Source organism: Streptomyces sp. UF-297, from assembly GCF_058245575.1.
The window spans coordinates 1-56,710 of the sequence record NZ_JBSIBZ010000026.1 but is presented as its reverse complement, the minus strand read 5'-3'; the positions used below and the strand labels follow the sequence as shown (position 1 = coordinate 56,710).

The following is a 56,710-nucleotide window of genomic DNA, read 5'->3' as shown; positions in this document are numbered from 1 at the left end:
GGACATCCTGCGCGAGATCCGCCACGAATACCCCCAACTCCCGCTGGTCCCGGACGACTCCGGCGAACCGCGGGCCCTGGTGGGCATCCGCCAGTCGCTGGAGCACTTCGTCGAGCACATGACCGCGGGGCTGGACCGGCCACAGGTCCACCCGCAGGTCTTCCAGGAGTTCGGCCGCGGCGAGGGCATCCAGGGCCGCAGCCTGGATGCGCTTCAGGCCATTTACCGCCTGGGGGTGCGGCTCGCCTGGCGGCGGCTGGCGGAGATCGGCCAGCAGGTCCAGATCCCGGCCCCGGCGATGTACGAGCTGGCCGAATCGGGCTTCGAGTACCTGGACGGGCTGGTCGCGGAGTCCGTACGCGGCTACGCCGAGGCCGCGGCCCGCCAGGCGGGCGAGCGGCTTCGGCTGCAACGCCGCCTGATGGAGCAGCTGTTCACGCCGGGCGGGCGCACCGGCGACGGCGGCCCCCGGTGCCGCAGGGCCGGGGGCCGGGAGGGCAGGGCGGGCGACCCGGCGGCCGCGATCGCCGAGCGCGCGGCCCGTATCGGCTGGCCGCTGCCCGAACGCGTCGCCGTGGCCGTACTGCTGCGGCCCGCCCGCGAGGCGGTGGCACCCGCGGTCGCCCAGGACGTCCTGCTGGACATGGAGTGCGAGCGGCCGCGCATGGTCGTACCCGACCCGGACGCCGCGGGCCGCCGCGACCTGCTGCGGCGGGCCACGTCCGGCTGGTCGGGGGCGCTGGGCCCGGCCGTACCGCTGACGGACGCGGCCAAGTCGCTGCGCTGGGCGGGCGCCGCGGTCGATCTGATGGAGCGCGGACTGCTGCCCTCGGGGCACGTACTGCACTGCACCGAGCACACCGAGGCCCTGGTCCTGCTCCCGCCCGAGGAGCTGATCGAGGACCTCACCCGCCGCCGCCTCGCCCCCCTGGCCCACTGCGGGCCCACCCACGGCCGCCGCCTCGCCGAGACCCTGCTGGCCTGGCTGGAAACCCGCGGCGGCGCCCCCGAGGTCGCTGCCCGGCTCGGTGTGCATCCGCAGACCGTCCGCTACCGGCTGCGCCAGATAAGGGAGTTGTGGGGCGAGGAGGTGGACGATCCGGACCGGCGCTTCGAGCTGGAGCTGGTGTTACGGGCCCGGCGGCTGCGCGGCGAGCTGGCCGGGCCGCTGGGCGTGGCCGTGCCCCGCTGAGGCGGACTCACCGCCCCCGCCCCTCGATGACCGGCGCGAAGCCGTCCAGCAGCCGCGCCAGCCCGAAGTCGAAGAGCGTCTCCAGTGTGACGGCCTCGTCCGCCATCCCCTCGATGCCCGAGTACATCGGGTACGGGCCGGACGTGATGATCTCCAGATACGCCGACTCCTGCGCGTTCATCCACTGGCCGCGGTCCATGCCGGTCTCCTGCTCGGCTTCCAGGTCCTCCTCCAGATTGACGGCCGTGCCGCGCACGTAGTTCAGCAGCGTGAGCGCGATGTGGAGGGTGGTGACCGGGTCCAGGCCCGTGACGCGGCCCATGGTCCACTCGATGAGCGCCATGGCGCTGGGCATCGGCTGCGGCCGGGTCAGCGACAGATACTGCGCCAGCCAGGCGTGCCGCTGGTAGAGGCCCCACTGCAGACGGGCCCCCGCCGCCATGCGCCCGCGCCAGTCCCGCGGCGCCGGATCGGGCAGTTCGCACTCCGCGAAGACCTGCTCGGCCATCGCCATGACCAGCTCTTGCTTGTTGGTCACATGCCGGTACAGCGCCATCGAGGACACCCCGAACTCCGCCGCCACCCGCCGCATCGACAGCGCCCGCAGCCCCTCGGCGTCGGCGACCTTGATCCCGGCCCGCACCACCCGCTCGCGGCTGAGCCCGCCCTCGCCCTCGCGGGTCCGGCGGCCGCGCGCGGGCTCGGCGGGGGCGGGCCGCGTGGGCTCGGCGGGGGCGGGCCGCGTGGGCTCGGCGACCACCGTGCCCACGCCGGGCACGGCCCGTACCAGCCCCTCCTGGCGCAGCGTGGTCAAGACCTTGGTCGCGGTCGCCATCGCCACCCCCCACTCCTGGGTGATCCGCCGGGTCGAGGGCACCCGCTCGCCCGGGCCCAGCTCGCCCGCGGCGATACGGCGCCTCAGCTCGGCCACGATCCGCAGGTACGGGGGATCGGAACGGTCCATCGCGGCTTCCTCCAGAATTCTCCGTACTAGTGCACCAGCCTGGCCCGAGGCTATCAACCGCACCATCTCCCGGGCATGCACTAGGCAGGTGCACTAGTGTGATGCAGCCCTGAATCCCTATCCCTGCAAGGAGTTTGCGGCGTAAGCGGACCATGTCTACCTTGGGGGTCATGACGTTTACGCCGCATACTCAATCTCCGCGTGCGGGCCGCAAGGAGTGGACCGCGCTCGCCGTGCTCCTGCTGCCCTGCCTTCTGGTCTCGATGGATGTCTCGGTGCTGTACTTCGCGGTGCCGTTCATCGCCAAGGAGCTGGAGCCCACCAGCGTCCAGCAGCTGTGGATGCTGGACGTCTACGCCTTCGTACTGGCCGGGCTGCTGATCGCCATGGGCTCGCTGGGCGACCGCATCGGACGGCGCAAGCTGCTGTTGGCCGGTGCCGTCCTGTTCGGCCTGGCCTCGGCGCTCGCCGCGTACGCCGACAGTGCCGAAACCCTCATCGCCGCACGGGCGTTGCTCGGCATCGGCGGCGCGACCCTGATGCCCTCCACCCTCGCGCTGATCCGCAACATCTTCCACGACGCCGGGCAGCGCGGCCGGGCGGTGGCCATCTGGTCGGTGGGCATGACCAGCGGCATCGCGCTGGGCCCCGTACTGAGCGGCTTCCTGCTGGAGCACTTCTGGTGGGGGTCGGTCTTCCTGATCAACGCGCCCGCGATGGTGCTGCTGCTGGTGTGCGGGCCGCTGCTGCTGCCCGAGTTCAAGAACCGTGCGGCGGGCCGCTTCGACCTGCCCGGTGCCGCGCTGTCCCTGGCCGCCATGCTGCCGGTCGTCTACGGGATCAAGGAGCTGGCCCGGCACGGCTTCGCGGTGCTGCCCCTGCTGAGCGTGCTGCTGGGCCTGCTGGCCGCGGCCGCCTTCGTGCGCCGCCAGCGCACGGCAAAACACCCCATGCTGGACATCGAGCTGTTCAGGCACCGCGGCTTCTCCAGCGCGGTCCTGATGAACCTGCTCGCGATGTTCGCCATGGTCGGCTGCGCGGTCTTCTTCACCCAGTACCTGCAGACCGTACGGGGCATGAGCCCGATGGAGGCGGCGCTGTGGAGCCTGCTGCCGACCCTGGTGGTGGGCGGGTTGGCGCCGCTGGCCACCGCGCTGGCACAGCGGGTGGAGCGGGCGTACGTCATCGCCGGCGGGTTCGTGATCGGCGCGGCCGGGTTCGTCTGGGCGTCCAGGCTGGAGCCCGGCTCCGCCCTGTGGTTCGTGCTGGTCGGCTCCGCCGTCTACGCCGCCGGCCTGATGGCGGTGATGTCGCTCGGCAACGAGCTGGCCATCGGCGTCGCCCCGCCGCAGCGGGCGGGCTCGGCCTCCGCGCTGCTGGAGTCCGGCTCGGAGCTGGGCGGCGCGCTGGGCATGGCGATCCTGGGCAGCGTCGGCAGCGCCGTCTACCGGGCCGACATCGCGGACCGGGTCCCGGCGGGGCTGCCCGCGCAGGCGGGCGAGGCGGCACGCGAGACGCTGGGCGGCGCGGCGGCGGTGGCCGGTGAACTGCCGGGCCGTACGGGCGAGATGCTGCTGGCCGCGGCCCGGGAGGCCTTCACCGGCGGCATGCACACCGTCTTCCTCGCCGCGGCCGGCGTGATGGTCCTCGGCGCGGCCCTGGCGGCGGTCATGCCGCGGGGCGTACGCACCGCGGAGCCGGTGGCCGACGGTGTCCCGGAGGGGGAGGCGCCCGCGGGGGAGCCGCCTGCCGCCGGCCCGCCGCCGGCCACGGGCCCGGACCAGGAGCCACTGACCCGGATCGGCTGACCCGGATTGGCTGACCCGGATTGGCTGACACCGGGTGCCGAAGGGCTTCGGTCGGCTGTGGAGCGGCTGAGGCCGGGTGCCGACTGGCTTTGGCTGGCTGCGGATCGGCTGATGCCGGAGGCCGAACGGATTCGGCCGACTCCGGATCGATTCCGGGCGCCGAACGCCTTCGGTCGGCTTCCGATCGACTGACGGCGGGTGCCGAACGCCTTCGGCCGGCTTCCCATCGGCCGAAGCCGGGCCCCGGCCGACGCGAGGCGGCTGGTGATCAGCTGAAGTCGAGCTCGCCGGTGCGGGTCCGCTTCAGCTCGAAGAACTTGTCGTAACCGGCCAGGAGACGGACGCCGTCGAAGACGCGCACCGCCTCCTCGCCGCGCGGGATCGCGGTGAGGACCGGGCCGAAGAAGGCGACGCCGTCGATGTGCACGGTGGGCGTGCCCACCTCCTCGCCGACCGGGTCCATGCCCTCGTGGTGGCTCTTGCGCAGCGCCTCGTCGTAGTCGGTGCTCTCGGCCGCCCGCGCCAGCTCGGCGGGCAGCCCGACCTCGGCGAGGGCCTCCTCGATGACGGCGGGCAGGTCCTTGCCGCGCCGGTCGTGGTGGATGCGGGTGCCCATCGCGGTGTAGAGGTCGCGCAGCACCTCCCCGCCGTGCTCCTGCGCGGCGGCGATGCACACCCGTACGGGACCCCAGCCCCGGTCCAGCAGGTCGCGGTAGCGCTCGGGCAGGTCTTCGCGCCCCTCGTTGAGCACCGACAGGCTCATCACCCGGAAACGCAGGTCCAGTTCGCGGTGCTGCTCCACTTCCAGGATCCAGCGCGAGGTGATCCAGGCGAACGGGCAGACCGGGTCGAAGTAGAAGTCGACGGTGTGGCGGGAGTCCTGAGAAGTCATGGCCACAGATTAGTTCTCCGCTGCACGATTCCGGCCGGTACGCCCAGCCTTAGGACCCTGATGCGTCAGGTGTGATGCCCAGCATGCGCTGGAGCAACTCGCGCAGCATCGTGCGCTCCGCGACCGTCAGCTCTCCCAGCGGCTCGCGCGCGAAATTCAGGGAGGCGCGCAGCCGCTCGGCCGTCGCGCTGCCGTCCTCGGTGGGGGCGGCGAGCTTGACGCGGCGGTCGGCCGGGTCGGGGCGGCGCTCCACCAGGCCCCGGCTCTCCAGCCGGTCCACGATCCCGGTCACATTGGACGGCTCGCACTTGAGCGTCTGCGCGATGCGCCGCATGGGCATCGGCTCGTGGGACAGCAGTCCCAGTACGCGGGCCTGGGCGCCGGTCAGGGAGTGCTGGGCCGCCGCGTGCTCGTACTCCTCGTAATAGCGGGCCACGACGGTGCCGATCAGCTCGACGACCTCAAGGGTCAGGGGGTCTGCGCGAGGAGTCATGCCCACCAGGATACCCGTTTACTTGACAACATGAAATATTCAGGAGCATGGTTGTTTCAGGTACTGAAACATCTAGGAGGACGCAGCCCATGTCCGCACTCCCCGCCTCCAGCCGCGAATGGCATCTCGTCGCCCGCCCGCAGGGCTGGCCCAAGCCGGAGGACTTCGCGCTGCGCGAGTCCGCGGTCCCCGAGGTCGGCGAGGGCCAGATCCTGGTCCGTAACCTCTTCTTCTCCGTCGACCCGTACATGCGCGGCCGGATGAACGACGTGAAGTCCTACGTCCCGCCCTTCCAGCTCGATGCGCCCATGGACGGCGGCGCGGTCGGCGAGGTCCTCGCCTCCAAGGCCGAGGGCTTCGCGCCCGGCGACCACGTCCTGCACGGTCTGGGCTGGCGCGAGTACGCCGTCGTGGACGCCAAGCGCGCCTCCAAGGCCGACCCGGACCTGGCCCCCCTCTCCGGGTACCTCGGCGTCCTGGGCATGACCGGCATGACCGCCTACGCGGGCCTGCTGGAGGTCGCCTCCCTCAAGGAGGGCGACGTCGTCTTCGTCTCCGGCGCCGCGGGCGCGGTCGGCAGCCAGGTCGGCCAGATCGCCAAGCTCAAGGGCGCCTCCCGGGTCATCGGCAGCGCCGGCTCGGACGAGAAGGTCAAGCTCCTGGTCGAGGAGTACGGCTTCGACGCGGCCTTCAACTACAAGAACGGCACCCCGGTGGCCGAGCAGCTCAGGGCCGCCGCCCCCGACGGCATCGACGTCTACTTCGACAACGTCGGCGGCGAGCACCTCGAAGCGGCCATCAGCTCGCTGAACGTGCACGGCCGGATCGCCGTGTGCGGCATGATCTCGCAGTACAACTCCACCGAGCCGCCCGCGGCCCCGCGCAACCTCGCGCTGGTGATCGGCAAGCGGCTGCGCATGCAGGGCCTGCTGGTCTCGGACCACAGCGCACTGCACCCGCAGTTCGTCCAGGACGTCTCCGCCTGGGTGCGCTCGGGCGAGCTGCAGTACCGCGAGACCACCGTCAGCGGCATCGAGAACGCCGTCGAGGCCTTCCTCGGCCTGATGCGCGGCGAGAACACCGGCAAGATGATCGTGAGCCTCGCCGGCTGACCCGTTTGACCGCAACGCTAGGCTCAGCAGCAAGCCGTCGCGATCGTGGGCGCGAGTCGCGGCGAACCACAGGAGGAACTCTTATGTCCATCCAGCCCGTTGACGTGCTCTACACCGCCGTCGCCACGGCCGAGAACGGCCGCGACGGCCGGGTCGCCTCCAACGACGGCCAGCTCGACGTCGTGGTCAACCCGCCCAAGGAGATGGGCGGCAGCGGCGCGGGCACCAACCCCGAGCAGCTCTTCGCGGCCGGTTACAGCGCCTGCTTCCAGGGCGCCCTGGGCGTCGTCGCGCGCCAGGAGAAGGTCGACATCTCCGGTTCGACCGTCACCGCCGAGGTCGGCATCGGCAAGACCCCGGCCGGCGGCTTCGGCCTCAAGGTCGCCCTCTCCGCCCACATCCCCACCGTGGACGCGGCCACCGCCAAGGACCTGCTGGAGAAGGCGCACCAGGTGTGCCCGTACTCCAACGCCACCCGCGGCAACATCGAGGTCACGCTGACCGTCGCCTGACGGCCGGACCCTCTGTGGGGCCGCACCCTGCGTGGGGGTGCGGCCCTCGGGCGTTGTGTGTCGCGGGCATTGAACGCCGTGACGCGCCGATGTCACAGCGGTGAAAGGCATACGGCGGGGCTGTCAGAGGTATTGACGGCAGCATGCGTCTCTTCTTTTCTTGCGGCATGCAAAATTCTCGCGGTACGCGAAGTGCGGGGTGGACATGCCCGACCCGCTGATCCGCAGCGCGCCCGCTGCGGCAGATGACGTCCCCTGCGCCGCCGCGCCGCCCCGACCCGCCGCGCCGCCCGGCTCCCGCGCCGCGCCGCCCGGACCGGACTTACCCGGCGGCGAGCGGAGCCGCCGTATACGCCGCTGGACCCCGCGGCTGGTCGCCTTCGGCGAGTTCATCGACGGCTACGACCTGCTCGTCATGGGCGCCGCCCTGCTCTTCCTCACGCCCGACTTCGGCCTCACCGCCACCGAGGTCGGCTGGCTCGGCGCCATCGCCTTCATCGGCACGGCAGTCGGCGTCGTTGTCTTCGGCGACCTCTCCGACCGCTTCGGCCGCCGGGTCATCTTCGTCGTCAACCTCTGCTTCTTCGTCGTCGCCTCGCTGGCCAGCGCCTTCGTCACCGAGGTGTGGCAGCTGATGATCGCCCGCTTCCTCATCGGCGTCGCCGTCGGCATGGACATCCCCACCTCGCACGCCTTCCTCGCCGAAGTGGCCCCCAAGGCCCGGCGCGGGCGGATCGCCGGCAGTCTGCCCAATCTCATGTGGCTGGGCGGCGCCGTCGCCAGCGTGCTGATCGCCCTCGCCCTGCGGCCCTTCTTCGGCGACGACACCTGGCGCTGGCTGTTCGGACTGGCCGCGCTGCCCGCCCTCGCGGTGCTCATCGCCCGCCAGTTCCTGCCCGAATCCCCATGCTGGCTGCGCGCGCAGGGGCGCATCCAGGAGGCGGACGCCGTCTTCGCGGCCCTCGGCGTCCGGCCGCCCGACGCCGCGCCCGCACCCCAACGCCGCAGCTACCGCGACCTGTTCACCCGCGGCGCCGCCGTACGCCTCGCCGCCGTGACCGCCTTCTTCGCCCTCCAGGCCTTCGGCGGCGCGGTCGCCACCGTCGCGGGCCCCCTGGTCATGGAGTCCACCGGCCTCGGCACCGAGCACGCCCTCGCCTTCTCCCTCGCCGGATTCGCCGTCGGTTTCCTCGCCGTCCTGGTGGGCGCCCGGATCATCGACCGCGTCAACCGCCGCGCCCTGGGCATCGGTTCCTGCCTCGGCGTCTTCCTCGCCGGGCTCACCATGGCCTTCTTCGGCGAACACAGCGCCGCCGCCCTGCTGGCCGGGTTTCTCTGCTACTCCCTGCTGACCTGGCTCGGTCCCGGCGTGCTCTCGTGGGTCTGGAGCGTGGAGGCCTTCCCCACGCACCTGCGCGGACTGGGCTCGGGCATCGCGCAGGGCGTGACCCGGCTGATGATCGCGCTCAACATCGTGCTGATCCCGACCCTGTTGGCGCACTTCGGCCTCCGCGCGATCGCGCTCTACGCGTGCGCGTACGTGGTGTGCGCGGCGATCGTGGCGCTCTCGCCGTTCCTGGCCACCACGGGGCGGGAACTGGAGGAGACCCATGCCTCCGGTGCGTAAGGAATGTGCCGCCCGTATGCCGCAAACAGGATGAAGGGTCCAGGATCAGGTGTGACGGACATGACCGGCGCACTGGAACAGGACACCGACCGGCACGAGGATGCGTACGCGGCCGTACCGGCTTCTGTCGTACGGGCGTTGGCCGCACCGGTGCGTCCGCCGGTGCGTCCGCCGGTGCGTCCACAGGTACGGCGAGCAGGGCGAGTACGGCGCGTAGGACCGGCACGGTGCGTACGGCCAGCACAGCGCGTACGGCCAGCGCCGTCGCGTACGGGCGGCGACGCGAGAGCACTCCGCAGGACCGGCACCGCCGGACACGACCGACCGGCACCGCTGGGCACGACCTATCAGCGCAGGGGCCACCTGCGCGGTACCGACCGATGCAGCACCAATTGGGGGGAGCAGCCCACATGATCGAACCGTTGAATCGCCCGGACCATCCCAGCCCTCGCGACCAGTTGGGTGCCCGGGACCGCCTGGACCGGCCCGAGGGGGTGGACCGGGGCGAGGCCCTGGAACGACGCGAGGGGCTGGACCGGCCGGGGGAGCCGGGACAGCCGGGGGAACTGGACCGGCCGGGGGAACTGGGACAGCCGGGGGACCCGGGCCGGTCCGTGACGCCGGGCCGGTCCGGGGGGCCGGTTCCGTCCGCGACTCCGGCCCGGCAGCCCGATGCCCTGGACGAGCCCAACCTCCTGGACGAGCCCAACGTCCTGGACGAGCCCAACCTCCTGGACGAGCCCAACGTCCTTGACGGCCCCAATCCCCTTGACGGACAAGGCCTCCTGGGCGGACAAGGCGCCTTGGACGGGCCCGACTCCGGCGACCGCCCCGACCCCGCCGACCGTCCCACCCACCCCGACTGTGCCACGCAGCGGCGCCACGTCCGTCCCAAGGACGTGCGGCGGGCCAACACCGCTGCCGCGCTGCGCATGGTGCTGGACGTCGGCCCGCTGCCACGGGCCGACATAGCCGCCCGCCTCGACCTCTCCCAGGGCACCATCAGCCGCATCGTCGGGCCCATCGTGGCCTCGGGCCTGCTGCGCGAACTGCCCTCTCTCATGGGCGGCGGCGGGCGTCCCCGCGTCCCGGTCGATCTGGACTCCGGGGCCCGGCTGGTCATCGGCGTACACATCGGCCGCCAGCGCACCACCGCGGGCCTGGTCGATCTGCGCGGCGGCGTACGGACCGTACGCATCGACGAGCGCGGGCCCGCGGGACCGGCCGAAGTGGTGTCCGCGGCAGCCGAGTTGGTGCGTGAGCTGCGGGCCGAGGCGGGCGGCGTACCCGTACTGGGAGTGGGGGTCGCGACCGGCGGCTGGGTGGACCCCGCGACCGGCACCGTCGTGGACAACGAGGCGCTGAGCTGGCGCGATGTCCCGCTGCGCACCCTGCTCACCGACGCGCTGAACCAGCCTGGTGGCGCGGAGGGCGACGCGGGAGCCGCGGATCTTCCGGTGCTCGTCGACTCCGCCGCGCGGGCGCAGGCGACGGCCGAGGTCTGCTTCGGATGCGCCCAGGACGTGGCCTGTTCGGTCCACCTCTTCACCGGAAACGTCATCGACGCCGCCATCGCGATGGGCCGCCAGGTGCACTCCGGAGTCCGGTCGGCGGCCGGTGCGATAGGGCATCTGCCCGTACGGTCCGGCGGTCCGGCCTGCGCCTGCGGGCGCGGCGGCGTCCTGCAGGCCGTCGCCACCGACCGCTCGGTGCTGGCCGGCGCCGTGCACGCCGGGCTGATCGGCGAGGACGAGGGCCTGCCACGGCTGGCCGAACTCGCCCTGTCCGGCGACCGGACGGCCGATGCGCTGCTGCGCGAGCGGGCCCGCCACATCGGCACCGCGGTCGCGCACCTCGTCGAACTCCTCGACCCCGACCTGGTGGTCCTCTCCGGCGGCGTGCTGGCCGTCCCCGCGCACCTGGACGAGGTACGGGACGCCGCGGCCCGCCTGGTCGGCCACGGCTGGGACGCCGGGCGGGTACGTGCCACGGCCCTGGGCCCACGCGTCCCGCACGCCCTGGTGGCGTCCTCGGCCGCCCTCTTCCTCACCACCTACTTCGACGACCCGCTCGGCTTCGAGACGTTCGCATGACGCGGCCCGCCGCGACTCCGCGGGGACTGCGGAGTCCGGCCGGGTCAGGTGACTGCTCCCGCCACCACACCGGGAGTTGACCCCGCCCGCCCGCCCCTCCCGCCCCCGCATCCCCCATCCCTGCAAGTGAGAGGCCATCCCATGCCAGCGACGGCCCGGCGACCGGGCATCGGCGCACCCCGTGCCGCCGGTGCCGTCGCCCCGCACCGCACGCCCCGTGCCCCCACCGTGGCAGCGGTCCACCCGCACTGCGTCCGCGTCACCAGCCGCACCACCTGGCTCCTGGTGGAGGCCCGGACCGGCGAGGAGGTCACCGGCTGGGGCGAGTTCTCCGACGTGCCGGGCGGCGACGCGCTGCCGCTGCTCGCCGCACTCGCCTCCCGTATCAGGGGAGCGGACCTCGACGGCGGCCTGGCCTGGCTGGAGGGTCCTGCGCTCGGCTGGGCGGAGTCGGCCCGCGACGCGGGGGAGCGGCTGCTGCGCCGTACCGTCGTCGGCGGGCTCGCCACCGCCCTGTCGGACGCGGCGGCCCGCCATGCCCAACTTCCCCTGCGCTCCTGGCTGTCCGCCCGCACGGATCCCACGGGCGGTACGGGGCGGACGGGCGGGGTGAGCGGCATGGAAGGGGCGGGCGGTACGAAAGGGACGGGCGGCGCCACCCCCATCACCCTCTACGCCAACATCAACCGCGCCATGGTCGACGACCGCACCCCCGAAGCCGCCGCGGCGCTCGCGCGGCGGGCCGTCGCGGACGGCTTCAGGGCGGTCAAGTGCGCCCCCTTCGACCGGCTGCCGGACCGCGGCCGGCTGCCCGTGGGCCTGGAGATCGCGCGCGCCGTACGCGACGCCGTCGGCGACTCGGCCACCGTCCTCCTGGATGTCCACCACCACCTCACCCCGGACCAAGTGCTGCGCCGGGCCGAGGAGTTCCGTGCGCTGCGGCTCGGCTGGCTGGAGGACGCGGCGGCACTGGACGACCTGACGGGGCTGCGCCGCCTGCGCGACGGGCTCGGAGTCCCGCTCGCCGGGGGCGAGTTCGCCGGCGCCCCCGCGGAACTGCTGCCCGCGCTGCGCGCCGGCCTCCTGGACGTCGTGCTGCCCGACGTCAAACACGCGGGCGGCCCCCTCCCCGCCCTCCGCCTGGCCCGGCTCGCGGCCGACCACGGCGCCCGGGTCTCTTTCCACAACCCCAGCGGCCCCATCGCCACCGCCGCCACCGCCCACCTCACCGCCCTGCTCGCCCCCGACCTCCCCCTGGAACTCATGCACGGCGAAACCACCCTCCCCGCCGAACTCCCCGTCACCGGCGGCACCTACACGCTCCCCACCGCACCGGGCCTCGGCATCCGCCCCGCCCCAACCCACCCCGGCCGGGCCCCGATCCCCGGCCCGGCCCCGATCCGTTCGCCGTCCCGAGCCTGACCTCGGGCCCGCCCCGCCCCCATCCCCGTACCCGTCCCGTCCGCCGAGCTGCCCCCGCTCAAGAGACGCCCAGCCCCTCCCCGCTAAGGAGACCCCCACATGTCACCGACCGACCACCCCCGCTCCGCCGTCGTCCTCGGTGCGGCGGGCGGTGTCGGCCGTGCCGTCACGGCGCGGCTCGCCGCCGACGGGGCCCAGGTGGTCGCCGTGGACCGGGACCCCGCGGTCCATGAGGTTCCCCACTGCACGCCCCTGCAAGGGGATGCCACCGATCCCGTGACCGTCTCCCGCGCCCTGGACGCCTGTACGGGCCGCCCGGACGTCCTCGTCCACGCCCTCCTGGGCGACATCCGCTCGCCGCTCGCCGACTACACGGCGCAGGAGTGGCACCAGGTGCTGGATACGGGGCTGGTCTCCGCCTGGCAGGCCGCCGCCGAACTCGCCCGCCGTCATACGCCGGGCACACCGGCCGCCGTCGTCCTCATCGGGTCCGTGCACGCCCACGGCGCGGCGCCCGGTATGGCCCCGTACGCCGTCGCCAAGGCGGGACTTGCCGCCCTCGCGCGCGCCGCCGCCGCCGAGTGGGGGCCGCTGGGCATCCGTACGAACGTCCTCGAACCGGGCTTTGTCGCCGTCGAGCGCAACGCACACCGCTGGCGGGACCCCGCCGAGCGCGCCCGTGTGCTGTCCGCCTATCCGCTGGGCCGCCTGTGCGCCCCGTCCGAAGTGGCCCAGGCCACGGCCTTCTTGGCGGGCCCCGCCGCCTCGTACGTCAACGGCGCCTGCCTGCCGGTGGACGGCGGCTCGCTGGCCGTACTGCCGGAGGTGAACGTCCCGCCTCCCTCGTGACCGGGGGAGGGCGGGAGAGGGGCGGGAGAGGGGCGGCGCGGCACGGGCCCTGTGACGCAGGCCACTCGCACCACACCTTGACGCACCGCCCGTGTAATCGATTTCGTAGGCGCCACGAAATCGATTACACCGCCTGGCGGGCGCCCTCGGCGGCCGTCGGTGGTGACCGACACGAAATGGCAAAGGCGCCATGGCGAAGATCAAGGACGTGGCGGAGCGGGCCGGAGTGTCCGTGGCCACCGTCTCGCGGGTGCTCAACGGGCACAGCCCGGTCGCCGCGACACGGGAGCGGGTGCTGGCCGCGGTCCGCGAGCTGGGATACCGCCCCAACAACGTCGCCCGCGCGCTGCGCACGGCGCGTACCGGCGCCCTCGGCCTGATCATCAGCGACCTCACCAACCCCTTCTTCACCGAGCTCGCCGACGCCGTCGAGGACGTCGCCCGCAGCCTGGGCTACAGCCTGGTCATCGGCAACGCGGGCGAGCGCCCCGACCAGCAGGACGACTACATCCGTACGCTGCTGGACCGCCGTATCGACGGCCTGCTGGTCAGTTCGGCCGGCACCGGCTCGGCGATGCTCAGCGAGGTCGTCGCCTCCGGTACGCCCCTGGTCCTGCTCGACCGCACGGTCCCCGGCGTCGACGCCCCCTGCGTACGGGCCGACGGCCGCGCCGCCCTCACCGACCTCGCCGCCCATCTCGCCGCCCTCGGCAGACGCCGCCCCGCGATCATCGTCGCGCCGGCCGGCACCCCCACCGGCGAGGAGCGCCTCGACCTCTTCCGTACCGCGCTGGCCGCCCACGGCATACCGCTGCCGGACGCCCGGGTCGGCGCCACCCCCGACCTCCAGCACACCGGCGGGCGGCGGGTGATGAGCGGCCTGCTGGACCTGCCCGAGGCCGAGCGCCCCGACGCGGTGCTGGCCACCGACAACCTGATGGCGCTCGGCGCGATGGACGAGATCCGCGCGCGCGGGCTGCGGGTCCCGGACGACCTGGCGCTGGTGGTCTACGACGACGTGCCGTGGTTCACGCACACCGACCCGCCGCTGACCGCCATCGCCCAGCCCACCCGCGAGCTGGGCCGGGCCGCCGTGCACACCCTGCTGGAGCGGATCCAGGGGCGCCCCGCCCCGTCCGTCCTGCTGCCCGCCCAGCTCGTCACCCGCCGCTCCTGCGGCGAGCCCGCCGCACCCGTATCAGCCACCACCCAAGAGGAGAGGGGCAGCGCATGACCGGCGTCAACGACGACGTACGGGAGGACGCACCCGAGCACCCGGCGGCCGGCCCGGGCCGCGAACTGCTGCGCGTGGAGGGCGTCACCAAGTCCTTCCCCGGCGTACGCGCCCTGGACGGCGTGGACCTGAGCCTGCGCGCCGGCGAGGTGCACGTCCTGCTCGGCGAGAACGGCGCGGGCAAGAGCACCCTGATCAAGATGCTCTCCGGCGCCCACCGCCCCGACGCGGGCCGCATCGTGATGGACGGCGCCGAGGTCCACATCCGTACGGCGCAGGACGCCGAACGGCTCGGAATCGCCACCATCTACCAGGAGTTCAACCTCGTCCCCGGCCTGACCGTCGCCGAGAACATCTTCCTGGGACGGCAGCCGCGCACCGCCCTCGGCCTGATCGACAAGAAGACCATGCGCGCCCGCGCCGCCGAACTCCTGCGCCGCGTACGGCTGGACGTCTCCCCGAACACCCCCGTCGCCGAACTGGGCATCGCCCGCCTGCAGATGGTGGAGATCGCCAAGGCGCTCAGCCTGAACGCGCGCGTCCTGATCATGGACGAGCCGACCGCGGTCCTCACCTCCGAAGAGGTCCAGACCCTCTTCACCATCGTCCGCGAGCTGCGCGGGAGCGGCGTCGGCGTCATCTTCATCACCCACCACCTGGAGGAGATCGGCGCCCTCGGCGACCGCGTCACCGTCCTGCGCGACGGGGCGTCGGTGGCCGAAGTGCCCGCCGACGCCGCCGAGGACGAGCTGATCCGGCTGATGGTCGGGCGCGACATCGCCGACCAGTACCCGCGGCAGCGGCCCGAGGAGCCCGGCGCGCCCCTGCTGCGGGTGCGCGGTCTGACCCGCAACGGCACCAAGGCGGGCCCGGTCTTCACGGACATCGACTTCGAGGTGCGCGCCGGCGAGGTCGTGGGCCTCGCGGGCCTGGTCGGCGCCGGGCGCACCGAGGTCGTACGCGCCGTCTTCGGCGTGGACCGCTACGACTTCGGCACCGTCGAGGTCGACGGCAAGGAGCTGGCGCGCGGCGACGTGCGCGCCGCGATGCGCGCCGGACTCGGCCTCGTACCGGAGGACCGCAAGGGCCAGGGCCTGCTGCTGGACGCCTCCCTCCAGGACAACCTCACCCTGGCCCGGCTCGACCGCGACACCCGCGCCGGGCTGGTGGACCGCGGTACGCAGCGGCGCGAAGCGGCCACCGTGGCAGGGCAGTTGAAGGTCCGGATGAGCGGTCTGGGGCAGAGCGCCCGCACGCTGTCCGGCGGCAACCAGCAGAAGATCGTCATCGGCAAGTGGCTGCTGACCGATACCCGGGTGCTGATCCTGGACGAGCCCACCCGCGGCATCGACGTCGGCGCGAAGGTCGAGATCTACCAGCTCATCAACGAACTGACCGCCTCCGGGCGCGCGGTGCTGATGATCTCCAGCGATCTGCCGGAGGTGCTCGGCATGAGCGACCGGGTGCTGGTGATGGCGCAGGGGCGGCTGGCCGGTGAGCTGTCGGGCGAGGCGGCCACGCAGGACGCGGTGATGGAACTGGCGGTCCGGGCCCCGGACGAGGGCGCCCCTGAACAACCGGCCGCACCGGCCGCGAAGAACGGTAAGAGCGAGAGCGCGATGGAGGGCTCCGATGTCCGCTGAAGTCAAGACGGGAGCCGCCGCCGAGGCGGTGGGAGCGGCCCCGCCCGGTGAGGGCCCGGCAGCCTGGTTCACCCGGGCCGTCCTCAAGAACGGCCCACTGGGCGGGCTGATCGCGCTCGTCGTGGTGATGGCGGTCCTGTCCAAGGACTTCCTCAACGGGCAGAACCTCCTCAACGTCGGCGTGCAGGCCTCCGTCACCGCCATCCTCGCCTTCGGCGTCACCTTCGTGATCGTCTCGGCGGGCATCGACCTGTCGGTCGGCTCGGTGGCGGCCCTCTCCGCCACCGTCGTCGCCTGGGCCGCCACCGACGAGGGCCTGCCGGTGTGGATCGCGGTGCTGCTCGGCCTCGCGGTCGGCGCGGCGGCCGGACTGGTCTCCGGCGCCCTGGTCGCCTACGGAAAACTCCCGGCCTTCATCGCCACCCTGGCCATGCTCTCCATCGGCCGCGGCCTGGCCCTGGTCATCTCCGGCGGCTCGCCGATCGCCTTCCCCTCCTCCGTCAGCAGCCTCGGCGACACCCTGGGCGGCTGGCTGCCGGTCCCGGTCCTGGTCATGATCGGCATGGGGCTGATCGCGGCGCTGATCCTGGCCCGTACGTACGCGGGGCGCGCGATGTTCGCCATCGGCGGCAACGAGGAGGCGGCCCGGCTCTCCGGCATCAACGTCAAGCGCCGCAAGCTGGTCATCTATGCCCTCTCGGGGCTGTTCGCGGCCGTCGCGGGCATCGTGCTCGCCGCCCGCCTCACCTCCGCCCAGCCGCAGGCCGCCGTCGGCTACGAGCTGGACGCCATCGCCGCCGTCGTCATCGGCGGCGCCAGCCTCTCGGGCGGCTCCGGCAAGGCGTCCGGCACCCTGATCGGCGCCCTGATCCTGGCCGTCCTGCGCAACGGCCTCAACCTGCTGAGCGTCTCCGCCTTCTGGCAGCAGGTCGCCACGGGCCTGGTCATCGCGCTGGCCGTGCTGCTGGACACGCTGCGCCGCCGGAGCGCGCGGTGAAGCGGCGTACGGGCCTGCTGGCGGCGGCCGCCCTGGCCGGGGCGCTGGCCCTGTCCGGCTGCGACCGCGGCGGCAACACCGACCTGGGCCTGGCCCTGTCCACGATGAACAACCCGTTCTTCGTCGGCATCAAGAAGGGCGCGCAGTCGGAGGCGGACGCCCGCGGCCTCAAGATCAATATCACCGACGCGCAGAACGACCCCACCCAGCAGATCAACCAGATGGAGACGTTCACCAGTCAGAACGTCAAGGCGGCCATCATCAACCCGGTCGACTCCGACGCCGCCGTCCCGGCCGTCGGCGTCGCGAACCGCGCGGACGTCCCCGTCATCTCCATCGACCGCGGCGTGAGCGGCGGCAGGGTCGGCTCGACCATCGCCTCCGACAACGTCGAGGGCGGCCGGCTCGCCGCGAAGACCCTGGCCGCCTCGCTCGGCGGCGAGGGCAAGGTGGCCTTCCTCCAGGGCCAGCCCGGCACCTCCGCCGCCCGCGAGCGCGGCCGGGGCTTCGAGGAGGGCATCAGGAAATACCCGGGCATCCAGGTCGTCGCCCGCCAGCCCGCCGACTTCGACCGCACCAAGGGCATGGACGTGATGAGCAACATGCTCCAGGCGCACCGCGACATCTCCGGGGTCTTCGCCGCCAACGACGAGATGGCGCTGGGCGCGTCCAAGGCGCTGGGCGCCCGCTCCGGCAAGGACGTCAAGGTCATCGCCTTCGACGGCACCCCGGACGGCATCCGGGCGGTACGGGCCGGCACGCTCACCGCCACCGTCGCCCAGCAGCCCGAACTCCTGGGCAAACAGGCCGTGGACTGGGCGGTCAAGGCCTCCCGCGGTGAGAAGCTTCCTGAGCAGGTGAAGGTGCCGGTGGTCCTGGTGACCCGGGACAACGCGGCGGAATTCGACGGATGAAGTGATGGGTGGAACGCACATGTACGACGTGCTGGTGGTGGGCTCGGCCAACGCCGACCTCATGGTCCGGGTGGACCGCAGGCCCGGCGCGGGCGAGACCGTGCTCGGCACGGACCTGATGGAGTCGGCGGGCGGCAAGGGCGCCAACCAGGCCGCCGCCGCGGCCAGGCTGGGGGCCTCGGTGGCCCTGCTGGCCCGGGTCGGCGGCGACGCCTACGGCCGCCTCCTCCTGGACGCCCAGCGCGCGGCGGGCACCGACACCCGCCACGTCATCGTCGACGAGCCGGCCCGCACCGGCACCGCGATGATCATCGTCGGCCCGGACGGCGACAACAGCATCGTCGTCTCCCCCGGCGCCAACGCCGCCCTCACCCCCGAGGACGTGGCCGCCGCCAAGGACGTCATCGCCGCCGCCCGCGCCGTCTCCCTCCAGCTGGAGGTCCCGATGGAGACCGTACGGGCCACCGCGAGCACCGCCGTCGCGGCGGGCACCCGCGTCGTCCTCAACCCCTCGCCCACCCCGAAGGACCTGGCCCCCGAACTCCTCGCCGCCGCCGACCCGCTGGTCGTCAACGAGCACGAGGCGCAGCAGCTGTCCGGCGTCACCGACGGCACCCCGGCCGACTGGGCCCGCGCGCTGCGCGAGCGCGGCGCCCGCTCGGTCGTGGTCACCCTGGGCGGCGACGGCGCCCTGGTCCTGGACGCCTCCGGCCCCACCACCGTGCCCGGCGTCAAGGTCGACCCCGTCGACACCACGGGCGCGGGCGACGCCTTCACCGGCGCCCTCACCACCCGCCTCGCGAGCGGCGAGAGCCTGCCCGAAGCGGCCCGCTTCGCCGTCCGCGTGGGCGCCGCCTCCGTCACCAAGCCCGGCGCCCAGCCGTCCTACCCGACGGTGGACGAACTCCCCTGAGGCGTCTCCCTGAGGACGTCTCCTAGGACGTCTCCACTTCGGCCAGTACGAGGCCCTCGGCATCCGCCGGCGCCCGGCCCACCGGCGTTCCGTCCGGGGCCCAGGCGCCGCTGAGGCCGCAGGCCGGGCCGGGGGAGCCGGGGCCCAGGCCGTTGGCCAGGAGCACGTGCAGGCCGTTGTCGCGGGCGTGGGCGGGGTAGAGCCCCAGCCGCTCCGGTGCGCCGTGGAAGGACGAGGCCACATACACCCGGCAGCCGTCCGCCGCGGCGCGCCGCGCCACGTCGGGAAAGGCGTTGTCGTAGCAGGTGGCCAGGGCGAAGGGGAGGCCGTCGAGGGCGAAGCGGCCGCCCTCGTCCGTCCCCGGCGTGAACACGTCCCGCTCCGCCCCGTACAGGTGCCGCTTGTCGTAGCGGGCCAGGAGCGCGCCGTCGGGCCCGTACACGTACGAGGTGATCGCCAGGCGGCCGTCCGCCGTGCGGCCGGGGCAGTTGACGACCGCGGCCGCCCCCGCCGCACGGCAGGCCTCGCGGACCGGGTCCAGCCGCGGGTCGTCCGCGCCGAACCCGTACCGCCCGGGGTCGGCCGCGATGCCCGCCAGCTCGTAGTTGGTCAGCGCCAGTTCGGCGAAGGCGACGAGCGCGGCCCCGCGCCCGGCGGCCTCGGTGAGGAGCGCGGCCATCCGTGCCGCATTGGCACCGGCATCGAGGGGGACGGCCGCGAACTGCGCTGCTGCGATGATCATCGCCCCATGATGTCCGCGGGAGCGCGCCCCGTCTGTGGCGGAGCACACCGTCCGGTCACGGACGGGACGCCCCGGCCCCCCTCACCGCCGTACGGTCCCGGCCGCCACCGCGACGATCTTCTGAATCTGCTCGGTGATGGCGACCCGGTTGCGCACGAAGGCCGGATCGGTGACCGTACCGGTCGCCGGATCGCCGTTGCCCGGGCCGAACTGGAGGACGGGCGTGTGCAGATGCCCACCCGTCACCCGACCACCACCCCTCACCGACAGGCCGCGCCCGGCTCCTTCTGATCGCGGCTCCCTCGGACGCAGCGCGTCGCGCAGCAGCGTCGCCCGGTAGGCGATCTCGTTGGAGAGATAGTTCCCGCCGCCGCCCTCGCGCGCCGTGGAGCCGGGCGTCGGCCCGTCCGGGCGCTCCACGGGCTGCGTGCCGCCCGCCGGGATCTCGGTGACGGCGGTGTTGTCCCGCACCGGGTACGGGCCGGTGGCGGCCTCGGTGATCCGCTCGTAGGGAAGCGTGGTGGAGGTCCACTGCGGCTGCGGGCGCACGGTCGGCACGCCGGGCGGAATCGGCACCGTCTCCGTGCGCGAGACGCGTGCGTTGTCCGGATATCCGCCCCGCCAGGCCCCGTTGGTCCGCTCCACGTCGAAACGCCCCGGCCGCCCCTGGCTGATGGTGGTGAACACATCCACCCGGCGCGGCCCGCTCCTGAAGTGCGGCAGCAGCGTCCGCTCCACCGTCCCCTCGGCGAAGTCCGCCCAGCGCACGGGGAAGACCGCGGTCTCCACCCGGGCGAGCCGCCCCGATGCCGTACGGATCGTCCGCCCGTCCAGCGCCAGCGCCGCGGCCCCCGACGGGTTGCTGCGCCGCGCGTCCGCGTCCAGCTGGAAGGGGTCGAAACCGGTGACGACGATACGCAGGACGCGCTGGCCTGCGGGCAGGTCGATGGAGTCCTGGCCCCGGGAGGAGCGCTCCAACGCGCCCAGCAGCGCGTCCCATTGGGTCCGGTCGAGCCGGAAGTCCGGCTTCCACTCGCGCAGCGCCTTGGTCATCCCCAGCCGCGCCCAGTACAGCGGCCGGTCGTCGTCCCTGCTCAGATCGCCACCCGCCGGACCGCGCCCCTGGACGCGGTCCACCGCCCGCCGCCACAGCTCGCGCCCCTCGCGCGCGACGTACCGCTTGCTCTCGCCGTAGGAGTCCACCTCTCGCAGCCCGCGCGCGAACTGCCGGGCCACGGCGTCGAATCCGCTGCGCCGCAGGATCTCCTGCGGCACGGCGGCGGACAGCCGCCCCTCTTCGACGGTGGCCGCTCGGGAGGCTGTCGCCGCGGCGGGCGTCGCGAGCGTCAGCGGTACGAGAGGGAGGGAGGCCAGCAGGGCGGCGCCCACCGCGACTGCTCTGGTGCGTATGCGATTCATGGGGGGAGTAAAGCGGGTGCGAACCCCACGGCGGTAGAGGCGCATACGTGCCGCACCGATCACGCTGAGTGCCCCGCCCGGTCAGTCCCGCCCGGCCCGTGGGCGCGCCACCGCCTCCGTACGGGCCGCTCCGGGGAACGCCCGCCGGTAGTCCGTCGGTGAGATGCCGACCTGCTTGAGGAAGTGGTGGCGCAGATTGTTGGCCGTGCCCAGCCCGCTGAGTCCGGCGATCTTCTCCACCGGCAGCGAGGTGGACTCCAGCAGCCCCTGCGCCTGCCCGATGCGCTGGTTGAGCAGCCACTGCAGCGGGGTCACCCCGGTCGCCTCGCGCAGCCTCCGGTAGAAGGTGCGCGGGCTCAGCGCGGCGCGCCGGGCCAGGTCCTCCACCGTCAGCGGCCGGTCCAGGTTCTCAAGGGCCCAGGCCAGTACGGGCCCCAGGCCCGCCTCGTCCGTCGCGGGTACGGAGTGGTCGATGAACTGCGCCTGTCCGCCCGGCCGGTGCGCGGGCACCACCATCCGGCGGGCCAGCTGGGTGGCGACGTGTGCGCCCAGGTCGCGGCGGACCAGATGCAGGCACAGGTCCAGCCCGGCGGTCAGCCCGGCGCTGGTGAGCACATCGCCGTCGTCCACGTACAGCACCGAGTCGTCGACCCGCACCTTCGGGTAGCGCGCCGCCAGTTGCGCGGTGTGCATCCAGTGGGCGGTGGCGCGCCGCCCGTCCAGCAGCCCGGCCTCGGCGAGCGCGAAGGCGCCGGTGCACAGCGAGACCATGCGGGCGCCCGCGTCGTACGCCTGCCGCAGGGCGCCGACCAGTTCGGGCGGTACGGGAGCGCCGTCCTCGACACAGGCGTCGGGCACCGACGTCACGATGACGGTGCCGGCGCCCGCCAGGTCCGCGAGCCCGTGGCGGCTGCGCAGCTGGAGCCCGGACTCGGCCCGATCGCCGCCCTGCCCGCCGCCCACCGACGTGCCGTCCCCGCACAGCCGCAGGTCGTACCAGGGGTCGGCCAGGTCGGGCTGCGGCTTGCCGAAGACCGTGCACGGGATGCTCAGTTCGTACAGGTCCCACGAGGGGATCCCGATGTCCTCGGGCACGACCAGGGCGACGGAACCAGCGCTCATGCCCGGAGCGTACGCCAGGAGCCTGGCAGGAATTTGGCGACAGCGGTCACTCCTGTCACTGTTCCGGCCCGCCGCCCGCTGTGAAGGTGGTCCGTACGTGATCAACCGCCATCAGGCGGAACTCCCCGGCATATCTGGAGAAAACTCATGAACCGCGAACGCGAGGCCGTCACCGTCATCGGACTGGGCTCGATGGGCTCGGCGCTGGCCGCCGCGCTGCTGGCCAAGGGCCACCCCACCACCGTCTGGAACCGCTCCCCGGGCAAGGCCGACGCGCTGCTCGCCCAGGGCGCCACGCTCGCGGCCACCCCCGCCGAGGCCGTCGCGGCGAGCGGCCTGACCATCGTCTGCGTCCTGGACTACGACGTCATGTACGGCCTCCTCGACCCGGCCGCCGCCGCACTTGGGGGCAGGACCCTGGTCAACCTCACCTCCGGCTCCCCGGAGCAGGCCCACGAGGCCACCGCGTGGGCCGCGCGGCACGGCGCCGCCTACCTCGACGGCGCGGTCATGACCACCCCGCCCGGCGTCGGCAGCCCCGAGACGATGTTCCTCTACAGCGGCGACGCGGCCCTCCTGGAGGCCCACCGCCCGGCGCTCACCGCCCTCGGCGACCCGGTCCACCTGGGCACCGACCCCGGCCTCGCCTCCCTCTACGACGTCGCCCTGCTCGGCCTGATGTGGTCCGCCTTCACCGGCTGGCTGCACGGCACCGCAGTGGTCACGGCGCAGGCGACGAACGCCACGGCCTTCACCCGCATCGCGCTGCGCTGGCTCACCGCCGTGAGCGGCTTCATGACCACCTACGCGGCCCAAGTGGACGCCGGGCGCTACCCGGGCGACGACGCCACCGTCGACATCCAGATCGCGACCATCGACCACCTCATCCACGCCGCCGAGGCCCGCGGCATCGACAACGCCCTGCCGCATCTGCTGAAGGCCACCATGGAGCGCGCCGCCGCGGCCGGCCACGGCTCCGACAGCTACGGCAGCATCATCGAGGTCCTGAAGAACTCGGACGCGCCCCGATAAGGGGGCGCGGGGCCGTGTCGCTGTGCGGCTGCGCCGCGTGTGCGCGACCGGCCACGGACGATTCGCGGGTGACCCACCGCTTCCCGTGGAGCGTTCGCCGCATCAAGCCTGGCGGCCGCCCTGTGCGGTGCCCAGCAGCGCCAGGAAGTCACGGAAGGCCGCCGCCATGTCCACGCTCTGCGGGTCCAGCAGCCACTGGAGCTGGAGCCCGTCCATGACGGCCGCCAGCAGCGGCGCCGCGCGCTCCGGCGTCAGCCCGCCCGGCAGCTCGTCGCCGAACTCCGCGCGCAGCGCGTCCGCCAGGGACCCGCGCACGGCCCGGTAGCGCCGCTCGAAGAAGTCACGGGCGGGGTGGTCCTCGGTGACGCTGTCGCCGGACAGCACGGTGTAGGTCTGCACGAGGCCCGGCCGGGTGGCGTTGTACTCCACCAGCTGGGCCAGGGTGCCGGTGCGCCAGGAGCCGGAGGCGAGGGCCGAGGCCAGATCCCAGCGGTCGCGCGCCTCCAGGACCCCCACCAGGAGGAGTTCCTTGTTGGGGAAGTGGTGCAGCAGGCCCTGCTGGGTCAGCCCGGCCCGCTCCGCGACCGCGGCCAGGGACGTGCCGCGGTAGCCGCGCTCGGCGATCAGCTCCACGGCGGCCTGGAGGATCGCCGCGCGCCGCTCCGCGCGCCGTGCCTCGCGCCCCCCGCCCCGCTGTCCTGCGTTCACCGGCCGAGCGTAACCCCCGTACGGGGGACTTCCCGCGAGATTACGGAAGAATTACGATGCCTACCGCACGCACGGTGAAAGCGAGTTGAGGCATCACCATTCGAACCGGGGCCCGCAAAGCCCCACTTCGGGGAGTGCCGTATCCGGCCGTATGCAAGCCGCATGCAAGGAGCGCCGTATGACCGACCGCGAGCGGGACCAGGAGCGGGGCGGGGTCCGCGCCCCATCCCTCGGCGGCGCCGCCGCGACCCTCGGCAGCGCCGCCGACGCCGAGCGCGCCGCGGCAGTCGAACGCGCCCTGGCCGCGCTCGACCTGGACACCAAGGCCCGTCTGCTGTCCGGCCAGGACATGTGGACCCTGCCCGCCGTCCCCGCGATCGGACTGCGCTCCCTGGTCATGTCGGACGGCCCCATCGGTGTACGCGGCCGGCAGTGGAGCGCCAAGGAGCCCTCCGTCGCCCTGCCCAGCCCCACCGCGCTCGCCGCCACCTGGGACCCGGAGCTCGCCCGGCGCGCGGGCCGGCTCCTCGCCCAGGAGGCCCGCCGCAAGGGCGTCCACGTCCTGCTGGCGCCCACCGTCAACCTGCACCGCTCCCCGCTGGGCGGGCGCCACTTCGAGTGCTATTCGGAGGACCCGTATCTGACCGGCGCGATCGGCGCGGGCTACGTTTCGGGCGTACAGGACGGCGGCGTCGGCGCGACCGTCAAGCACTTCGTGGGCAACGACGCCGAGACCGACCGCTTCACCGTCGACAACCGCATCGCCCCGCGCCCGCTGCGCGAGCTGTATCTCGCCCCCTTCGAGCACATCGTCGCCGCCGCCCGCCCCTGGGCCCTGATGACCGCCTACAACCAGGTCAACGGCGCCACGATGACCGAGCACCGCCACCTCGTACAGGAAGTCCTGCGCGGCGAGTGGGGTTTCGACGGCTGCAACGTCTCCGACTGGACGGCGGCCCGCGACACCGTGCGCGCCCTGCGCGGCGGCCTGGACATCGCCATGCCGGGCCCGCGGACGGTCTTCGGCGCCCCGCTGGCCCGTGCCGTGCGCGAGGGCAGGGTCGGTGAGAGCGCGGTGGACGACGCGGTGCGCCGGGTACTGCTGCTGGCAGCCCGCGCGGGCTGCCTCGATACGGCCCCCGCGGCCGTGGCCCCGCAGGAGCTGCCCGCGCGCGTCGACGGCCGCGCGACGGCCCGCGAGATCGCCCGCCGCTCCTTCGTCCTGCTGCGCAACGAGCCGGTACGCCAAGGGAGTCCGGCCCGCGCACTGCCCCTGGAGGCGACCGCCCTGCGCTCGGTCGCGGTGATCGGCGCCGCCGCCCGGCAGGCCCGCGTGCTCGGCGGCGGCTCGGCCACCGTCTTCCCCGAGCGTGTCGTCTCCCCGCTCCAGGGCCTGCGCGCCGCCCTCCCCGAGGACGTCGAGGTCACCTTCGCCGTCGGCGCCGACCCGCGCACCAAAGTCCCCCACGCCCGCGAGGGCTTCGAGCTGCGCGCCCGCTATCTGGACGCCGAGGGCCGCCTTTTGGCCGAGCAGCCGCAGCCCGACGGCAAGGTGCAGGCGCTGGGCGGCTTCCCCGAGGGCGTCACCCCGCACTCCCTCGCCCGTATCGAACTCACCGGCACCTTCACCCCGCAGACCACCGGCATCCACACCTTCTCCGTCGCCGGCAGCGGCGATCTGCGGCTGACGGTCGACGGCCGTGTGCTGTTCGAGGACCGCTCCACGCCGAGCGGCGAGGACCCGTTCGAAGCGTTCATGAACCCCGCCGAGCGCCGGGTCCAGGCCCGCCTGAGCGCGGGCGGCCCGCTTCAGGTCACCCTGCGCTACACCCCGCTCAGCCTCGGACCCGCCGAGGACATGACCGCGCTGACCTTCGCACTCGGCCATCTGGAGCCGCAGCGCGACCCCGAGGAGGAACTGGCCGAGGCGGTGCGCACGGCCTCCGCCGCCGACGCCGCGATCGTGGTCCTGGCCACCACCGAAGAGGTCGAGTCCGAGGGCTGGGACCGCACGGACCTCAGGCTCCCGGGCCGCCAGGACGACCTGGTCGCCCGCATCGCCGCCGCCAACCCGCACACCGTCGTGGTCGTCAACTCCGGCTCCCCGGTGGAGCTCCCCTGGCGCGAGCGGGTCCCCGCGGTCCTGCTGAGCTGGTTCCCCGGCCAGGAGGCCGGCCACGCCCTGGCCGACGTCCTGCTGGGCGCCCACGAGCCGGGCGGTCGGCTGCCCACGACCTGGCCGGCCCGCCTGGCGGACGCCCCGGTCACCCAGGTCACCCCGATCAACGGCCAACTCCCGTACGAGGAAGGGGTGTTCATCGGCTACCGCGCCTGGGAGCAGGCCGCGGCGAAGCCCGCGTACCCCTTCGGGCACGGCCTGGGCTACACCGACTGGGCGTACGAATCCCTCCGGGCCACCCCCACCACCGCCACGGTCCGGGTGCGCAACACCGGCACCCGCCCCGGCCGCGAGGTCGTGCAGATCTATCTCGCGCCCGTCCACGACGGCGTCCGGCGCCCCGCCCGCAGGCTCGCCGGTTTCGCCTGTGTGCAGGCCGCGCCCGGCGAGGTCGTCCAGGCCGAGATCGCCCTGCCGCGCCGGGCCTTCGAGATCTGGGACCAGGCCGCCCACGGCTGGCGCTTCATCGAGGGGACCTACGCCATCGAGGCCGCCCGCAGCGTCACCGACCGCCGGCTGGCCGCGGAGGTCACCGTCGACTGAGAGCCCCGCCCCGCCCTGGTGCGCTCAGGAGGAGCGCACCAGGATGTTCCCGCCGCTGGAGTGCGCCTTGACCTTGTGCCGGGCCTTGTCGCTGGAGGGGACGTCCACCTTGCGGCTGCCGCCGTCGGTGGACGCGTCGATGGCGTAGTCGCCCCGCGGCAGGCGCAGATCGACATTGCCTCCGCTGGTGGTCCCCTCCAACTGGTCCGGCGCCTCGTTGAAGGCGGCGATCACATCCCCGCCGTCGGTGTGCATCTTCACCTTCCGCGCCGCGGAGTCCCGGACCTCGACATCGCCGCCGCTGCTGCGCGCCGCGATGGTCCCCGAGGTGCCGCGCACGGACACATCGCCGCCCTCGGTGTCCAGGTCGGCCGCCGCCGACCGCGGCACCGTCACCTCGAAGCTCACATTGCAGGTGCCTTCCTTGCTCCCGCAGTCGTCCTGCTCGAGCGTCAGCCTGCCGCCCTTGAGGGAGTGCTGGGTCCGGGGCTTGCGCTCGGTGTACTCGTACTTCTCCGTCACCCGCACCTTGCCGTCGGCCTCGTCGCCGCCCACGACGCGGATGTTGCCGCCCAGCGAGGCGGCCGAGACCGCCGAGACCTTGCCGTCCACCGTGTAGGTGCGCTCGCCCTTCTGCGTCTCCTGGATCAGTGAGCAGCCGGTGGCCACCAGCGTCAGCGCCGTGGCGGCCAGGGCGATACGGGCGGTGCGGCGGTGTGCGGTCATGGTGGTGCGTCCCCCAGAGAACTGCGGCAGTCAGGTCGAGTCTCCATGGTGGCGGGCCGAGGGGCCCCGGGCCGTCGCCGCCAGGGACGATCTTGCCGCTCGCGATCCCTTAAGGGGTCCCGGATTCTTCCCGGGTGATCTCCCGGTACGCCATCTCCGCCAGCTCCCGCTGCCCCTGCTTGCTGGGGTGGAACCAGTCCCAGGCGCTCAACTGCCCAGCGGTGAAGCGGTAGTCGAAGACCGCCTTGTCGTAGCGGCACAGCCCGTCCTTGGCGCAGACGTCCTTGAGCGCCGCGTTGTACGCCACCACCCGGTCCTGGACGCTCTTGCGCCGCTGGACCGCGGCCGGTCCCAGGTCGTCGGGCGCCCGCAGCATCGACTGGCAGATCCCCAGCTTCCACACGTCCTTGCTCGCCTGACTCTTACGACCCTCCTCCCACAGCCGCATCAGATCCGGCACCCCGGCCACATACACCTGCGTCTTGGGCAGCGCCTGCCGCAGCTTCTTCAGCGAGGCCTCGAACTCCGCGCGGAAGGAGGCCGCCGGGGTCATGGCCGAGACGTCGCTGCGGCACGCGTCGTTGGCGCCGATCAGCACCGTGACCAGCTCGGGCCGGTGCTCGATGGCGGCGTCGACCTGCCCGGGCAGATCCGCGACGACGGCCCCGGTCTTGGCCAGGTTCCAGCTGTGCGTGGCGGGCGTCTTCACCAGTCGCCGCGCCAGGCTGCCGACCTGCGGGTCGGTGCCGGTGGCCCAGGAGACCTCGAGGCAGTCCGCGAGCACGGTGCAGGCGTCGAAGGCGACGGTGATGGAGTCGCCGAGCGCCGCGATCGAGGCGGGGCGGGTCTTCCAGGCGGACGCGGCGGAGGGGCGCTTCGCCGCGGTACCGCCCTGCGGCGAGGGGGAGTTGCCGCCTCCCGAAGGGTCGCCGCAAGCGGTCAAGGGCAGCAGCAGAGCGGTCGCGGTGAGTGTGCGGACCGCGGCGGTCCGGGGGCGGATTCGTGGAATTCGCCGAAAGGGCCGACCGATCTTCGCCATCCCCTGTCCCCTCCGACGTGCGAGTGATATCTCTTCCGGGACCGACCGTACGTCACTCCCCGGCCGTCGCCGCGCGGTAGCTTTGCCGAGACAGTCGGGCGGCGACCCGAAGTGGCAAGTGCAGTCGGCACGGACAAATTACATCACGTCATTTCCTGTCCCTTTTGCGGCAAATTGGGGCTAATGGTGTTTACTGTTGGTAACCTCGCAAGCTGGTGCCGAAGTGATCATTGGGGCAGAATGAGCGCAGCTGTCCCGGCCGCTACCGGAACGGGCACGAGGCCGCTGGGGAAGGCGAACCTCGAACCGTACTGGAGGTCCCGGTGACGACACGTGGAGTTCTGTACGTCCACTCCGCTCCGCGCGCGCTGTGCCCGCACGTCGAATGGGCCGTGGCGGGCGTCCTCGGTGTGCGCGTCAATCTCGACTGGATCCGCCAGCCCGCGTCTCCCGGCACCTGGAGAGCGGAGTTCTCCTGGCAGGGTGAATCGGGCACCGCCTCCAAACTCGCCTCCGCGCTGCGCGGCTGGCACCTGCTGCGCTTCGAGGTCACCGCGGAGCCCTGCGCCACCGCCGAGGGCGAGCGCTACAGCTCCACCCCCGAGCTGGGCATCTTCCACGCCGTCACCGGCATCCACGGCGACATCCTCATCCCCGAGGACCGGCTGCGCGCCGCCCTGGCCCGCTCCTCGCGCGGCGAGACGGACCTGCAGGCCGAGGTCGCCAAGCTGCTCGGCAAGCCCTGGGACGACGAACTGGAACCCTTCCGCTACGCCGGCGAGGGCGCCCCGGTCCGCTGGCTCCACCAGGTCGTCTGACCGCTCCTGGCGCCTTGCCCTGGAGTGCACTCCAGGCCTTAGCGTGCGGGCATGGCTGACAACTTCGCGGTGGCCGTTCTGGGCACCGGAATCATGGGCGCGGCGATGGCCCGCAATCTCGCCGGGGCCGGGCTCACGGTCCGGGCCTGGAACCGTACCCGCGCCAGGGCCGAGCCGCTGGCCGCCGACGGCATCCAGGTCACCGACAGCGCGGCCGAGGCGGTGCGCGGCGCGGACGCCGTGGTGACCATGCTGCTGGACGGCCCCGCCGTACTCGACGCGATGCGCTCGGCGGCGCCCGCCCTCGGTCCCGGCACGGTCTGGGTCCAGACGAGCACGGTGGGCGCGCAGGCCGTGGCGCCGCTCGCCGCATTCGCCCGCGAGCACGGCGCGGTGCTGGTCGACGCCCCCGTACTGGGCAGCAAACTGCCCGCGGAGAAAGGGCAGTTGACGGTGTTCGCGGCCGGACCGCACGAGGCCAGGGGCGTGGCCGACCGGGTCCTGGACGCCGTGGGGCAGCGCACGCTGTGGGTCGGCGAGGACGCCGCCGCGGGCACCGCCAGCCGCCTCAAGCTGGTCTTCAACAGCTGGGTACTGTCCGTGATCAACGCGACGGGGGAGGCCCTGGCGCTCGCCGAGGGCCTGGAGGTGGACCCCCGGGCCTTCCTCCAGGCGGTGGCCGGCGGGCCGCTGGACTCGCCCTACCTCCAGTCGAAGGCGGAGCTGATCCTCAGCGGCGACTTCTCGCCGAGTTTCACCGTCTCGGCGGCCCGCAAGGACGCGGCGCTGATCGGGAACGCGGCCCGGGAGGCGGGTCTGCGGCTGGATCTCGCGGCGGCCTGTGCCGAGCGGTTCCGGCGGGCCCAGGAGCAGGGGCACGGCGACGAGGACGGCGCCGCGGCGTACTTCGCCAGCTTCGTGGAGGGCTGAGGGAAACAGGGACGCGAAGGCCCGCCCGGTCACCGGGCGGGCCTTCGTCGGATACGCGGGTGCGCGCGGGCTCAGACGGTACGGAACGCCAGCACGACGTTGTGGCCGCCGAAGCCGAAGGAGTCGTTCAGCGCCGCGATGCGGCCCTCGGCGGGCAGCGCGCGGGCCTCGCCGCGCACGATGTCCGCGTCCGCCTCGGGGTCGAGGTTCTCCACGTTGATCGTCGGCGGGGCCACACGGTTGTAGAGCGCCAGGATCGAGGCCACGGTCTCCACGCCGCCGGCGCCGCCGAGCAGGTGCCCGGTCATCGACTTGGTGGCGGAGATCGCCATGTGGTCGACATCGTCGCCGAAGACCTTGCGCAGGCCCTTGAGCTCGGCCAGGTCGCCCTGCGGGGTCGAGGTGGCGTGCGCGTTGACGTGCACGATCTCGGCGGGGTCCAGGTCGGTGTTGCTCAGCAGGTTCTGCAGCGCGTGCGCGATGCCGTTGCCGGAGGGCTCGGGCTGCACGATGTCGTGGCTGTCGGCGGAGATGCCCTGGCCGACGGCCTCGGCGTACACCTTGGCACCGCGCTTGGCGGCGTGCTCGGCCGACTCCAGCACGATCACGCCGGAGCCCTCGCCCATCACGAAGCCGTTGCGCCCGGCGTCGTAGGGACGGGAGGCGCCCTGCGGGTCGTCGTTGTTCTTCGACATCGCCATCATGTTGCCGAACGCGGCCATGGGCAGCGGGTGGATCGCCGCCTCGGTGCCACCGGCGACGACGACGTCGGCGCGGCCCGTACGGATCATCTCGATCGCGTAGCCGATCGCCTCGGCGCCGGACGCGCAGGCGCTGACCGGGGTGTGCACACCGGCGCGGGCGTTGACCTCCAGGCCCACGTTGGCGGACGGGCCGTTGGGCATCAGCATCGGGACGGTGTGCGGGGAGACGCGGCGGACGCCCTTCTCCTTGAGCACGTCGTACTGGCCGAGCAGGGTGGTCACGCCGCCGATACCGGAGGCGATGACCGCGCCCAGGCGGTCCGGGTCCACGGAGGAGTCCTCGCCGGCCCGGGCGGTGAAGCCCGCGTCGGCCCAGGCCTCACGGGCCGCGATCAGCGCGAACTGCGCCGAGCGGTCCAGCTTGCGGGCCTGCGGGCGGGGGATGACCTCGCCGGGGTCCACAGCGGCCCGCGCGGCGATACGGACGGGCATCTCTGCCGCCCAGTCGTCTTCGAGAAGGCTGACGCCGGAGCGTCCGGCGACCAGGCCCTCCCAGGTCGATGCGCTGTCGCCACCCAGCGGTGTGGTTGCGCCGATACCGGTGACGACCACGGTGCGATTGGTCGCATTCACGGGGTTTCTTACTCCACGGGTAGAGGGTTGAGAAGCTACGGCGCCACCGCGGGGTGGCGACATGCGCGGGACTGGATCAGCCCTGGTGCTTGAGGATGTAGTCGGTCGCGTCGCCGACGGTCTTGAGGTTCTTGACGTCGTCGTCCGGGATCTTCACGTCGAAGCGCTCTTCGGCGGCGACGACGACCTCGACCATGGACAGCGAGTCGACGTCCAGGTCGTCGGTGAAGGACTTGTCCGTCTGGACGTCCTCAACGGGGATCCCGGCGATCTCGTTAACGATCTCGGCGAGACCGGCGACGATCTCTTCCTGAGTGGCGGCCATGATGGCGCTCCTTCGATTATTTCCAGTGGCAGCGCCGTTGTGAACGCTGCACGAATTACGTAATGCGGTGAAGCTCTGGGCGACGGCCCACGGGCCGGGGACGTACGGATACGCCCGCGGCACGCAGATCGTGCCTAGGGGAGGGTAACGACCGTCGCGGCGTACACGAGACCCGCCCCGAAGCCGATGACCAGCGCGGTGTCGCCGCTCTTGGCCTGTCCGGTCGCCAGCAGCCGCTCCATGGCGAGCGGAATGGAGGCGGCCGAGGTGTTGCCGGTGGTCTCCACGTCACGGGCGACCGTGACGCTCTCCGGCAGTTTCAGAGTCTTCACCATCGAGTCGATGATCCGCATGTTGGCCTGGTGCGGGATGAAGACGTCCAGGTCCTCCGGGCTGACCCCGGCCGCGTCCAGCGCCTGCTGGGCGACCTTGGCCATCTCGAAGACGGCCCAGCGGAAGACCGCCTGGCCCTCCTGGGTGATGGCGGGGTAACGGACCTCGTCCAGGGCCGGGCGGGCCTCGGGGCCGTCACCGCCGGGGACCGGGGTGGGGCGGTAGGCGTCCCAGGCGACCGTCTGCTTGATCGTCTCGGACTTGTCGCCCTCCGAGCCCCACACGGTCGGGCCGATCGAGGGCTCGTTGGCGGGGCCGACGACCACCGCTCCGGCGCCGTCGCCGAAGAGGAAGGCGGTTGCGCGGTCCTTGAGGTCGGTCAGGTCCGAGAGCCGCTCCACGCCGATGACCAGCACGTACTCGGCGCTGCCGTCGGTGACCATGCCCTTGGCGAGGGTGAGGCCGTAGCCGAAGCCCGCGCAGCCCGCCGAGATGTCGAAGGCGGCCGGCTTGCCCGCGCCGACGCGGTGGGCGATCTCGGTCGCGATGGCCGGGGTCTGCTTGAAGTGCGAGACGGTCGAGACGATCACCGCGCCGATCTGCTCGGGCGTGATCCCGGCATCGGCGATCGCCTTGCCGGAGGCCTCCACGGACATCGAGGCGACGGTCTCCTCCGGGCCCGCCCAGTGGCGGGTGGCGATGCCGGACCGCGAGCGGATCCACTCGTCGGAGGAGTCGATGTGCTTGAGGATCTCCTCGTTGGGCACCACACGGGTCGGGCGGTAGCCGCCCACGCCGAGAATGCGCGCGTACGGGGCGCCCTTGGCAGGCTTGATCTTCGAGGTCATGCTCGGCTGGCTCCTATTCGGCCGGGGAAGCGTGCTCGGCGATCAGCGTGCGGGCCGCGTCGAGGTCGTCGGGGGTCTTCAGGGCGAGGGTCTGCACACCGGGCAGGGCGCGCTTGGCCAGACCGACGAGGGTGCCGCCCGGGGCCACCTCGATGATCGCGGTGACGCCGAGCTCCTTGAAGGTCTCCATGCACAGGTCCCAGCGCACGGGGCTGGCCACCTGGCCCACCAGGCGCTGGACCATCTCCTGGCCGGAGGTGACGGCCCGGCCGTCCTTGTTGGAGACCTGGCGGGTGTGCGGATCGGCGGCGGCCAGCTCCTTGACCGCGGCCTCCAGGCTCGCCACGGCGGGCGCCATGTGGCTGGTGTGGAACGCTCCGGCCACCTTCAGCGGCACGACCCGGCGGGTGCCCTCGGGCTTGTCCTCGGCCAGCGCCGCCAGCTGCTCGGCGGTGCCCGCGGCCACGATCTGGCCCGCGCCGTTGACGTTCGCCGGGGTCAGGCCGAGCTTCTCCAGGTGCGGCAGGACGACGTCCTGCTCGCCGCCCAGCAGCGCCGACATGCCCGTCTCGGTGACCGCGGCGGCCTCGGCCATGGCCAGGCCGCGCGTGCGCACCAGGCGCAGGGCGGCCTCGTCCGGCAGCACACCGGTCAGCGCGGCCGCTGCCAGCTCGCCCACGCTGTGTCCGGCGGCGGCGCCGACCTGGCGGGCGAAGTCCTCGCCGCTGGGGAAGAGCTGCCGTGCGGAGACCAGCGAGGCCGCCACCAGCAGGGGCTGCGCCACGGCGGTGTCGCGGATCTCGTCCGCGTCGGCGTTCGTGCCGTAGTGGACCAGGTCCAGGTCGATGGCGGCCGACCACTCACGGAGCCGGTCTTCGACACCGGGGAGGTCGAGCCAGGGGGTCAGGAAGCCGGGCGTCTGAGCGCCTTGGCCGGGAGCGACGAGTACGAGCACCCTCACACTCTCTCTTGTGGGAGGTCCCGCCCGCCCGTGGGGACAGGGACGAAGAACCATCAGGGGAATTGTTGGTGTTCGACAAAAGTCTAGGGCTGCGCCTCACGGTCTGCTAGACGCCCCAGGATCAGTGCGATACGCAGAGTGAAGGCGGAGCGTACGTCGGAGGGTGACCAGCCGGTGACGTCCGTCACACGTCGCAGCCGGTAGCGCACGGTGTTGGGGTGCACGAACAGCATCCGCGCCGCCCCCTCCAGGCTGCTGGCCTGTTCCAGATACACGCTCAGCGTCTCCAGCAGGGCCGAGCCCGCCTCTTCCAGCGGTCTGTAGATCTCCTCCACCAGCTGGTCGCGGGCCACCGGGTCCGAGGCCATCGCGCGCTCCGGCAGCAGGTCGTCGGAGAGCACCGGGCGGGGCGCGTCCGGCCAGGCGGCACACGCCCGCAGCCCGGCCGCGGCGGCCTGCGCCGAGCGGGTCGCGGCCAGCAGGTCGGAGACCACGGGCCCGGCCACCACGGGCCCCGCGGCGTACGGCCCGATCAGCGCCTTGGCCGCCTTGAGCGGGTCGTCCGAGCCGCCCGCGATGACCACCAGGCGGGAGCCCAGGACGCCGGTGAGCACCTGGAGCTTGGCGTGCCGGGCGGCCCGCCGGATCGCCTCCACCGTCAGTTCGCTGTCCCCGTCGGGGGCCGTACCCAGCACGACACAGACGTGCTCGGGGGAGTTCCAGCCGAGCGCGGCCGCGCGGGAGACGGCGCCCTCGTCGGCCTCGCCCGAGAGCACGGCGTTGACCACCAGCGACTCCAGGCGGGCGTCCCAGGCGCCGCGGGCCTCGGCGGCCTGCGCGTAGACCTGCGCGGTGGCGAAGGCGATCTCCCGGGCATAGACCAGCAGCGCCTCGCGCAGCACCGATTCGTCGCCCGGGGCGGCCACGTCGTCGATGGCCGCCTCCATGACCTCGATGGTCGTACGGACCATCTCCACGGTCTGGCGCAAAGTGATCGCCCGGGTCAGCTCGCGCGGCGCCGTACCGAAGACGTCGGTGCTGATGGCCTGCGGGGTTTCCGGGTGCCGGAACCACTCGGTGAAGGCCGCGATGCCCGCCTGGGCGACCAGGCCGATCCAGGAGCGGTTCTCCGGCGGCATCGCGCGGTACCACGGCAGCTGCGCGTCCATGCGGGCAATGGCGTTGGCGGCCAGCTTGCCGGACGACTTCTCCAGCCGGCGGAGGGTCGCGGAGTGCGGGTGCGCGTCGTGCGATGCGGGTTCAGACACGGGGCCAAGCCTGCCTTATCGGGGGCGGGTGATGTCGCGGCGGGGCTACGGTGGGCCCATGCTGTCTTTGCCCGGGGTCGGCCCCCGGATCTGTGGCCGAGCCCCGCGGCTGACCGCGGCAACGACCCTACGAGGTGAATCCCGGTGACCGAAGCGCCGCGTGGGGCGTCGCTTCAGGTGCGCGCGGGTGACGAACGCTACCGGGGCGGGGACGCTGACGCGGGGATCGAGACTCTGCACGCCTTCTCCTTCGGGTCGCACTACGACCCGGACAACCTCCGCTTCGGCCCGATGGTGGCCTGCAACGAGGAGCGCCTGGCCCCCGGCGCGGGCTTCGCCGAACACCCGCACCGCGACACCGAGATCGTCACCTGGGTCATGGCGGGCGAGCTGACCCACCGCGACACCACCACCGGCCACGAGACGGTGGTACGCGCCGGTGACGTGCAGCGGCTCAGCGCGGCGGGCGGGGTCCGGCACGAGGAGCGCAACGAGGGACCCGAGCCGCTGCGGTTCCTGCAGATGTGGCTGACCCCCGTCGAATTCGGCGGGGAGCCCTCCTACGAGGTGGTGCGCGGCATCGCCGACGGCACCCCGTACGCCGTCCCGCGCGCGGCCTCGATGCTGCACATCAGGCGCCTGGTGGACGGGGAGCGCACGGCGGTGCCGGACGCGGCGCGGGTCTACGTGCACGTGGTGCGGGGCGGCGCGGTGCTGGGCGAGAGCAAGCTGGCGGCCGGCGACGCCGCGCGCATCACGGACGCGCGGGGCGTCGAGGCCAGGGCGCTGGGCGCCACCGAGCTGCTGCTCTGGGAACTGCCGGCCGAGCCGGTGTACGGGTAGGTCCGGTTCCCCGGGCTTGGGGGATCAGCGCAGTTCGGCCAGGACCGCGTCGGTCAGCGGCGGCCAGACCTCGACCGCCCACGGGCCGAACGCCCGGTCCGTCAGCGCCACACAGGCCGCGCCCACGGCGGGGTCCACCCACAGGAACGTGCCCGACTGGCCGAAGTGCCCGTACGTCCGCGGCGAGGACGAACTCCCGGTCCAGTGCGGCGACTTGGCGCCGCGGATCTCGAAGCCCAGGCCCCAGTCGTTGGGCTCCTGGCGGCCGTAGCCGGGCAGCACGCCCGTCAGGCCGGGGAAGACCACCGAGGTCGCCTCCGCCAGGGTCTGGGGGGAGAGCAGGCGCGGGGCCTGGAGCTCGGCGGCGAAGCGGACCAGGTCCGTGACGGTGGAGACGCCGTCCTTGGCGGGGGAGCCGGCCAGCTCGGTGGAGGTCATGCCCAGCGGTTCGAGGACCGCCTCGTGCAGGTAGCGCGCGAAGGGGATGTCGGTGGCCTTGGCGATGTGGTCGCCCAGCACCTCGAAGTTCGCGTTGGAGTAGATACGGCGGGTGCCCGGCGCGGCCATCACCCGGTGCTCGTCGAAGGCCAGGCCCGAGGTGTGCGCGAGCAGATGGCGGACCGTGGACCCGGCGGGCCCGGCCGGCTCGTCCAGCTCCACCGCACCCTCCTCGACCGCCAGCAGCGCGGCGTAGGCGGCGAGCGGCTTGGTGACCGAGGCCAGCGGGAAGCGGTGGTCCACGGGGCCGCAGGAACCGGCCACCGTACCGTCGGCTCGTACGACAGCGGCCGCGGCGGTCGGCACCGGCCAGGTCTCGATCAGCTTCAGACTCTGCAGGGACATGATCCGAGCCTAACCTCCCAAGATTGGGTCAAGACTTCGCTTGCTTGGAGTGCACTCCAAGTCTCTAGCGTTGGGGCCGTCGTGAGGGATCCGATCCTGCGAAGGGGTGCGACATGACGGTGGTGGACAGCGGACCGGCCAGGGTGGCCCGGTGCATGGGGATGATCGACCATCCCCGGCCGGACGGCCAGGACCAGTACACGATCAGCGAGGTCGCCCAGTACACCGGCCTGAGCGCGCACACCCTGCGCTGGTACGAGCGGATCGGGCTGATGCCGCACGTGGACCGCACCCACACCGGCCAGCGCCGCTTCAGCAACCGCGACCTGGACTGGCTGGACCTGGTGGGCAAACTGCGGCTGACCGGCATGCCGGTGGCCGACATGGTCCGCTACGCCGAACTCGTACGGGCCGGCCGGCACACCTTCGCCGACCGCGAGCAGCTGCTGACCGCCCACCGCGAGGACGTACGCCAAAAGCTCGCGGACCTGCAGAGCACCCTCATGGTCCTGGACCACAAGATCGAGATCTATGCGGACGCCCGACGTGAGTCCGAGGCGGTCTTCGAGAGCGTTTGAGAACGACACGGCCACGAACGAGATGGCCACGAACGGGATGGGTACGCACGGGATGAGCGCACAAGAGAGCCGCATCGAAGGCATCGGCACGGTCCGGCTGGGCACCGGCGGGCCGCGGACCGGCGTCCAGGGCCTGGGCTGCATGGGCATGAGCTACGGATACGGGCCCACCGACGCGGACGAGGCGCGGGCCACGCTGGAGCGCGCGCTGGAGCGGGGCGTCACGCTGTACGACACCGCCGACATGTACGGGGCGGGGGAGAACGAGAAGTTCCTCGCGCCCTTCGTCCGGGCGCACCGCGACGAGATCGTCCTGGCGACCAAGTTCGCGCTGGCCATCGACCCCGCCGACCCGACGCGGCGGCTGATCCGCAACGACCGCCCGTACATCCGCGCGGCCGTGGAGGCCAGCCTGCGGCGCCTGGGCGTGGACGAGATCGACCTGTACTACATGCACCGCCGCGATGTGCGCGTCCCCATCGAGGAGACGGTCGGCGCCATGGCCGAGCTGGTGGCCGAGGGCAAGGTCAAGCACCTGGGGCTGAGCGAGGTCACCGGCGGTGAGCTGCGCGCGGCGCACGCGGTGCACCCCATCGCGGCGGTGCAGTCGGAGTGGTCGCTCTTCAGCCGTGACATCGAGGCCAATGTGGTCCCGGCCGCGGCCGGGCTGGGCGTCGCCCTGGTGCCGTACTCGCCGCTCGGCCGCGGCCTGTTGACCGGTTCGTTCGTCGGCGCGGACCGGAAGCTGAGCGCGGACGACGCCCGCCTGCGGATGCCGCGCTTCACCGGGGAGAGCGCCGCGGCCAACGCCGCGCTCCTGGAGCCCGTGGGCAAGGTCGCCGCCGCCCACGGCGCCACGCCCGCACAGATCGCGCTGGCCTGGGTGCACCAGCGGGCACAGGTGCACGGCCTGACGGTGGTCCCCATCCCCGGTACGCGCAGCCGCCGCCGGCTGGAGGAGAACACCGACGCCGCCCGGATCGTGCTGGCCCCCGAGGAGCTGGCACTCCTGGAGCCGATCGCGGCCGCGGTGGCGGGCCCGCGGTACGCCGACATGGGGTTCACCTCCGCCGGGCGCGAGTAGCGGAAGCACCGACCCCCGCGCCACGGCCGCTCGAAGCGGCGGGCGAAGTGGCCGATCGCGATCAGTACGAGGGCGAACACGGGCATCCAGGCCAGGCGGGCCAGGAGCCAGCCCACGGTGTCGGGGGCGAGGGTCAGGCCGGGGACGTGCCCGAGGAAGGAAGCGGGCAGCGCGGCCGAGAACATCGCGGTCTGGTGCCAGCACAGGATCGTCATCGCCGACAGGTTGATGACGACGACCGGGGCCCACAGCGCGGGCCGCTTCAGCAGCCGCGCGATCCGGCCGCGCAGCAGGATCGCGGCGCCGGACTGCGCCGCGGCCAGCGCCAGGACGAGCAGCGACGGCGGGTGGGAGTTGGTGCGGGCCTCGCCGGGGACGCCGACCATGCTCAGCGGGTAGTGGAAGGCGATCAGCAGGGCGGCGAACAGGGCCGTGCCGCCCAGCAGCAGCGTCCGGGCGGCGCGCCCGCCGAGCTTGTTCTCGCCCCAGCAGACGCCGAGTTGGTAGGCGAACATCCAGCCGGGCAGCAGGTTGAGCAGGCTCAGCCAGGACGGCATGACCTCCGCGTACGGCCCGTAGCGCAGGAAGTCCACGACGGCGACGCAGGCCAGCAGGGGCGCCGCGGCCCAGGCGCCCATCTTCTGCGCGGCGCGCACGCAGTACGGGGTCAGCGCGGTGATCACGGTGTAGACGCCGACGAACCACAGCGGCTGGATCACCAGCGTGGAGCCGGTGCGCAGCGACGCCAGCGGCACTCCCAGCGCGTACAGGAGGGGGACCAGCGCGGCCCAGGTGGCGGTGACGCCCAGGACGGGACGGCCCAGCCGGGCCAGTCGGCCGCGCAGCCAGGTGCCGGTGGAGTGCCCGCGGGCGGCCGCCCGGCGGTAGGACAGCACCGACGCGTAGCCGCCGACCAGGAAGAAGATGCCGAGCATCTGCAGCACCCAGCTGGCGGGCGCGAGGAAGCCGAAGGTGGACAGCGGGCTGGCGTTGCGCAGCGCCCCGCCGGACTCCAGGGTGAAGCCGCCCAGCAGCCAGTGGCCCACCGGCACGGCGAGCAGCGCCAGCGCGCGCAGCCCGTCGATGGCGCGGTCGCGGTGGGCGGGGGTGCGGCGCTCGATGGCGTGCACCGCCTTGGCGACCGCGGCGCGCGGCGAGCGGCCGGTGCCGCGGGGGCGCCGGGCGGGGGCCGGGGCGGGGGTGGCTATGGGCTCGGCGGTGGGGGTGCCGGAGGGGGGACGTACCGGGGTGGGCGCCGGGGCGAGGGCCTCGGCAGGAGCCGCGGCGGTCGCGGACACCGGGACCGCGGCGGTCACCTCTGCGAGCGCCGCGGCGGTCACGGACGCGGGTCGGCGATCAGGCGTCGCTCCGGCGGCGCGATCGTGCGCGGTCTCGGGTGCGGCGGTGTCCGCGGTCCCGGGCAGGAGGATGGTGCTGGCCATGGCGGGTTCCTTGGAGTGGGGCGTCCACGCGGCGGGCGGACGGCGGGAGTTGGCGGTGTGGGGGCGCGGCGGGCCGCGCTCAGCGCACGTCGGCGTAGCGGCCGAGGGCGATCGCGGCGAAGCTGCGCAGGGAGTCGGTGCCGGGGGCGAGATAGCCGGTGTGGCCCTCGGCCCGGTCGGCCCGGACGCGGTGGGCGCCGAAGCCGGGGTCGGTGGGGTCGGTGCCGTGGCCCAGGCCCAGGAACTCGACGTTGGGGACGCTGCCGATCCAGTCGGAGGCGTCCCGCGCCGCCCACACCCGGGCGTCGGTGCGCAGGTCGGCCGCGCGGTCCGTACGCATCCCCGGCGAGCCGAAGACGACCAGGTCACGGACGCGGCCGGGGCCCGCCTGCGGGGCCGCCAGGCCGCAGAGCACCGAGCCGTAGCTGTGGCACAGCAGGGCGGGTGCCGGGGTGCCGGTGGCGGCCAGACCGGCCAGGAAGCGCGCCAGGCGCGGGGCGCCGGCCTCGGCGAGCCGGCCGGTGACGGCGTCCGGGCCCAGGCCCACCGGGGTGGTGTAGCCGGCCCAGGCGATCACGGCGGTGGGGGTGCCGGGCGCCTGCGCGGCCATCTGGGCGCGCAGCGACTTGGCCATCCCGGAGGGGGTGCCGTACCGGTCGTGCTCCCGGTCGAAGGAGGACAGGTCGATGTCGGAGCCGGGGACGACCACGGCGGTGCGCCGGGCCGTCGCCAAGTCCCCGTACACCTCGGCCAGTTGGCCGCGCTCGCGCGGGTCGAAGAGGAGGATCCGGCGGCCGGGCCGCAGCAGTTCGGCGTAGCGGCCGGCGAGCTCGCGGGCCCGCTGCCGGTCCCGGGAGGGCCGAGTGCTGTCCGCCGCGTGGGCCAGCTGCCGGTCCCGCTCGGCTTCAAGGGCGCGGGAGTTGGCGCGGTAGCGCAGCTGTACGGGGGCGCCGTCCAGGTTGCCGACGGTCATCGGGTGCCGGTCCGCCAGCTCCCGCTGCCGCGCCGGGCTCAGCGCGGCGAAGAAGCGCGCCACCTGGGCGGGGGAGGCGGTGGCCGGGTCGGGCAGCTGTTCACCGAGGCGGTGATCCGCGCGCCAGGCCGCGGCGCCGGGGGCGGGCCCGGTGACGGCCGGCTGCTCGTTGCCCGCCGCCCAGCCGCCGGTCCCCGCGACCACCATGGCCGCGAGTGCGGCGGTGATGAGCGTGCGCCTGGCTCGCTTGCGCATGGTGTGGTCTCCCTCTCCGTCGTGCGGTGACGGGGGGAAACGTAGGAAGGGGGTGTATGACGTGACGTCACACCGCGGGGCCAACTCCCGGGTGCTACCGGGGTAGGGGGTGCGCCGACCGCTCCTTCGCAGGCAGGAGCAGCCAGCCCCACCGGAGGGGTGGGGTTAACCCCAGGGCGGGTCCGCGACGTCAGCGATTGCCCGGTGAGACCAGGCCCGACTCGTACGCGAAGATCACGGCCTGCGCGCGGTCGCGCAGGTCCAACTTGGCCAGCACGCGCCCGATATGGGTCTTGACCGTCTGCTCGGCGAGCACCAGCTGCTGCGCGATCTCCTGGTTGGACAGCCCGCGCGCGATCAGACCCAGTACCTCGGTCTCACGCGGCGTCAGACCGTTGAGCCGCAGCGCGGTGCGGTCCTTGCGCGGCGCGGGCCGCTGCCGCGCGAAGTCGGCGATCAGCCGCCGGGTCACCGATGGGGCGAGCAGCGCCTCACCGGCCGCCACGACGCGCACGGCCGAGATCAGGTCGGCGGGCGGGGCGTCCTTGAGCAGGAAGCCCGAGGCCCCGGCGCGCAGCGCCTCGTACACATAGTCGTCCACGTCGAAGGTGGTCAGCATCAGCACCTTGGGGCGGTGGGTGACCCCGATGGGCGGGTCCAGCAGCTGACGGGCCGCCTCCAGCCCGTCCATCTCGGGCATACGGACATCCATCAGCACCACATCGGGGTGCGCCCGGCGGCTCAGCGCGACGCCCTGTACCCCGTCCGGCGCGTCACCGACGACGTCGATGTCGCTCTGCGCGGCGAGCAGCGCGGCGAAGCCCGCCCGCACCATGGCCTGGTCGTCAACGATGATCACGCGGGTGGTCATGCGGGGTCGGAGTCCTTTGCTGTCAGGGGCAGCCGGGCCGCGACGCGGAAGCCGCCGTCCGGCAGCGGACCGGTGTCCAGGGTGCCGCCGACCAACCGTACGCGCTCGCGCATACCGACCAGGCCGTGACCGGTGCCACTGGTCTCCAGGGGCGCTCTCTCCTGCGGTGGCGGGCCGTTGACGATCAGCACCGTCAGGCTCGTACGGTCCGTGGTGACCGAGACGCGGGTCTGTGCCCCGGGGGCATGCCGCACCACATTGGCCAGCGCCTCCTGCACGATGCGGTACGCCGACAGGTCCACCGCCTGCGGGGGCTCCTCGACGGCCCGGGTGAGCGACAACTCCACCGGCACACCGGCGCGTACGGTGCCCTCGACCAGCTTGGGCAGCTGCGCCAGGCCAGGCTGCGGGGACTTCTCCGGGCCGTCCGCCTGCCGGGCCCGCTCGGTCTCCTCGTTTCTGAGCACCCCCAGCAGACGGCGCATCTCGGCGAGGGACTCGCGCGCGGTCGCCGCGATCGTGCCGAACTCCTCCTCGGCCTCCTTGGGCAGTCCGCCGATGCGGTACGGGGCGCTGTCGGCCTGGACCGTGATCACCGACATGTGGTGGGCGACGACGTCGTGCAGCTCGCGGGCGATACGGGCGCGCTCCTCCAGCAGCGTACGGCGCGAGCGCTCGGCCTCGCTGATGGTCTCCTGCTCCACCAACTTGCGCTGGGCATCGCCCCGTTCGCGCAGCGCGCCGCCGACGACCAGTATCAGACCGCTGAGGATGAACAGCAGCAGATGGGTGGGGTTGCGGGACTGGTAGACCAGCTCGAAGACCAGCCCGGCCGCGCCCGTCGCCAGCCAGACCGCTATCAGGGTGCGGCGCGGCTCGCGCAGGCCTATGGCGAGCATCAGCAGGAGATAGCCGACGATGCCCATCGGCGTCCACGGCCAGGCGCGCCCGTCCAGCCCCGGTGCGTTGATCAGCGCGAAGCCGCCGACGACGTCCGCGGCGAAGATGACCCACCACGCCTGGAGCGGGCGGGTGACGATCATGAGCAGCGGCGCGGCCTGCGCGACGCCCAGCGCCCCGGCCAGGCCGCCGTTGATGCCGTAGTCGTTGAGCAGCACGGTGATGGTCACCGGCAGCAGGGTCGTGGCGAAGCCGAGGGCGATCACATACGGCAGCAGCCGCAGCCAGCGGCTGCGCACCCCGCCGAACAGCGGCCGCCCGGGCGACGAAGGGGAACCGAGGTCCTCGGCGAGCATCACGACGGCCCGGCGGCCGGCGCGCATCACGCGCCCACGCGGCACCGGGGCCTTGGCGGAGGGGGTCTTCGAGGACCGGGGTGATCTGAACATCGCCCGGCCAGCGTACGGGCGGGGCCGGGCGGGGCGCGTCATACCGCGGTGTGGGACGGGAGGTCATACCCGGGTATGGGACCTGTACCCCACACGCGCCGCCCCGGCCCCGTCACTCCCACCGGCCGCCCGTCGTCCCCCGCGTCACACACTGCGGCCCCAAGCGGCGCGGGGAACTGCGCGACCGGCCACGACGTGTCCGCGGACGACACCCCGCCCATCCAGCGGAGCGCTCAGAGCTCCGCCAGCAACTCCGCCTTCTTCGCGCTGAATTCGTCGTCCGTCAGCAGCCCCGCGGCGTGCAGCTCGCCGAGCTGCCGTATGCGGTCGGCGATATCGGCCGGGTCCCGGCGCGGCTCGGCGGGCCGGCGCGCGGGTGCCCGGCGGTCCGCCGCGTCATCGCCCGGGGTGGCGGCCCGTACGGCCTGGAGCACCGCGGCGGCGAACGGCAGCGACTCGTGGACCGGCCCGTAACCGAGCCCGAACACCACGGCGGCCGGATCCTGGTCCGCCTCGCCGGGACGCTCCCAGGTCGCGCCGCGCTCCAGCAGGCGCAGATGCCCGTTGAAGATCTCCGGCGAGCGCCACTCGACCCCCGTCAGCGCGCTGACGGGGAAGTTCTGGTCCCCGCACTTCCACTTCGCCGAGGACGCGCCCGTCCAGAACCACCGGAAGGCGACCGAGCTGCCGTCGAAGAACGCCTTGCCGTCGTACGCCTTGAACTGCAAAGGAGGTTCGGGCGCGGCCACCAGATGGCGCTCGGCCGGGGCGTCGGCCTGCGGCCCGAGCACGGCGCGCAGCTCGTCGGCGTAGTACTCCGCCAGCGTCTCGCGCTCGGCGGGCAGCACCAGCCGGTAGGGGTCGGCGTCCTCCTTGAGCTGGCCGGCCGCCGCCTCCATCAGCGGGTCGGCGCCCGGTCTGGGCACGGCGCGCAGCACGACGCTTCCCTTTCTGCCCTGGGACAGCTCCACGGACTGCAGCGCCTCGTAGGGGATGCGCCGCTCGCCGAGCACCTGAAAGAGCCTCGGCCTGCGGATCCCCCGTTCGAAGCGGATGAGCACAGAGTCCGTGTCGAACTCCCAGACGGTGTGAAAACCGGCCAGCACATCACCCATGCGGCTCATCGTAAGCGGCGGTCGCCCGCCCGTCCCCCTTCCCGACACCATTGCGCTACGCGCGTCAAGCCGTCCCGCCCGCCGGGCCGCCGTCCGCTGCCCGCCCGCCGTTCACACCAGGTCCGTGGCGCAGTGGCGGTCGCTGTCCGCGCAGCGCACCGAGGCCGGCAGGCCGACCCCGACCCGTGCGAAGTTCTTCAGGCTCGTGGTGCCGGGCGTGAAGTACCCGGCGTGCCCGACGGAGTCCTCGGCGGACAGCACCCGCGAGCCGAAGGCGGGGTCGACCGGGTCGGCGCCGTGCCCGAGCCCGCCGACCTCCAGGTAGGGCACGTCCTGGATCCAGTCGTCGGCGTCCCGCATCGCCCACACCCGGGCCCGGGTGCCCAGCCCCGCGACGTTCTGTGTCCGCATGCCGGGGCTGCCCGCGACCGCGATGTCGCCGACGTTGGAGGGCAGCCGGCGGGCGGCGACCCCGCACACCACCGAGCCGTAGCTGTGGCAGAACAGCGAGACCGCGGTGGAGGCGGGCAGCGCTTTCACCAGCGCCTGCAGGCGTACCGCCCCGGCCTCGGCGGCCTTGCCGGTGGCGGCCTCCATCCCGAGCCCGGCGGGCGCGGAGTAGTCCGCCCAGGCGATCACGGCCGTACGGGCGCCGGGCCGGGCGGCCCGCTCGGCGTCGTACAGCGCCTGTCCCATGCCGGCCGGCGCGCTGGTGGCGCGCGCGGTCCGCTCGAAGGTGGCCAGGCTGGTGTCCACGCCGGGCACCACGACCGAGACCCGCCGCGCGCGCTCCAGATCGCCGAAGACCTCGGCCGCCCGCCCGTTGCCCGCCGGATCGAAGGCGAGGATCTGCCGGCCGCCGCTCATCATCGAGGTGAAACGGTGCATCAGCCGGCCCGCGTCCTGGCGGCCCACCGGGGTCAGCCGGCGGTCGGTCATCCGCTGCCGCGCGACCTCGCGGGCCTGGTCCAGGGCCATGCGGTTGGCGCGGTAGCGCAGCTGTACGGGGGCGCCGCCCATGTTGCCGACCACCAGCGGGTACTTCGCGGCGAGCTGCTGGCGGCGTACGGCGCCGAGCGAGGTGAAGAAGGCCGCGAGGGTGGCGGGGGAGGCCTGCGGGTCGGGCAGGCGCTGCCCGTGGAAGGAGGAGTGCTGCCAGGCGGCCCGCGCGGTGGCCAGCGGATCGGCGTCCTGGTCGGTGCCTCTGATGGCCGTCCAGCCGGTCATCGCAAGCATCACGAACACCACCACCAGAGCGAATGCCGTGCGCCAGGCGGTGGACTGCAGGAAACCGGAGGAGGGAGCGCCGAGGCCCGAGAAGGAAGTCACCGCGGGCCACCCTAGGAGAAGTGAGCGGGTGCCCGCTCCAGCCGTGAGTCATCTCACGTTTCACGGCGGGTATTTATCGCCACTTCGGACAGATGGCGGCCTTGTGTGCCCTGGGCCGCACAGGAATGGTCTGTTCCGGTCCGCCCCGTGCGGGCGGTGCGTCCCGTCCACCGGCCTTGCCCCGCCCGGCCGGGCCGCCCCCTTTGCGGGCGCTCTGTCCGCCTTCTCAGGCGCCCTGGCGTGTCGCCGTCCCGGTGCGCCAGCCGACGGCGACGGCGGGCCGCAGATGGTCGAGGTGGTTCATGGTGAGCTCGCGGATGGAGTCCACGGAGCAGTCCTCCCCCTCGCCCCACAGCCGCCCGGCCACCCGCATCACACCGCCGAAAGCGGCCACCACCACGCGCGGCCGGGGGTCGGTGTCCACATCCACGCCCTCCCGGCGGGCGATCAGCCCGGCGATCTGCTCCTCCAGCTCGGCCGAGCGCCACATGTTCGCGGCCATCAGCGAGGGCGTCGACTCGATCATCCGGTACGAGCGCATGTGCAGCTCCAGCGGGATCACCGACTCGATCGCGCTGCCGATGTCGTCCCAGGCGGCGAGTATGGCGTTGCGCAGCGCCTCGAAGGGCTCCTCTTCGGCCGGACGGTCCGCCACGGCCTGGACGAAGCCGCTCTCGACCATCCCGTGGACGGCGAAGACGACCTCTTCCTTGCTCGCGAAGTAGCGGAAGAACGTGCGCTGGGAGACGTCCACCGCGTCCGCGATCTCGTCCACGGTCGTGCTCTCGTAGCCGTTGGCCGTGAACAGCTCCAGGGCGGAGCGGATCAGGGCATCGCGGGTGCGCTGCTTCTTGCGCTCGCGCAGTCCGCACAGCGGCGTCGCCCGCGGCCTCGTGCTCGCCATCGTTCGTCACCTTTCCTCTGTATCCGCGCTGCTCAGAATACCTGTGAGCAAGATGACAGTTACCGACTCATGAATTGCTTTGTCAACTGTCAGTGGCTGTCATTAGCCTCGGGGTATGAGTTCTCAGACCCCGGTCGCCGAAGTCGCGCCGGACCTTCCCGCCCCGGGGCCTCGCAAGGGGCTGCGGGGCCATCCCTGGCTCACCCTCTTCTCCGTCGCGATCGGCGTGATGATGGTCGCCCTGGACGGCACCATCGTCGCCATCGCCAATCCGGCCATCAAGAACGACCTCGGCGCCTCGCTCGCCGACGTCCAATGGATCACCAACGGCTATCTGCTCGCGCTCGCCATCTCGCTGATCACCGCGGGCAAGCTCGGTGACCGCTTCGGCCACCGCCAGACCTTCCTGATAGGCGTGGTCGGCTTCGCGCTCGCCTCCGCCGCCATCGGGCTGTCCGGCGAGGTCACGATGGTCATCGTCTTCCGGGTACTGCAGGGCCTGTTCGGCGCGCTGCTGATGCCCGCCGCGCTCGGGCTGCTGCGCGCGACCTTCCCGGCCGAGAAGCTCAACATGGCCATCGGCATCTGGGGCATGGTCATCGGCGCCTCCACCGCGGGCGGCCCGATCGTCGGCGGTCTGCTCGTCGAGCACGTCAGCTGGCAGTCCGTCTTCTACATCAACGTCCCCGTCGGCATCCTCGCCGTGGTCCTGGGCCTGATCATCCTCAAGGACCACCGGGCGGAGAACGCCCCGCGCTCCTTCGACATCCCCGGCATCGTGCTGCTCTCCGGCGCGATGTTCTGCCTGATCTGGCCGCTGATCAAGGCCGAGGCCTGGGGCTGGGGCGATGTGAAGACGCTGGGCTTCCTGGCCGCCTCCGTCGTCCTGTTCGCGGCCTTCGCCTTCCTGGAGAGCAAGGCCCGCGAACCGCTCATCCCGCTGCGGATGTTCAAGTCCGTGCCGCTGACCGCGGGCACGATCCTCATGGTCCTGATGGCCTTCGCCTTCATGGGCGGCCTGTTCTTCGTCACGTTCTACCTGCAGAACGTGCACGGCATGAGCCCGGTCAACAGCGGTCTGCACCTGCTGCCGCTGACCGGCATGATGATCGTCGGCTCGCCGCTGGCCGGCGCCCTGATCACCAAGTTCGGCCCGCGCATCCCGCTGGTGGGCGGCATGGTCGTCACCGCCGTGGCCATGTTCGGCATGTCCCAGCTGGCCACCGACACCGGTACGGCCACCATGTCGATCTGGTTCGCCCTGCTGGGCCTGGGCCTGGCCCCGGTCATGGTCGGCGCCACCGAAGTCATCGTCGGCAACGCCCCGCTGGAGCTCTCCGGTGTGGCCGGCGGCCTCCAGCAGGCCGCCATGCAGGTCGGCGGCAGCCTCGGTACGGCCGTCCTCGGCGCCGTCATGGCCTCCCGTATCGACAGCGACCTGCCGGCCAACTGGAAGGAAGCGGGCCTGCCGCCGGGCTCGCCCGAGCAGATGGCCCAGGCCGCTGACGCGGTCTCGGTCGGTGTGGCCCCCGTCCCGCCGAACGCGCCGGCGCCGATCGCCGAGAAGATCACGGCCGTCGCCCACGACACGTTCGTCTCGGGCATGGGCCTGGCCTTCACGGTCGCCTGCGGGGTGGCGATCGTCGCGGCCGTGGTCGCCACCTTCACCAAGCGTGGTGCCAACGCCGAGGCCGGTGCGGGGGTCGGCCACATCTGACCGGCCGCATCTGGCCCACCACATCCGGCGGTCGCCTCCGATCCGACCGGCTGTATCCGAGGCGTGCCGCACGGCGGCGAACGGCTCAACAGGGCGCCCGGCGACGACAGTTGCCGGGCGCCCTGCGCTGTGCGGGCCTGCCCTCCTACGGGCGCGATCACTCGTTCAGGTGGCGACGCCGGGATTCTCTCGACGAGCGCACACCGCGGCCGTCACGCTGAGTGACGTCATCGCATTCCACGGGGGAGATTCCTATGCGTACGTCATGCGTCCTCGCGCTCACCGCCACCGCCGCCGCGCTCACCGCGACCCTCGCGGCACCACCCGCCCTCGGCGCGCAGGCCGCCCAGGGCCGTACGGCCTCCACCGCGGGCGCCTGCGCCACCGGCCAGCTCTGCCTGTGGCCCCGGACGGACTTCGGCGGCGCCCGCCGCACCTACGAGCTCTCCGACACCGACATCGAGAGCTGTGTCCCGCTCCCCAAGGGCGTCAGCGCCGCCGCCCTCGCCAACCGCACGGGCCGCCCCGTCACCACGTACCAGAGCGCCGAGTGCGCCGAGACCGGCGAGTTCGACACCTACCCCGGTGACGGGACCTGGGTGCCCCAATCCCCGTATCAGGTAAGGGCGTTCAAGATCTGGGAATCCTGAGGCGCGGGGCAGGTCTGCGCCCGCCGCACGGGGGTACTCGCCCGGGGAGCCCGAACTGGCAACCCCGGGAGGGAACGGGAGGGAAGATGGCGGGCTTTGGACGCGGCACCCGCAGCCGCACCCGCAGTCGCGCTCACCCGCGCAGGTACCCCCGCTCGCGAGGCCGGATGTGGTCGAGGAGCAGGCCGGATCGCGCAGCGTCGGCGCTCCTGGGGTCCGCGGGCGCCTCGCCGATGTAGCCGATGCAGGAGAGACGGCACAAGCAGCAGGAACGGCACGAGCAGCAGGAAAACTGCCGCGCCCCCGGCCGTCGACGACGGCCGGGGGCGCGGCAGTTGTGCAGAGGTCGGCTCTGCGCCGGGACGGCTACGCGTCGCCGCCGGCCTCGCCCGCCTCGGCGGCCGTGACGTCCAGCAGCTGGTAGCGGTCGATCGCCTGCTTCAGCGCCGAGCGGTCGATCTTGCCCTCCTTGGCGAGCTCGGTGAGCACACCCAGGACGATCGACTGCGCGTCGATGTGGAAGAAGCGGCGGGCAGCGCCACGGGTGTCGGCGAAGCCGAACCCGTCGGCACCCAGCGACTGGTAGGTGCCCGGCACCCAGCGCGCGATCTGGTCCGGAACCGCACGCATCCAGTCGGAGACGGCCACGAACGGACCCTCGGCGCCCTGGAGCTTGCTGGTCACGTACGGGACGCGCTGCTCCTCCTCCGGGTGGAGCAGGTTGTGCTCCTCGGCCTCCACCGCGTCGCGGCGCAGCTCGTTCCAGGAGGTCGCCGACCAGACATCGGCCTTGACGTTCCACTCCTCGGCGAGGATGCGCTGGGCCTCCAGCGCCCACGGCACGGCCACACCGGACGCCATGATCTGCGCCGGGATGGAGCCCGCCTCACCGTTCTTGATCTTGTGGACGCCCTTGAGGATGCCCTCGACGTCCACGTCGCCCGGCTCGGCCGGGTGCTGGATCGGCTCGTTGTAGACGGTGAGGTAGTAGAAGATGTCCTCGGCGTTCTCGCCGTACATCCGCCGCAGACCGTCCTTGACGATGTGCGCGATCTCGTACCCGTAGGCCGGGTCGTAGGACACACACGCCGGGTTCGTCGAGGCCAGCAGGTGCGAGTGGCCGTCCGCGTGCTGCAGGCCCTCACCGGTCAGGGTCGTACGGCCCGCGGTCGCGCCCAGCACGAAGCCGCGCGCGAGCTGGTCGGCCATCTGCCAGAACTGGTCACCAGTGCGCTGGAAACCGAACATCGAGTAGAAGACGTAGACCGGGATCAGCGGCTCGCCGTGCGTGGCGTAGGCCGAGCCCGCCGCGATCAGCGAGGCGGTGCAGCCGGCCTCGGAGATGCCGTCGTGCAGCATCTGCCCGGTCGGCGACTCCTTGTAGGCCAGCAGCAGCTCGCGGTCCACGGACTCGTACGCCTGGCCCAGCGGGTTGTAGATCTTGGCCGACGGGAAGAACGCGTCCATACCGAAGGTGCGGTACTCGTCCGGCGCGATCGGCACGAAGCGCTTGCCGATCTCCTTGTCCCGCATGAGGTCCTTCAGCACGCGGACGAACGCCATGGTCGTGGCGATCTTCTGCTGGCCGGAGCCCTTCTTGGCGCCCGCGTAGGCCTTGTCGTCCGGCAACTGCAGCGGCTTGGCGCGCACGACACGGGTCGGCACGTAACCGCCCAGCGCCTTGCGGCGGTCGTGCATGTACTGGATCTCTTCGGAGTTGCGCCCGGGGTGGTAGTACGGCGGCAGGCCGTCCTCCAGCTCCTTGTCCGGGATCGGCAGGTGCAGCCGGTCGCGGAAGCGCTTGAGGTCCTCGACCGTCAGCTTCTTCATCTGGTGGGTCGCGTTGCGGCCCTCGAAGTTCGGGCCGAGCGTCCAGCCCTTGACCGTCTGCGCGAGGATCACGGTCGGCTGGCCCTTGTGCGCCTTGGCCGCCGCGTACGCCGCGTAGATCTTCTTGTGGTCGTGACCGCCGCGGCCCAGGTGCTGGATCTGCTGGTCGGTCATGCCCTCGACCATCGCGCGCAGGCGGTGGTCGTCCCCGAAGAAGTGGTCACGGATGTACGCACCGGACTCGGTGGCGTACGTCTGGAACTGACCGTCGGGGGTGGAGTTCAGCTTGTTGACCAGGATGCCGTCCCGGTCCTGCGCGAGCAGCGGGTCCCAGCTCCGGTCCCAGACCAGCTTGATCACGTTCCAGCCGGCGCCGCGGAACTGCGACTCCAGCTCCTGCATGATCTTGCCGTTGCCGCGGACCGGGCCGTCCAGGCGCTGCAGGTTGCAGTTGACGACGAAGGTCAGGTTGTCCAGGCCCTCGCGCGCGGCCAGGGACAGCTGGCCCAGCGACTCCGGCTCGTCCATCTCGCCGTCGCCGAGGTAGGCCCACACGTGCGACTTGGAGGTGTCGGCGATGCCGCGGGCCTCCATGTAGCGGTTCATCCGGGCCTGGTAGATCGCGCCGAGGGGGCCGAGGCCCATCGAGACGGTCGGGAACTCCCAGAAGTCCGGCATCAGCCGCGGGTGCGGGTAGCTGGACAGACCGTTGGGAGCCTTGGACTTCTCCTGGCGGAAGGCGTCCAGCTGGGTCTCGTTGAGTCGGTCCAGAAGGAACGCGCGGGCGTACACGCCGGGGGAGGCGTGGCCCTGGAAGAAGATCTGGTCGCCGCCGTCGCCCTCGTCCTTGCCCCGGAAGAAGTGGTTGAAGCCCACGTCGTACAGGGAGGCGGAGGAGGCGAAGGTGGCGATGTGGCCGCCGACGCCGATCCCGGGGCGCTGGGCCCGGGAGACCATGACGGCCGCGTTCCACCGGGTCGCGTTCAGGACCTTGCGCTCGATCTCCTCGTTGCCGGGGAAGAACGGCTCGTCCTTGGTCGCGATGGTGTTGACGTAGTCCGTGCTGCGCATCTCGGGCACGGCCACGCGCTTCTCGCGGGCACGCTCGATCAGGCGAAGCATGAGGTAGCGGGCACGTTCCCGGCCTCGCTCATCGACGGCTGCGTCGAGCGAGTCGAGCCATTCCTGGGTCTCTTCGGGATCGAAGTCCGGGACCTGGCTGGGAAGGCCGCCAATGATGATCGGGTTGCGATCGGATCCGGAAGCCACGCTGTTCCTTCGCTATTGGTCGTGTCGTGCTCTGCACGCGTTTGATGCTGCGCACGCGGTCAAGTTCTGTCTCTATTTGAAGTCGCGCCGTCTTCCATCGTGTACCGCGTCACCGGGATACGTCATCTCTACCGGTGGGTAACCACCCCGTGAGAGACGGGCGCTGAAAGAGCCGCTCCACACGGGTGCGCAGGTCGGCCAAATCGCAACCATACGCCCATGTCGAATGTGCTTGGCGTACGGACGTACGACCTCCGAATGCCGGCCCATGCCCTCTCGGCCGCCCCCCAAAGGGCCCAGTCGCGCGCGACTACCCCACAAACCCGGCAGAACGCTGTGGTGTGAATCACTTCCCGCGGTCCGAGTGGGGTCGCAGTTGCGGCGACACGGCCCCAAACGTCAACGTTTCGGCGGTCTCGCTGGCCGGGTACTTGCGCGATCCGCCCGGCCCGTGTGGACTACGCCCAATGCTCCGCGCACGCGCGGGGTGCAACCCATTTACCGAAACATGACAGGAGGCAATCCGTGAGCGCGACCGCGGACCACGCGGAGGAGCGGACCAACCCGGCCATCAGGCTGGGGTTCGAGCCCGGACAGGTGGTCCAGGAGATCGGCTACGACGATGACGTCGAGCAGGAGCTCCGTGAAGCCATTGAGGCCGTGATCGGCCAGGAGATCGTTGACGAGGAATACGACGACGTGGCCGACGTCGTCGTGCTGTGGTTCCGCGATGACGACGGCGACCTCACGGACGCGCTGGTGGATGCCATCGGTCTGATCGACGAGGGCGGCGAGATCTGGTTGATGACGCCCAAGACCGGCCGTGACGGCTACATCGAGCCGAGCGACATCAACGAGGCCGCGCAGACCGCGGGTCTGTCCCAGACCAGGAGCATCAACGCCGGCAAGGACTGGACCGGCAGCCGCCTGGTGACGCCGAAGGCGGCCAAGTCCGGCAAGCGCTGAGCCAACGGCCGCACCCTCCCGCCGAGCCCCCCTCCACCACAGGTGGAGGGGGGCTCGGCGTGTGAAACCCGGCGCCGTAGGGTTGGGCGCAACCTGTTGAGCGTCAGCGGAAGGGAAGCGATCCCATGGCCATTGAGGTCGGCACGAAGGCTCCGGAGTTCGAGCTGAAGAACCAGCACGGCGAGCTGGTCAAGCTCTCCGACTTCAAGGGCGAGAAGGCCGTCGTGCTGCTCTTCTACCCCTTCGCGTTCACCGGTGTGTGCACCGGTGAGCTGTGCGCCCTGCGCGACGAGCTGCCCAAGTTCGTCAACGACGACGTACAGCTGCTGGCCGTCTCCAACGACTCGCCGTTCACCCTGCGGGTCTTCGCGGAGCAGGAGGGGCTGGAGTACCCGCTGCTGTCGGACTTCTGGCCGCACGGCGAGACCTCGCGCGCCTACGGCGTCTTCGACGAGGAGAAGGGCTGCGCGGTGCGTGGCACCTTCATCATCGACAAGGAGGGCGTGGTGCGCTGGACGGTCGTCAACGGACTGCCCGACGCCCGCGACCTGAACGAGTACCTCAAGGCGCTCCAGGCCCTGTGAACCTGGCCGACCGGACATCCTGTATTCGGTGGGAACCGGTCACTAGGATCAAATCGTTGATCCGATGCCATGCACGTCGGGGGCGCAAAACTAATTCGTTCCCCTCGAATCTATGGGAGGACTCGTGGGAGTCAGCCTCAGCAAGGGCGGCAACGTCTCGCTGACGAAGGAAGCCCCCAATCTGACCGCGGTCGTCGTCGGTCTGGGCTGGGACGCGCGTACCACCACCGGTACGGACTTCGACCTGGACGCCAGCGCGCTGCTGGCCAACGACCAGGGCAAGGTCGCCAACGACCAGAACTTCGTGTTCTTCAACAACCTGAAGAGCCCGGACGGCTCGGTCGAGCACACCGGTGACAACATCACCGGTGAGGGCGAGGGCGACGACGAGCAGATCAAGGTGAACCTCGCCGCGGTGCCGGCCGATGTCGCCAAGATCGTGTTCCCGGTGTCCATCTACGACGCCGAGAACCGCCAGCAGAGCTTCGGCCAGGTCCGCAACGCCTTCATCCGCGTGGTCAACCAGGCCGACAACGTCGAGCTGGCGCGCTACGACCTGTCCGAGGACGCCTCGACCGAGACCGCCATGGTCTTCGGCGAGCTGTACCGCAACGGTGCCGAGTGGAAGTTCCGGGCCATCGGCCAGGGCTACGCCTCGGGCCTGCGCGGCATCGCGCAGGACTTCGGCGTCAACGTCTGACGCCCGACCGCAGCACGCTGTGGCGACCGGCGCCGTACACCCCACGGGGAGTACGGCGCCGGGTGCGCTTGGGTCCGCGCCCCGAGGGGAGCGCCGAAAGCGCCTGAACGGCCGTAGCCACCGGTCCCGGTCCTACGGCACCACCGACACCGGGGAGGATGCGAACAACATGGGCGTCACGCTCGCCAAGGGAGGCAACGTCTCCCTCTCCAAGGCCGCTCCGAATCTCACCCAGATCATGGTCGGCCTCGGCTGGGACGCGCGCTCCACGACCGGAGCGCCGTTCGACCTCGACGCCAGCGCGCTGCTGTGCCAGTCGGGGCGCGTACTGGGGGACGAGTACTTCGTCTTCTACAACAACCTCAAGAGCCCCGAGGGCTCCGTCGAGCACACCGGCGACAACCTCACCGGTGAGGGTGAGGGTGACGACGAGTCGATCCTGGTGGACCTGTCCACGGTCCCCGAACGGGTCGACAAGATCATCTTCCCGGTCTCGATCCACGAGGCGGAGCTGCGCGGCCAGAGCTTCGGCCAGGTCAGCAACGCCTTCATCCGCGTCGTCAACCAGGCGGACGGCAGCGAGCTGGCCCGCTACGACCTGTCCGAGGACGCCTCCAGCGAGACCGCGATGATCTTCGGCGAGGTGTACCGCTACGGAGGCGAGTGGAAGTTCCGGGCCGTCGGCCAGGGGTACGCGTCGGGCCTGAGGGGCATCGCTCTAGACTTCGGGGTCAACGTTTCGTAAAGGGCCGCGTACGCAGCGTGGCCCCGGCGACGAAGACGGAGAGCCACCTGCTGCGCCTGGAAACGAGGCAGATGGCTCTCCGGGAGCTCGCCGCCCCGAGGGACGGGAGTCTGCTCATTATGCCCAGGGAAACCCAGCGGCCGGGCCTGCGTCCGGCCTCGGTGAGCCATGTCCTCATGTACTGCGCCGCGCTCGCCGCCGGTGTGGTGCTCGTCGTGACCGGCCGGGCCACTCCGGTCGAGGCGTCCGGTTACGTCTCCCCGTTCCTGGTGATCTTCGAGGGGGCGAGGGCGCGCAACTGACGGGCAGCGCCCGGCAACTCGGGCTTCGCGGCCGGGGCGGGGATCCTCCCGCCCCGGCCGGGGGGCGGGCGCTCTAAACTTCGGGGTCAACGTTTCGTAAAGCGCCGCGCGCTGCGCGCGGGGGATCCCACACAGCTAGGGAATGGGTAGGCAGTGCTCCTGAAAACCTTCGGCTGGTCGTTCGCCGTCACGGCGGGCGGCCTGGCCTTGGCCGGCGTCCTCTGGGGGTGGCAGGGGCTCGCGATCGTCGGAATCCTGTCGATCCTGGAGATCTCGCTCTCCTTCGACAACGCGGTCATTAACGCCGGCATCCTGCGGAAGATGAATGCCTTCTGGCAGAAGATCTTCCTGACCATCGGCATTCTGATCGCCGTGTTCGGCATGCGGCTCGTCTTCCCGGTCGTGATCGTCGCGATCACCGCGAAGCTCGGGCCCATCGAGGCCGTCAACCTGGCCATCACCGACAAGCCGCAGTACGAGCACCTCGTCACCGCCGCGCACCCCGCCATCGCCGCCTTCGGCGGCATGTTCCTGCTCATGATCTTCCTCGACTTCATCTTCGAGGAGCGCGAGCACAAGTGGCTGTCCTGGCTGGAGAAGCCGCTGGCCAAGATGGGCAAGCTGGACACCCTGTCCGTCATCATCGCGCTGGTCGTGCTGCTGGTCTCCGCGATGACCTTCGCCACCGACGTCGCCCACGGCGGTGGCGACAAGAGCGCCACGGTCCTGCTCTCCGGTGTCGCCGGTCTGCTGACCTATCTCGTGGTCGGCGGGATCTCCGGCTACTTCGAGGACAAGCTGGAGGAAGCCGAGGAGGGCGAGGAAGGGGACACCGCCAAGGAGGCGGCGCCCAAGAAGAACGGCACCGGCGGCGCCGTCGGCCTGGCCGGCAAGGCCGCGTTCTTCATGTTCCTCTACCTGGAGGTCATCGACGCCTCCTTCTCCTTCGACGGTGTCATCGGCGCCTTCGCGATCACCAACGACATCTTCGAGATGGCGCTGGGTCTGGGCATCGGCGCGATGTACATCCGGTCCCTGACCGTCTTCCTGGTCCGCAAGGGCACCCTGGACGACTACGTCTACCTGGAGCACGGCGCGCACTACGCGATCGGCGCTCTGGCGGTCATCCTGCTCGTCACCATCAAGTTCGAGATCAACGAGGTGATCACCGGCCTGGTGGGCATCGTCCTCATCGCGGCCTCCTTCTGGTCCTCGGTACGCAGGAACAGGCGAGAGGGACATCCCAAGGTGGAGCCATCTTCGGGGGTGTGACCGCACTCTGATTGAGGAACGCTTTCAGCAGGGCGTCGATGCGCGCCCGCAGCGGGGGGGGGGGGGGGGGGGGGGGGGGGGGGGGGGGGGGGCG

At 72.3% G+C, this 56,710-nt stretch carries 48 protein-coding genes and 2 pseudogenes (1 of these 50 cut by a window edge); 27 read left to right on the top strand and 23 right to left on the bottom strand.

Going from position 1 to position 56,710, the window contains the following annotated elements; genetic code table 11:
• Nucleotides 1–1,192, top strand: partial view of a PucR-like N-terminal domain-containing protein gene (locus AC4IJH_RS17495; RefSeq protein ID WP_490852655.1) — the 3' portion only. 95 nt of this gene lie to the left of the window's left edge; 1,192 of the gene's 1,287 nt are visible here — the last part of the coding sequence; its start codon lies off the left edge, out of view; its stop codon occupies nt 1,190–1,192.
• 7 nt (nt 1,193–1,199) lie between these two features.
• Here AC4IJH_RS17495 and AC4IJH_RS17490 read toward each other — a convergent pair whose 3' ends face one another.
• Nucleotides 1,200–2,156 (bottom strand): GntR family transcriptional regulator, encoded by a 957-nt coding sequence (locus AC4IJH_RS17490; protein ID WP_490852654.1) that lies wholly within the window; start codon nt 2,154–2,156, stop codon nt 1,200–1,202.
• A 170-nt stretch (nt 2,157–2,326) separates the two neighbouring features.
• Here AC4IJH_RS17490 and AC4IJH_RS17485 point away from each other — a divergent pair, with 170 nt between their 5' ends.
• The gene (locus AC4IJH_RS17485; RefSeq protein WP_490852653.1) at nt 2,327–3,964 is read left to right on the top strand and encodes an MFS transporter; all 1,638 of its coding nucleotides are present in this window, start codon (nt 2,327–2,329) and stop codon (nt 3,962–3,964) included.
• Between the two features lie 268 nt (nt 3,965–4,232).
• On the opposite strand, the gene AC4IJH_RS17480 is transcribed toward AC4IJH_RS17485, so the two are convergent.
• Both AC4IJH_RS17480 and AC4IJH_RS17475 read right to left on the bottom strand, forming a co-directional pair.
• Complete coding sequence (locus AC4IJH_RS17480) at nt 4,233–4,856, bottom strand: mycothiol-dependent nitroreductase Rv2466c family protein (protein ID WP_490852652.1); 624 nt, start codon at nt 4,854–4,856, stop codon at nt 4,233–4,235.
• Between the two features lie 49 nt (nt 4,857–4,905).
• A complete protein-coding gene (locus tag AC4IJH_RS17475) occupies nt 4,906–5,349 on the bottom strand; it encodes a MarR family winged helix-turn-helix transcriptional regulator (RefSeq protein WP_490852651.1) in 444 nt (147 codons plus the stop codon).
• Between the two features lie 89 nt (nt 5,350–5,438).
• Here AC4IJH_RS17475 and AC4IJH_RS17470 point away from each other — a divergent pair, with 89 nt between their 5' ends.
• The 10 genes and pseudogenes from AC4IJH_RS17470 to rbsK all read left to right on the top strand — a co-directional run bounded on the left by AC4IJH_RS17470 (nt 5,439) and on the right by rbsK (nt 18,665).
• Nucleotides 5,439–6,461 (top strand): NADP-dependent oxidoreductase, encoded by a 1,023-nt coding sequence (locus AC4IJH_RS17470; RefSeq protein WP_490852650.1) that lies wholly within the window; start codon nt 5,439–5,441, stop codon nt 6,459–6,461.
• Nucleotides 6,462–6,544: 83 nt separating this feature from the next.
• The gene (locus tag AC4IJH_RS17465) at nt 6,545–6,973 is read left to right on the top strand and encodes an organic hydroperoxide resistance protein (protein WP_490852649.1); all 429 of its coding nucleotides are present in this window, start codon (nt 6,545–6,547) and stop codon (nt 6,971–6,973) included.
• A gap of 205 nt (nt 6,974–7,178) precedes the next feature.
• Nucleotides 7,179–8,600 carry an MFS transporter gene (locus AC4IJH_RS17460; RefSeq protein WP_490852648.1) on the top strand — a complete coding sequence of 474 codons (1,422 nt, stop codon included), beginning with the start codon at nt 7,179–7,181 and terminating at the stop codon, nt 8,598–8,600.
• Nucleotides 8,601–9,010: 410 nt separating this feature from the next.
• Nucleotides 9,011–10,693, top strand: coding sequence for an ROK family protein (locus tag AC4IJH_RS17455; protein ID WP_490852647.1), 1,683 nt, complete (start codon nt 9,011–9,013; stop codon nt 10,691–10,693).
• 141 nt (nt 10,694–10,834) lie between these two features.
• Nucleotides 10,835–12,115 carry an enolase C-terminal domain-like protein gene (locus AC4IJH_RS17450; RefSeq protein WP_490852646.1) on the top strand — a complete coding sequence of 427 codons (1,281 nt, stop codon included), beginning with the start codon at nt 10,835–10,837 and terminating at the stop codon, nt 12,113–12,115.
• A gap of 99 nt (nt 12,116–12,214) precedes the next feature.
• A complete protein-coding gene (locus AC4IJH_RS17445) occupies nt 12,215–12,964 on the top strand; it encodes an SDR family NAD(P)-dependent oxidoreductase (protein ID WP_490852645.1) in 750 nt (249 codons plus the stop codon).
• A gap of 190 nt (nt 12,965–13,154) precedes the next feature.
• Nucleotides 13,155–14,198, top strand: a complete 1,044-nt coding sequence (locus AC4IJH_RS17440; protein ID WP_490852644.1) for a LacI family DNA-binding transcriptional regulator — start codon at nt 13,155–13,157, stop codon at nt 14,196–14,198.
• Complete coding sequence (locus tag AC4IJH_RS17435) at nt 14,195–15,841, top strand: sugar ABC transporter ATP-binding protein (RefSeq protein WP_490852643.1); 1,647 nt, start codon at nt 14,195–14,197, stop codon at nt 15,839–15,841. Before AC4IJH_RS17440 ends, AC4IJH_RS17435 begins: the two co-directional genes overlap by 4 nt.
• Nucleotides 15,831–17,752: pseudogene (locus AC4IJH_RS17430) on the top strand (ABC transporter permease/substrate-binding protein). The gene AC4IJH_RS17435 and the pseudogene AC4IJH_RS17430 overlap by 11 nt, the downstream one beginning before the upstream one ends.
• Before the next feature lie 19 nt (nt 17,753–17,771).
• Nucleotides 17,772–18,665, top strand: coding sequence for a ribokinase (gene rbsK / locus AC4IJH_RS17425; RefSeq protein WP_490852686.1), 894 nt, complete (start codon nt 17,772–17,774; stop codon nt 18,663–18,665).
• 22 nt (nt 18,666–18,687) lie between these two features.
• Here the strand turns inward: rbsK and AC4IJH_RS17420 are convergent, their stop codons facing one another.
• The 3 genes from AC4IJH_RS17420 to AC4IJH_RS17410 form a co-directional block, all read right to left on the bottom strand.
• The gene (locus tag AC4IJH_RS17420) at nt 18,688–19,407 is read right to left on the bottom strand and encodes a carbon-nitrogen hydrolase family protein (RefSeq protein WP_490852642.1); all 720 of its coding nucleotides are present in this window, start codon (nt 19,405–19,407) and stop codon (nt 18,688–18,690) included.
• A gap of 81 nt (nt 19,408–19,488) precedes the next feature.
• Nucleotides 19,489–20,826, bottom strand: a complete 1,338-nt coding sequence (locus AC4IJH_RS17415; protein WP_490852641.1) for a PA0049 family protein — start codon at nt 20,824–20,826, stop codon at nt 19,489–19,491.
• 81 nt (nt 20,827–20,907) lie between these two features.
• On the bottom strand, nt 20,908–21,927 hold the full coding sequence (locus AC4IJH_RS17410) for a GlxA family transcriptional regulator (RefSeq protein WP_490852685.1): 1,020 nt from the start codon (nt 21,925–21,927) through the stop codon (nt 20,908–20,910).
• Nucleotides 21,928–22,095: 168 nt separating this feature from the next.
• On the opposite strand from AC4IJH_RS17410, the gene AC4IJH_RS17405 reads away from it, so the two are divergent.
• The gene (locus AC4IJH_RS17405; RefSeq protein WP_490852640.1) at nt 22,096–22,980 is read left to right on the top strand and encodes an NAD(P)-dependent oxidoreductase; all 885 of its coding nucleotides are present in this window, start codon (nt 22,096–22,098) and stop codon (nt 22,978–22,980) included.
• A 102-nt stretch (nt 22,981–23,082) separates the two neighbouring features.
• On the opposite strand, the gene AC4IJH_RS17400 is transcribed toward AC4IJH_RS17405, so the two are convergent.
• On the bottom strand, nt 23,083–23,688 hold the full coding sequence (locus AC4IJH_RS17400; RefSeq protein WP_490852639.1) for a TetR/AcrR family transcriptional regulator: 606 nt from the start codon (nt 23,686–23,688) through the stop codon (nt 23,083–23,085).
• A gap of 178 nt (nt 23,689–23,866) precedes the next feature.
• Here AC4IJH_RS17400 and AC4IJH_RS17395 point away from each other — a divergent pair, with 178 nt between their 5' ends.
• The gene (locus AC4IJH_RS17395; RefSeq protein ID WP_490852638.1) at nt 23,867–26,410 is read left to right on the top strand and encodes a glycoside hydrolase family 3 protein; all 2,544 of its coding nucleotides are present in this window, start codon (nt 23,867–23,869) and stop codon (nt 26,408–26,410) included.
• A gap of 24 nt (nt 26,411–26,434) precedes the next feature.
• On the opposite strand, the gene AC4IJH_RS17390 is transcribed toward AC4IJH_RS17395, so the two are convergent.
• Nucleotides 26,435–27,136: a DUF4097 family beta strand repeat-containing protein gene (locus AC4IJH_RS17390; RefSeq protein ID WP_490852637.1), complete on the bottom strand. Its 702-nt coding sequence runs from the start codon at nt 27,134–27,136 to the stop codon at nt 26,435–26,437.
• Between the two features lie 109 nt (nt 27,137–27,245).
• Nucleotides 27,246–28,175 carry an SGNH/GDSL hydrolase family protein gene (locus tag AC4IJH_RS17385; protein ID WP_490852636.1) on the bottom strand — a complete coding sequence of 310 codons (930 nt, stop codon included), beginning with the start codon at nt 28,173–28,175 and terminating at the stop codon, nt 27,246–27,248.
• Between the two features lie 323 nt (nt 28,176–28,498).
• On the opposite strand from AC4IJH_RS17385, the gene AC4IJH_RS17380 reads away from it, so the two are divergent.
• Both AC4IJH_RS17380 and AC4IJH_RS17375 read left to right on the top strand, forming a co-directional pair.
• Nucleotides 28,499–28,993 carry a DUF3145 domain-containing protein gene (locus AC4IJH_RS17380; protein ID WP_490852635.1) on the top strand — a complete coding sequence of 165 codons (495 nt, stop codon included), beginning with the start codon at nt 28,499–28,501 and terminating at the stop codon, nt 28,991–28,993.
• 51 nt (nt 28,994–29,044) lie between these two features.
• Entirely contained in the window at nt 29,045–29,923 is an 879-nt protein-coding gene (locus AC4IJH_RS17375; RefSeq protein WP_490852634.1) for an NAD(P)-dependent oxidoreductase, read from the top strand.
• Between the two features lie 71 nt (nt 29,924–29,994).
• On the opposite strand, the gene AC4IJH_RS17370 is transcribed toward AC4IJH_RS17375, so the two are convergent.
• From AC4IJH_RS17370 to AC4IJH_RS17350, 5 genes are all read right to left on the bottom strand, one after another.
• Nucleotides 29,995–31,260, bottom strand: a complete 1,266-nt coding sequence (locus tag AC4IJH_RS17370) for a beta-ketoacyl-[acyl-carrier-protein] synthase family protein (RefSeq protein WP_490852633.1) — start codon at nt 31,258–31,260, stop codon at nt 29,995–29,997.
• A 76-nt stretch (nt 31,261–31,336) separates the two neighbouring features.
• The gene (locus AC4IJH_RS17365; RefSeq protein WP_490852632.1) at nt 31,337–31,585 is read right to left on the bottom strand and encodes an acyl carrier protein; all 249 of its coding nucleotides are present in this window, start codon (nt 31,583–31,585) and stop codon (nt 31,337–31,339) included.
• A 134-nt stretch (nt 31,586–31,719) separates the two neighbouring features.
• On the bottom strand, nt 31,720–32,766 hold the full coding sequence (locus AC4IJH_RS17360; RefSeq protein WP_490852631.1) for a ketoacyl-ACP synthase III: 1,047 nt from the start codon (nt 32,764–32,766) through the stop codon (nt 31,720–31,722).
• Between the two features lie 13 nt (nt 32,767–32,779).
• Nucleotides 32,780–33,721 (bottom strand): ACP S-malonyltransferase, encoded by a 942-nt coding sequence (locus tag AC4IJH_RS17355; RefSeq protein WP_490852630.1) that lies wholly within the window; start codon nt 33,719–33,721, stop codon nt 32,780–32,782.
• A gap of 89 nt (nt 33,722–33,810) precedes the next feature.
• Nucleotides 33,811–34,995: a PucR family transcriptional regulator gene (locus AC4IJH_RS17350; RefSeq protein ID WP_490852629.1), complete on the bottom strand. Its 1,185-nt coding sequence runs from the start codon at nt 34,993–34,995 to the stop codon at nt 33,811–33,813.
• Nucleotides 34,996–35,139: 144 nt separating this feature from the next.
• Between AC4IJH_RS17350 and AC4IJH_RS17345 the strand changes: the two genes are divergently transcribed.
• Entirely contained in the window at nt 35,140–35,838 is a 699-nt protein-coding gene (locus AC4IJH_RS17345) for a pirin family protein (RefSeq protein ID WP_490852628.1), read from the top strand.
• A gap of 24 nt (nt 35,839–35,862) precedes the next feature.
• Here AC4IJH_RS17345 and AC4IJH_RS17340 read toward each other — a convergent pair whose 3' ends face one another.
• The gene (locus AC4IJH_RS17340) at nt 35,863–36,681 is read right to left on the bottom strand and encodes a serine hydrolase domain-containing protein (protein ID WP_490852627.1); all 819 of its coding nucleotides are present in this window, start codon (nt 36,679–36,681) and stop codon (nt 35,863–35,865) included.
• Between the two features lie 113 nt (nt 36,682–36,794).
• On the opposite strand from AC4IJH_RS17340, the gene AC4IJH_RS17335 reads away from it, so the two are divergent.
• Together AC4IJH_RS17335 and AC4IJH_RS17330 are read left to right on the top strand one after the other, a co-directional pair.
• Nucleotides 36,795–37,259 carry a MerR family transcriptional regulator gene (locus AC4IJH_RS17335; RefSeq protein ID WP_490852626.1) on the top strand — a complete coding sequence of 155 codons (465 nt, stop codon included), beginning with the start codon at nt 36,795–36,797 and terminating at the stop codon, nt 37,257–37,259.
• A 52-nt stretch (nt 37,260–37,311) separates the two neighbouring features.
• The gene (locus tag AC4IJH_RS17330; protein WP_490852684.1) at nt 37,312–38,343 is read left to right on the top strand and encodes an aldo/keto reductase; all 1,032 of its coding nucleotides are present in this window, start codon (nt 37,312–37,314) and stop codon (nt 38,341–38,343) included.
• Between the two features lie 14 nt (nt 38,344–38,357).
• Here AC4IJH_RS17330 and AC4IJH_RS17325 read toward each other — a convergent pair.
• The 7 genes and pseudogenes from AC4IJH_RS17325 to AC4IJH_RS17295 all read right to left on the bottom strand — a co-directional run.
• Nucleotides 38,358–39,473 (bottom strand): annotated as a pseudogene (locus AC4IJH_RS17325) (acyltransferase family protein); the annotation flags it as partial.
• A 391-nt stretch (nt 39,474–39,864) separates the two neighbouring features.
• On the bottom strand, nt 39,865–41,013 hold the full coding sequence (locus tag AC4IJH_RS17320) for an alpha/beta hydrolase (RefSeq protein ID WP_490852625.1): 1,149 nt from the start codon (nt 41,011–41,013) through the stop codon (nt 39,865–39,867).
• A gap of 190 nt (nt 41,014–41,203) precedes the next feature.
• Nucleotides 41,204–41,884 carry a response regulator gene (locus AC4IJH_RS17315; protein ID WP_490852624.1) on the bottom strand — a complete coding sequence of 227 codons (681 nt, stop codon included), beginning with the start codon at nt 41,882–41,884 and terminating at the stop codon, nt 41,204–41,206.
• Nucleotides 41,881–43,233 (bottom strand): sensor histidine kinase, encoded by a 1,353-nt coding sequence (locus AC4IJH_RS17310; protein ID WP_490852623.1) that lies wholly within the window; start codon nt 43,231–43,233, stop codon nt 41,881–41,883. Before AC4IJH_RS17310 ends, AC4IJH_RS17315 begins: the two co-directional genes overlap by 4 nt.
• 233 nt (nt 43,234–43,466) lie before the next feature.
• Nucleotides 43,467–44,348, bottom strand: a complete 882-nt coding sequence (locus AC4IJH_RS17305; RefSeq protein WP_490852622.1) for a DUF4429 domain-containing protein — start codon at nt 44,346–44,348, stop codon at nt 43,467–43,469.
• Between the two features lie 111 nt (nt 44,349–44,459).
• Entirely contained in the window at nt 44,460–45,677 is a 1,218-nt protein-coding gene (locus AC4IJH_RS17300; RefSeq protein WP_490852621.1) for an alpha/beta hydrolase, read from the bottom strand.
• Nucleotides 45,678–45,903: 226 nt separating this feature from the next.
• Complete coding sequence (locus AC4IJH_RS17295; RefSeq protein ID WP_490852620.1) at nt 45,904–46,581, bottom strand: TetR family transcriptional regulator; 678 nt, start codon at nt 46,579–46,581, stop codon at nt 45,904–45,906.
• Nucleotides 46,582–46,696: 115 nt separating this feature from the next.
• Between AC4IJH_RS17295 and AC4IJH_RS17290 the strand changes: the two genes are divergently transcribed.
• Nucleotides 46,697–48,298 carry an MFS transporter gene (locus AC4IJH_RS17290; protein WP_490852619.1) on the top strand — a complete coding sequence of 534 codons (1,602 nt, stop codon included), beginning with the start codon at nt 46,697–46,699 and terminating at the stop codon, nt 48,296–48,298.
• A gap of 254 nt (nt 48,299–48,552) precedes the next feature.
• Entirely contained in the window at nt 48,553–48,948 is a 396-nt protein-coding gene (locus tag AC4IJH_RS17285) for a peptidase inhibitor family I36 protein (RefSeq protein WP_490852618.1), read from the top strand.
• Between the two features lie 366 nt (nt 48,949–49,314).
• On the opposite strand, the gene aceE is transcribed toward AC4IJH_RS17285, so the two are convergent.
• Nucleotides 49,315–52,047 (bottom strand): pyruvate dehydrogenase (acetyl-transferring), homodimeric type, encoded by a 2,733-nt coding sequence (aceE, locus tag AC4IJH_RS17280; protein ID WP_490852617.1) that lies wholly within the window; start codon nt 52,045–52,047, stop codon nt 49,315–49,317.
• 525 nt (nt 52,048–52,572) lie between these two features.
• On the opposite strand from aceE, the gene AC4IJH_RS17275 reads away from it, so the two are divergent.
• From AC4IJH_RS17275 to AC4IJH_RS17250, 6 genes are all read left to right on the top strand, one after another.
• Nucleotides 52,573–53,013, top strand: a complete 441-nt coding sequence (locus AC4IJH_RS17275; protein ID WP_490852616.1) for a DUF3052 domain-containing protein — start codon at nt 52,573–52,575, stop codon at nt 53,011–53,013.
• A 125-nt stretch (nt 53,014–53,138) separates the two neighbouring features.
• Nucleotides 53,139–53,597 (top strand): peroxiredoxin, encoded by a 459-nt coding sequence (locus AC4IJH_RS17270; RefSeq protein WP_490852615.1) that lies wholly within the window; start codon nt 53,139–53,141, stop codon nt 53,595–53,597.
• Nucleotides 53,598–53,721: 124 nt separating this feature from the next.
• On the top strand, nt 53,722–54,297 hold the full coding sequence (locus AC4IJH_RS17265; protein ID WP_490852614.1) for a TerD family protein: 576 nt from the start codon (nt 53,722–53,724) through the stop codon (nt 54,295–54,297).
• Nucleotides 54,298–54,466: 169 nt separating this feature from the next.
• Nucleotides 54,467–55,042, top strand: a complete 576-nt coding sequence (locus AC4IJH_RS17260) for a TerD family protein (RefSeq protein WP_490852613.1) — start codon at nt 54,467–54,469, stop codon at nt 55,040–55,042.
• 119 nt (nt 55,043–55,161) lie between these two features.
• Nucleotides 55,162–55,344 (top strand): hypothetical protein, encoded by a 183-nt coding sequence (locus AC4IJH_RS17255; protein WP_490852612.1) that lies wholly within the window; start codon nt 55,162–55,164, stop codon nt 55,342–55,344.
• Between the two features lie 153 nt (nt 55,345–55,497).
• Complete coding sequence (locus AC4IJH_RS17250) at nt 55,498–56,616, top strand: DUF475 domain-containing protein (RefSeq protein ID WP_490852611.1); 1,119 nt, start codon at nt 55,498–55,500, stop codon at nt 56,614–56,616.
• The last annotated feature ends 94 nt before the right edge of the window (nt 56,617–56,710 follow it).

Bases quoted from the DNA above. Each gene is read 5' to 3' on its own strand.
- AC4IJH_RS17490 (WP_490852654.1), bottom strand. From the start codon at position 2,156: ATGGACCGTTCCGATCCCCCGTACCTGCGGATCGTGGCCGAGCTGAGG.
- AC4IJH_RS17485 (WP_490852653.1), top strand. From the start codon at position 2,327: ATGACGTTTACGCCGCATACTCAATCTCCGCGTGCGGGCCGCAAGGAG.
- AC4IJH_RS17480 (WP_490852652.1), bottom strand. From the start codon at position 4,856: ATGACTTCTCAGGACTCCCGCCACACCGTCGACTTCTACTTCGACCCG.
- AC4IJH_RS17475 (WP_490852651.1), bottom strand. From the start codon at position 5,349: ATGACTCCTCGCGCAGACCCCCTGACCCTTGAGGTCGTCGAGCTGATC.
- AC4IJH_RS17470 (WP_490852650.1), top strand. From the start codon at position 5,439: ATGTCCGCACTCCCCGCCTCCAGCCGCGAATGGCATCTCGTCGCCCGC.
- AC4IJH_RS17465 (WP_490852649.1), top strand. From the start codon at position 6,545: ATGTCCATCCAGCCCGTTGACGTGCTCTACACCGCCGTCGCCACGGCC.
- AC4IJH_RS17460 (WP_490852648.1), top strand. From the start codon at position 7,179: ATGCCCGACCCGCTGATCCGCAGCGCGCCCGCTGCGGCAGATGACGTC.
- AC4IJH_RS17455 (WP_490852647.1), top strand. From the start codon at position 9,011: ATGATCGAACCGTTGAATCGCCCGGACCATCCCAGCCCTCGCGACCAG.
- AC4IJH_RS17450 (WP_490852646.1), top strand. From the start codon at position 10,835: ATGCCAGCGACGGCCCGGCGACCGGGCATCGGCGCACCCCGTGCCGCC.
- AC4IJH_RS17445 (WP_490852645.1), top strand. From the start codon at position 12,215: ATGTCACCGACCGACCACCCCCGCTCCGCCGTCGTCCTCGGTGCGGCG.
- AC4IJH_RS17440 (WP_490852644.1), top strand. From the start codon at position 13,155: ATGGCGAAGATCAAGGACGTGGCGGAGCGGGCCGGAGTGTCCGTGGCC.
- AC4IJH_RS17435 (WP_490852643.1), top strand. From the start codon at position 14,195: ATGACCGGCGTCAACGACGACGTACGGGAGGACGCACCCGAGCACCCG.
- rbsK (WP_490852686.1), top strand. From the start codon at position 17,772: ATGTACGACGTGCTGGTGGTGGGCTCGGCCAACGCCGACCTCATGGTC.
- AC4IJH_RS17420 (WP_490852642.1), bottom strand. From the start codon at position 19,407: ATGATCATCGCAGCAGCGCAGTTCGCGGCCGTCCCCCTCGATGCCGGT.
- AC4IJH_RS17415 (WP_490852641.1), bottom strand. From the start codon at position 20,826: ATGAATCGCATACGCACCAGAGCAGTCGCGGTGGGCGCCGCCCTGCTG.
- AC4IJH_RS17405 (WP_490852640.1), top strand. From the start codon at position 22,096: ATGAACCGCGAACGCGAGGCCGTCACCGTCATCGGACTGGGCTCGATG.
- AC4IJH_RS17395 (WP_490852638.1), top strand. From the start codon at position 23,867: ATGACCGACCGCGAGCGGGACCAGGAGCGGGGCGGGGTCCGCGCCCCA.
- AC4IJH_RS17390 (WP_490852637.1), bottom strand. From the start codon at position 27,136: ATGACCGCACACCGCCGCACCGCCCGTATCGCCCTGGCCGCCACGGCG.
- AC4IJH_RS17385 (WP_490852636.1), bottom strand. From the start codon at position 28,175: ATGGCGAAGATCGGTCGGCCCTTTCGGCGAATTCCACGAATCCGCCCC.
- AC4IJH_RS17375 (WP_490852634.1), top strand. From the start codon at position 29,045: ATGGCTGACAACTTCGCGGTGGCCGTTCTGGGCACCGGAATCATGGGC.
- AC4IJH_RS17365 (WP_490852632.1), bottom strand. From the start codon at position 31,585: ATGGCCGCCACTCAGGAAGAGATCGTCGCCGGTCTCGCCGAGATCGTT.
- AC4IJH_RS17360 (WP_490852631.1), bottom strand. From the start codon at position 32,766: ATGACCTCGAAGATCAAGCCTGCCAAGGGCGCCCCGTACGCGCGCATT.
- AC4IJH_RS17340 (WP_490852627.1), bottom strand. From the start codon at position 36,681: ATGTCCCTGCAGAGTCTGAAGCTGATCGAGACCTGGCCGGTGCCGACC.
- AC4IJH_RS17335 (WP_490852626.1), top strand. From the start codon at position 36,795: ATGACGGTGGTGGACAGCGGACCGGCCAGGGTGGCCCGGTGCATGGGG.
- AC4IJH_RS17330 (WP_490852684.1), top strand. From the start codon at position 37,312: ATGAGCGCACAAGAGAGCCGCATCGAAGGCATCGGCACGGTCCGGCTG.
- AC4IJH_RS17320 (WP_490852625.1), bottom strand. From the start codon at position 41,013: ATGCGCAAGCGAGCCAGGCGCACGCTCATCACCGCCGCACTCGCGGCC.
- AC4IJH_RS17315 (WP_490852624.1), bottom strand. From the start codon at position 41,884: ATGACCACCCGCGTGATCATCGTTGACGACCAGGCCATGGTGCGGGCG.
- AC4IJH_RS17310 (WP_490852623.1), bottom strand. From the start codon at position 43,233: ATGTTCAGATCACCCCGGTCCTCGAAGACCCCCTCCGCCAAGGCCCCG.
- AC4IJH_RS17305 (WP_490852622.1), bottom strand. From the start codon at position 44,348: ATGGGTGATGTGCTGGCCGGTTTTCACACCGTCTGGGAGTTCGACACG.
- AC4IJH_RS17295 (WP_490852620.1), bottom strand. From the start codon at position 46,581: ATGGCGAGCACGAGGCCGCGGGCGACGCCGCTGTGCGGACTGCGCGAG.
- AC4IJH_RS17290 (WP_490852619.1), top strand. From the start codon at position 46,697: ATGAGTTCTCAGACCCCGGTCGCCGAAGTCGCGCCGGACCTTCCCGCC.
- AC4IJH_RS17285 (WP_490852618.1), top strand. From the start codon at position 48,553: ATGCGTACGTCATGCGTCCTCGCGCTCACCGCCACCGCCGCCGCGCTC.
- AC4IJH_RS17270 (WP_490852615.1), top strand. From the start codon at position 53,139: ATGGCCATTGAGGTCGGCACGAAGGCTCCGGAGTTCGAGCTGAAGAAC.
- AC4IJH_RS17260 (WP_490852613.1), top strand. From the start codon at position 54,467: ATGGGCGTCACGCTCGCCAAGGGAGGCAACGTCTCCCTCTCCAAGGCC.
- AC4IJH_RS17255 (WP_490852612.1), top strand. From the start codon at position 55,162: ATGCCCAGGGAAACCCAGCGGCCGGGCCTGCGTCCGGCCTCGGTGAGC.